General features: G+C 61.0%; 43 protein-coding genes and 1 tRNA gene (2 of these 44 only partly in view). 14 read left to right on the plus strand and 30 right to left on the minus strand.

Translation table 11 applies throughout. The features are described 5' to 3' along the window. Both HGP16_RS00830 and HGP16_RS00835 read left to right on the plus strand, forming a co-directional pair. Nucleotides 1-353, plus strand: the 3' portion of a protein-coding gene (locus tag HGP16_RS00830) for a sarcosine oxidase subunit alpha (protein WP_168838138.1). Its footprint begins 2,644 nt before the window's first position; 353 of the gene's 2,997 nt are visible here — the last part of the coding sequence; its start codon lies beyond the left edge, outside the window; it ends in the stop codon at nt 351-353. Further along, nucleotides 346-918 carry a sarcosine oxidase subunit gamma gene (locus HGP16_RS00835; protein WP_168838139.1) on the plus strand — a complete coding sequence of 191 codons (573 nt, stop codon included), beginning with the start codon at nt 346-348 and terminating at the stop codon, nt 916-918. Before HGP16_RS00830 ends, HGP16_RS00835 begins: the two co-directional genes overlap by 8 nt. Before the next feature lie 10 nt (nt 919-928). Here HGP16_RS00835 and HGP16_RS00840 read toward each other — a convergent pair whose 3' ends face one another. From HGP16_RS00840 to HGP16_RS00900, 13 genes are all read right to left on the minus strand, one after another. Then, nucleotides 929-1,417: a MaoC family dehydratase gene (locus HGP16_RS00840; RefSeq protein WP_168838140.1), complete on the minus strand. Its 489-nt coding sequence runs from the start codon at nt 1,415-1,417 to the stop codon at nt 929-931. A gap of 67 nt (nt 1,418-1,484) precedes the next feature. Continuing rightward, entirely contained in the window at nt 1,485-3,455 is a 1,971-nt protein-coding gene (glgX, locus tag HGP16_RS00845; RefSeq protein WP_168838141.1) for a glycogen debranching protein GlgX, read from the minus strand. A 212-nt stretch (nt 3,456-3,667) separates the two neighbouring features. Further along, nucleotides 3,668-5,296 (minus strand): alpha-D-glucose phosphate-specific phosphoglucomutase, encoded by a 1,629-nt coding sequence (locus tag HGP16_RS00850; RefSeq protein ID WP_168838142.1) that lies wholly within the window; start codon nt 5,294-5,296, stop codon nt 3,668-3,670. Between the two features lie 4 nt (nt 5,297-5,300). Further along, entirely contained in the window at nt 5,301-6,743 is a 1,443-nt protein-coding gene (gene glgA / locus HGP16_RS00855) for a glycogen synthase GlgA (protein WP_168838143.1), read from the minus strand. 3 nt (nt 6,744-6,746) lie between these two features. Further along, complete coding sequence (glgC, locus tag HGP16_RS00860) at nt 6,747-8,009, minus strand: glucose-1-phosphate adenylyltransferase (RefSeq protein WP_168838144.1); 1,263 nt, start codon at nt 8,007-8,009, stop codon at nt 6,747-6,749. A gap of 26 nt (nt 8,010-8,035) precedes the next feature. After that, complete coding sequence (glgB, locus tag HGP16_RS00865; RefSeq protein WP_168838145.1) at nt 8,036-10,243, minus strand: 1,4-alpha-glucan branching protein GlgB; 2,208 nt, start codon at nt 10,241-10,243, stop codon at nt 8,036-8,038. Then, nucleotides 10,240-12,702 carry a glycogen/starch/alpha-glucan phosphorylase gene (locus tag HGP16_RS00870; protein WP_168838146.1) on the minus strand — a complete coding sequence of 821 codons (2,463 nt, stop codon included), beginning with the start codon at nt 12,700-12,702 and terminating at the stop codon, nt 10,240-10,242. Before HGP16_RS00870 ends, glgB begins: the two co-directional genes overlap by 4 nt. 297 nt (nt 12,703-12,999) lie before the next feature. After that, nucleotides 13,000-14,202, minus strand: coding sequence for a vWA domain-containing protein (locus HGP16_RS00875; RefSeq protein ID WP_246703257.1), 1,203 nt, complete (start codon nt 14,200-14,202; stop codon nt 13,000-13,002). 147 nt (nt 14,203-14,349) lie between these two features. Beyond that, complete coding sequence (locus HGP16_RS00880) at nt 14,350-15,228, minus strand: transglutaminase family protein (RefSeq protein WP_168838147.1); 879 nt, start codon at nt 15,226-15,228, stop codon at nt 14,350-14,352. A 4-nt stretch (nt 15,229-15,232) separates the two neighbouring features. Next, nucleotides 15,233-17,650, minus strand: a complete 2,418-nt coding sequence (locus tag HGP16_RS00885) for a circularly permuted type 2 ATP-grasp protein (RefSeq protein ID WP_168838148.1) — start codon at nt 17,648-17,650, stop codon at nt 15,233-15,235. Between the two features lie 13 nt (nt 17,651-17,663). After that, nucleotides 17,664-20,984: a DUF2126 domain-containing protein gene (locus HGP16_RS00890; protein ID WP_168838149.1), complete on the minus strand. Its 3,321-nt coding sequence runs from the start codon at nt 20,982-20,984 to the stop codon at nt 17,664-17,666. Between the two features lie 182 nt (nt 20,985-21,166). Further along, a complete protein-coding gene (locus tag HGP16_RS00895; RefSeq protein WP_168838150.1) occupies nt 21,167-22,594 on the minus strand; it encodes a mannose-1-phosphate guanylyltransferase/mannose-6-phosphate isomerase in 1,428 nt (475 codons plus the stop codon). A 292-nt stretch (nt 22,595-22,886) separates the two neighbouring features. Next, nucleotides 22,887-23,999 (minus strand): DUF475 domain-containing protein, encoded by a 1,113-nt coding sequence (locus tag HGP16_RS00900; protein WP_168838151.1) that lies wholly within the window; start codon nt 23,997-23,999, stop codon nt 22,887-22,889. A gap of 419 nt (nt 24,000-24,418) precedes the next feature. Between HGP16_RS00900 and HGP16_RS00905 the strand changes: the two genes are divergently transcribed. After that, nucleotides 24,419-24,670 carry a hypothetical protein gene (locus HGP16_RS00905; protein ID WP_168838152.1) on the plus strand — a complete coding sequence of 84 codons (252 nt, stop codon included), beginning with the start codon at nt 24,419-24,421 and terminating at the stop codon, nt 24,668-24,670. Nucleotides 24,671-24,717: 47 nt separating this feature from the next. On the opposite strand, the gene HGP16_RS00910 is transcribed toward HGP16_RS00905, so the two are convergent. Together HGP16_RS00910 and HGP16_RS00915 are read right to left on the minus strand one after the other, a co-directional pair. Further along, nucleotides 24,718-25,188 carry a hypothetical protein gene (locus tag HGP16_RS00910; RefSeq protein ID WP_168838153.1) on the minus strand — a complete coding sequence of 157 codons (471 nt, stop codon included), beginning with the start codon at nt 25,186-25,188 and terminating at the stop codon, nt 24,718-24,720. A gap of 172 nt (nt 25,189-25,360) precedes the next feature. Then, nucleotides 25,361-25,603, minus strand: coding sequence for a hypothetical protein (locus tag HGP16_RS00915; RefSeq protein ID WP_168838154.1), 243 nt, complete (start codon nt 25,601-25,603; stop codon nt 25,361-25,363). 212 nt (nt 25,604-25,815) lie between these two features. On the opposite strand from HGP16_RS00915, the gene HGP16_RS00920 reads away from it, so the two are divergent. After that, nucleotides 25,816-26,124, plus strand: a complete 309-nt coding sequence (locus HGP16_RS00920) for a hypothetical protein (protein WP_168838155.1) — start codon at nt 25,816-25,818, stop codon at nt 26,122-26,124. Between the two features lie 139 nt (nt 26,125-26,263). On the opposite strand, the gene HGP16_RS00925 is transcribed toward HGP16_RS00920, so the two are convergent. Both HGP16_RS00925 and cpdR1 read right to left on the minus strand, forming a co-directional pair. Beyond that, nucleotides 26,264-26,338, minus strand: a tRNA-Val gene (locus tag HGP16_RS00925). An 84-nt stretch (nt 26,339-26,422) separates the two neighbouring features. Next, nucleotides 26,423-26,785, minus strand: coding sequence for a response regulator CpdR1 (cpdR1, locus tag HGP16_RS00930; RefSeq protein WP_004117561.1), 363 nt, complete (start codon nt 26,783-26,785; stop codon nt 26,423-26,425). A 273-nt stretch (nt 26,786-27,058) separates the two neighbouring features. Between cpdR1 and HGP16_RS00935 the strand changes: the two genes are divergently transcribed. After that, nucleotides 27,059-27,958, plus strand: a complete 900-nt coding sequence (locus HGP16_RS00935; RefSeq protein ID WP_246703256.1) for an N-formylglutamate amidohydrolase — start codon at nt 27,059-27,061, stop codon at nt 27,956-27,958. 597 nt (nt 27,959-28,555) lie between these two features. Next, nucleotides 28,556-29,329, plus strand: a complete 774-nt coding sequence (gene hisN / locus HGP16_RS00940; protein ID WP_168838156.1) for a histidinol-phosphatase — start codon at nt 28,556-28,558, stop codon at nt 29,327-29,329. 196 nt (nt 29,330-29,525) lie between these two features. On the opposite strand, the gene HGP16_RS00945 is transcribed toward hisN, so the two are convergent. The 3 genes from HGP16_RS00945 to HGP16_RS00955 form a co-directional block, all read right to left on the minus strand. Beyond that, a complete protein-coding gene (locus HGP16_RS00945) occupies nt 29,526-30,500 on the minus strand; it encodes an alpha/beta fold hydrolase (RefSeq protein ID WP_168838157.1) in 975 nt (324 codons plus the stop codon). A gap of 201 nt (nt 30,501-30,701) precedes the next feature. After that, on the minus strand, nt 30,702-31,769 hold the full coding sequence (locus HGP16_RS00950; protein ID WP_168838158.1) for a cyclic nucleotide-gated ion channel: 1,068 nt from the start codon (nt 31,767-31,769) through the stop codon (nt 30,702-30,704). A gap of 114 nt (nt 31,770-31,883) precedes the next feature. After that, nucleotides 31,884-32,363, minus strand: a complete 480-nt coding sequence (locus HGP16_RS00955) for an Lrp/AsnC family transcriptional regulator (protein ID WP_168838159.1) — start codon at nt 32,361-32,363, stop codon at nt 31,884-31,886. Nucleotides 32,364-32,499: 136 nt separating this feature from the next. Between HGP16_RS00955 and HGP16_RS00960 the strand changes: the two genes are divergently transcribed. Then, nucleotides 32,500-32,916, plus strand: a complete 417-nt coding sequence (locus HGP16_RS00960; RefSeq protein ID WP_168838584.1) for a DUF2000 domain-containing protein — start codon at nt 32,500-32,502, stop codon at nt 32,914-32,916. A gap of 414 nt (nt 32,917-33,330) precedes the next feature. Beyond that, nucleotides 33,331-33,795 carry an Hsp20 family protein gene (locus HGP16_RS00965; protein WP_168838160.1) on the plus strand — a complete coding sequence of 155 codons (465 nt, stop codon included), beginning with the start codon at nt 33,331-33,333 and terminating at the stop codon, nt 33,793-33,795. Between the two features lie 116 nt (nt 33,796-33,911). Here the strand turns inward: HGP16_RS00965 and HGP16_RS00970 are convergent, their stop codons facing one another. Next, the gene (locus HGP16_RS00970; RefSeq protein ID WP_168838161.1) at nt 33,912-34,931 is read right to left on the minus strand and encodes a bile acid:sodium symporter family protein; all 1,020 of its coding nucleotides are present in this window, start codon (nt 34,929-34,931) and stop codon (nt 33,912-33,914) included. Nucleotides 34,932-35,041: 110 nt separating this feature from the next. On the opposite strand from HGP16_RS00970, the gene HGP16_RS00975 reads away from it, so the two are divergent. Next, nucleotides 35,042-35,899, plus strand: a complete 858-nt coding sequence (locus tag HGP16_RS00975; RefSeq protein ID WP_168838162.1) for a LysR substrate-binding domain-containing protein — start codon at nt 35,042-35,044, stop codon at nt 35,897-35,899. Nucleotides 35,900-36,302: 403 nt separating this feature from the next. Here HGP16_RS00975 and HGP16_RS00980 read toward each other — a convergent pair whose 3' ends face one another. Continuing rightward, a complete protein-coding gene (locus HGP16_RS00980; RefSeq protein WP_168838163.1) occupies nt 36,303-37,349 on the minus strand; it encodes a low specificity L-threonine aldolase in 1,047 nt (348 codons plus the stop codon). Between the two features lie 566 nt (nt 37,350-37,915). On the opposite strand from HGP16_RS00980, the gene gltB reads away from it, so the two are divergent. Then, entirely contained in the window at nt 37,916-42,655 is a 4,740-nt protein-coding gene (gene gltB, locus HGP16_RS00985) for a glutamate synthase large subunit (protein WP_168838164.1), read from the plus strand. A 176-nt stretch (nt 42,656-42,831) separates the two neighbouring features. Then, nucleotides 42,832-44,286: a glutamate synthase subunit beta gene (locus tag HGP16_RS00990; protein ID WP_168838165.1), complete on the plus strand. Its 1,455-nt coding sequence runs from the start codon at nt 42,832-42,834 to the stop codon at nt 44,284-44,286. Nucleotides 44,287-44,353: 67 nt separating this feature from the next. On the opposite strand, the gene HGP16_RS00995 is transcribed toward HGP16_RS00990, so the two are convergent. The 3 genes from HGP16_RS00995 to HGP16_RS01005 form a co-directional block, all read right to left on the minus strand. Beyond that, nucleotides 44,354-45,103, minus strand: coding sequence for an aminoacyl--tRNA ligase-related protein (locus HGP16_RS00995; RefSeq protein ID WP_168838166.1), 750 nt, complete (start codon nt 45,101-45,103; stop codon nt 44,354-44,356). 237 nt (nt 45,104-45,340) lie between these two features. Then, nucleotides 45,341-46,531, minus strand: coding sequence for a DUF459 domain-containing protein (locus HGP16_RS01000; RefSeq protein ID WP_168838167.1), 1,191 nt, complete (start codon nt 46,529-46,531; stop codon nt 45,341-45,343). 79 nt (nt 46,532-46,610) lie between these two features. After that, the gene (locus HGP16_RS01005; RefSeq protein ID WP_168838168.1) at nt 46,611-47,834 is read right to left on the minus strand and encodes a lytic murein transglycosylase; all 1,224 of its coding nucleotides are present in this window, start codon (nt 47,832-47,834) and stop codon (nt 46,611-46,613) included. 202 nt (nt 47,835-48,036) lie between these two features. Between HGP16_RS01005 and galU the strand changes: the two genes are divergently transcribed. Next, nucleotides 48,037-48,924 (plus strand): UTP--glucose-1-phosphate uridylyltransferase GalU, encoded by an 888-nt coding sequence (gene galU, locus HGP16_RS01010; protein WP_168838169.1) that lies wholly within the window; start codon nt 48,037-48,039, stop codon nt 48,922-48,924. A 202-nt stretch (nt 48,925-49,126) separates the two neighbouring features. Here galU and HGP16_RS01015 read toward each other — a convergent pair whose 3' ends face one another. Continuing rightward, nucleotides 49,127-50,653 carry an outer membrane beta-barrel protein gene (locus HGP16_RS01015; protein ID WP_168838170.1) on the minus strand — a complete coding sequence of 509 codons (1,527 nt, stop codon included), beginning with the start codon at nt 50,651-50,653 and terminating at the stop codon, nt 49,127-49,129. A gap of 197 nt (nt 50,654-50,850) precedes the next feature. On the opposite strand from HGP16_RS01015, the gene HGP16_RS01020 reads away from it, so the two are divergent. Further along, nucleotides 50,851-51,846 carry an SIS domain-containing protein gene (locus HGP16_RS01020; RefSeq protein WP_168838171.1) on the plus strand — a complete coding sequence of 332 codons (996 nt, stop codon included), beginning with the start codon at nt 50,851-50,853 and terminating at the stop codon, nt 51,844-51,846. On the opposite strand, the gene HGP16_RS01025 is transcribed toward HGP16_RS01020, so the two are convergent. Both HGP16_RS01025 and HGP16_RS01030 read right to left on the minus strand, forming a co-directional pair. Beyond that, nucleotides 51,847-52,305 (minus strand): NfeD family protein, encoded by a 459-nt coding sequence (locus HGP16_RS01025; protein WP_168838172.1) that lies wholly within the window; start codon nt 52,303-52,305, stop codon nt 51,847-51,849. Nucleotide 52,306: 1 nt separating this feature from the next. Beyond that, complete coding sequence (locus tag HGP16_RS01030) at nt 52,307-53,323, minus strand: SPFH domain-containing protein (RefSeq protein WP_168838173.1); 1,017 nt, start codon at nt 53,321-53,323, stop codon at nt 52,307-52,309. Nucleotides 53,324-53,625: 302 nt separating this feature from the next. Between HGP16_RS01030 and HGP16_RS01035 the strand changes: the two genes are divergently transcribed. Further along, nucleotides 53,626-54,534, plus strand: a complete 909-nt coding sequence (locus HGP16_RS01035; protein ID WP_168838174.1) for a S1C family serine protease — start codon at nt 53,626-53,628, stop codon at nt 54,532-54,534. Nucleotides 54,535-54,651: 117 nt separating this feature from the next. Here the strand turns inward: HGP16_RS01035 and hemH are convergent, their stop codons facing one another. Continuing rightward, entirely contained in the window at nt 54,652-55,686 is a 1,035-nt protein-coding gene (hemH, locus tag HGP16_RS01040; RefSeq protein WP_168838175.1) for a ferrochelatase, read from the minus strand. Nucleotides 55,687-55,783: 97 nt separating this feature from the next. Next, nucleotides 55,784-57,671, minus strand: the 3' portion of a protein-coding gene (locus HGP16_RS01045; RefSeq protein WP_168838176.1) for a 5'-nucleotidase C-terminal domain-containing protein. 227 nt of this gene lie beyond the right edge of the window; 1,888 of the gene's 2,115 nt are visible here — the last part of the coding sequence; the start codon falls outside the window, past its right edge; its stop codon occupies nt 55,784-55,786.

Genomic DNA, 57,671 nt, shown 5'->3' on the forward strand with positions numbered 1-57,671 from the left:
CCAAGAAGAAGACCGATTTCGTCGGTATTCGCGGCCTGAAGCGGCCGGATATCATGAAGGAAGGGCGCAAGCAGCTTGTCGGTCTTACCACCCGCGATCCGAAAGTGGTGCTGGAGGAAGGCGCGCAGATCGTCGCCGACCCCAACGAACAGAAGCCGATGACCATGCTCGGCCATGTCACCTCTTCCTACTGGTCCGAAAATCTCGGCCGCTCCATCGCCTTCGCGCTGGTTGCCGGCGGACGCGAACGCATGGGCAAGACGCTCTACGTGCCGATGCCGGACAAGACGATTGCCGTCGAGGTGGCGGATCTGGTGTTCTTTGACAAGGAAGGAGGCCGGATCAATGGTTGATCTCGCAACCCGTAAACTGCCGCTCGCCGGTCGCCATGGTGGCTCTTCTATCGTTCGACTGACGCCCGCCGCTCCCGCAAGCCGTATTTCGCTGCGCGCGCCGGCCGACTCGATCGGCGGTCTTTCGCAGGCGCTCGGCCTGCAGCTGCCGACCCGGCCGAAGACCTCGACCAGCGCCAATGGGCGTCATGCCCTGTGGCTTGGCCCGGACGAATGGCTCGTCATCGATGAGAACGGCGCAGAACTCGTCGGTCTGGCCGCATCGTCCGGAGCGTTGCATTCGGCGACCGATGTCTCGCATCGCAATACCGCTGTGATTGTGTCAGGTTCCGGGGCGGAAGCAACGCTTGCCGCCGGCTGCTCGCAGGACCTTTCGCTGAACGCATTCCCTGCCGGCGCCTGCTCGCGCACGCTTTATGGCAAGGCTGAGGTGGTGGTCTTGCGCCTCGATGAAGAGACATTCCGCGTTGAAGTCTGGCGCTCCTTCTCCGACTATGTCTTTGGTCTTTTGGCCGAGGGCGCGGAGGATGCGGAAAATACCTTCTCCCCGGCGGGAAGAAGGTAGAAAAGAGACTTTAACCCTCTTCCGGCCGATCCTTCGGATCGAACTGCGATATGGTCGTCCATGTCGCGGTGAGCGCCGGTTTGCGCTCATTTTCGATCTCGACCGTCACGTCATAAGTCAGCATCAGCATGCTGGCGCCGCGCAGGCGGGTTTCGGCGAGCACGAAACGGCCACGCACCCGCGCGCCGCACTTGACTGGTGACATAAAGCGGATCTTTTCGAAGCCGTAGTTGATGCCCATCGTCTGCTCGCGGATCTTTGGCAGACCGCTGTAGTTCATCGCCGAGAGCAGCGAGAGCGTCAGGAAGCCGTGGGCGATAGTGCCGCCATAGGGCGTTTCCGCCTTGGCGCGCTCTGAATCGACATGGATGAATTGGTGATCGAGCGTCGCATCGGCAAAGGTGTCGATCATCGTCTGCTCGACGATGATCCAGTCAGAAACGCCGATCTCCGTTCCCGCCAGTTTCATGATCTCGACAAGCGAAATTTCGCCGGGCATTCCATCCTCGTCAGTCTGTGTCGTCAGAATCCTTTCTGGCGAATCGAGACCGAAAGTGCAACCGCGATCATTTTTCGACAAGGAAGGCGACGGAACGGGCGGGAATAGTGAGCTGCTCACCGGCTGCCGTTTCGCCTGCCGTCGTCAGCAGCGACCAACCACCATTTTCCGAGGCAGGCAATGTGGCATGGAGCTCCTCGGTTGCGCGGTTGAACAACATGGCAAGCCGCGCCGACCGGCCGGTGGCGCGATCCTGCGTGCGGAGCGCCATGCCGAGCACGCTTGCGCTTGGCGCTTCCCAATCCGGCGCCGCCATCGGTGTTCCCGCGCCTGAGAACCAGAGCACGTCGCCATCGCCATGGAAGAAGTCCATATCGCCGAAGGCAGCGAAGCGGCGGCGTAGGCCGGCGAGCCATGCCGTATGGCCGATCAACTCCTCGTCCAGTGTCTTCCAGTCCATCCAGGTGATGGCATTATCCTGGCAATAGGCGTTGTTATTGCCCTGCTGGCTGCGTCCGGCTTCGTCGCCCGATGTCAGCATGATCGTGCCGCGCGTGGCAAAGAGCGTCGACAGCATGGCTTCGATATCGGCGCGGCGCTTGCGCTGGATCGATTGGTCGTCCGTCTTGCCTTCGATGCCATTGTTCCACGAGAAGTTCTCGTTGTGGCCGTCGCGATTGTTCTCGCCATTGGCCTCATTGTGCTTGTTCTCGTAGGAAACGAGATCCATCAGTGTGAAGCCGTCATGGGCGGCGAGGAAATTGACGCTGCGCGTCTGCGTGCGTCCGTCACGGCCGAAGATAGAGGAGGAGCCGGCAAGCACGGTCGCGAGATCGCCGATGCCCGCATCGCCTCGCCAGAAGCGGCGTAAATCATCGCGGGCGCGGTCGTTCCATTCAAGAAAAGGCGCGGGAAAATTCCCCAGCTGGTAGCCGCCGGCGCCGATGTCCCAGGGCTCGGCGATCATGATCCGATCCTGCAGCACCTCATCCGCCAGCATGGTGCGCAGCGTCATGCTGTCCGGATCGAAGCCCTTGCCGTTGCGGCCGAGCACGGTGGCGAGATCGAAACGGAAACCGTCGATGCCGGCATTCCGGACGAAATGGCGCAGGCTGTCGATGATGAGCCTGCGTGTTGCCGGCTGGTCGCAGGCAATGGTGTTGCCCGTGCCGGTATCGTTGACCAGCGTGCCGGGTTGGTCGGGCAGATGGCGGAAATAGCTTGAATTGTCGAGGCCTCGCAATGACAAGGTAGGTCCCTGTCGGTCGCTTTCGCCCGTATGGTTGAAGACGAGATCGAGGATGACGGCGATCCCTTCGGCGTGAAGGGTGGCGACCGTCTCGCGCAACTCCCTCATGCCGCCGGGCACGAGGCGCGGATCGAGCGCCATGAAGGCGACCGGGTTGTAGCCCCAACCATTGGTAAGGCCGAGCGGCGGCAGATGCCGTTCGTCGATCCATGCGGTGATCGGCATCAGCTCGACGGCGTCGATCTGCAGGCGCTTGAGATGCGCGATGACGGAGGGGTGGGCGAGGGCGCCAAGCGTGCCGCGTATCTCAGCCGGCACATCCGGATGCAACATCGTGAAGGGCTTTACGGCGATCTCGTAGATCAGGCCGCCGGGCTGAAACAAGGGCTTGGCCGGCTTGACGGCGACATCGCGCGAGACGATCGCCTTCGGCATGAGATCCTGCGTATCGGCACCGAAGACCCCGAGGCGCGGATCATAGCGAAACGGCCGGTCGATCTCCTTGGCGTAGGGATCGACCAAGAGCTTGGACGGGTCGAACCAGAGGCCGCGATCGGGATCATAGGAGCCATGGGCGCGCAGGCCGTAGCGCGCGCCTTCCCTTGCATCCTTGACGAAAAGACGATGTTCGTCGCCGTCGCGGGTGAGCGGCAGGCGCGCAATTTCCTTGTGGCCCTCGGCATCGAACAGGCAGAGCTCGATGCGCTCGGCATGTTTGGATGCGACGATAAATTCGCCGCCAGAATCGGTAAGGGTTGCTCCAAGGCAGCGGGTTGTCGGTTCTGACATGTCTTGCGGGCTTTCCGGATCGCTGGAGATTGTTCCCTCTCCCCGCTTGCGAGGAGCGGGTTAGGGTGAGGGGCGGAGCGTTCGGCAAATTGTGCAGTCGCGGCGAATTTTGAGAATGCCCCTCATCCGGCCAGTCGCCGCCCCACATTGTTGGGCGGCTCCTGGCCACCTTCTCCACGCATCCGCGGGGAGAAGGGGCTTAGGTCGTAAATTCAGGTAATGACGGTCGGCGCGTCACGGCCGGTGCGACCCTTGATATCGGCGATATCCTGGGCGGCGACGATGAGGTCGGCCAGCGCTTGCTGGGTTTCAATATTGTGGCGGGTCGGATCTGGCTCGTAGCGCTCGATGTAAACGCGCAGCGTCGCGCCCGTCGTGCCGGTGCCGGAGAGACGGAAGACCACGCGGGAGCCGCCTTCAAAGAGGATGCGGATGCCCTGATGCTGGCTGACCGACTTGTCGACCGGATCGTGATAGGCGAAGTCGTCGGCGGCGGAAACGGTGAGATCGCCGAACTTCGTGCCCGGCAGGGTCGGCAGCTCTTCGCGCAGCGCCGAGATCAGGCCATTGGCTGCATCGGTGTCGACGCCCTCATAATCGTGGCGGGAATAATAGTTGCGGCCATAGGTGGCCCAGTGCTGCGTCACGATATCGATGACGCTCTCGCCGCGAACGGCCAGAATGTTCAGCCAGAGCAGCACAGCCCAGAGGCCGTCCTTCTCGCGAACGTGGTTGGAGCCGGTGCCCGAGCTTTCTTCGCCGCAGATGGTCGCCATGCCGGCATCGAGCAGATTGCCGAAGAATTTCCAGCCGGTCGGCGTTTCGTAGATGCCGACGCCACGCTTTTCGGCAACGCGGTCGGCGGCGCCGCTTGTTGGCATGGAGCGGGCTATGCCGGCGATGCCGTGCGAATAGCCGGGAGCGAGATTGGCGTTGGCCGCCAGAATCGCCAGGCTGTCGGACGGGGTGACGTAGATGCCCTTGCCGATGATGAGATTGCGATCGCCGTCGCCATCCGATGCCGCGCCGAAATCGGGGGCATCGTCGCTCATCATGTCGTCGTAAAGCTCCTTGCAGTAGACAAGGTTCGGATCCGGATGATGACCGCCGAAATCCGGCAGAGGCAGGAAGTTGCGAACCGAACCGTCCGGCGCGCCGAGGCGGATCTCGAAGATTTCCTTGGCGTAGGGGCCGGTGACGGCGCTCATCGCGTCGAAGCTCAGGCGGAAGCCGAGGCTGATCAGATTGCGGATCGCGCCGAAATCGAACAGCTCCTCCATCAGGGTCGCATAGTCTTCGACGGGATCGATGACGGAAACGATCATGCCGCCCACATCTTCGCGGGCGATGCGATCGAGGTTGATGTCCGGGAAGTCTGATATCTTGTAGCTGTCGATGACCTTCGAGCGCTCATAGATCGCGTCGGTGATCTTCTCCGGCGCGGGGCCGCCATTGCTGATATTATACTTGATGCCGAAGTCTTCGGTTGGGCCGCCAGGATTGTGGCTCGCGGACAGGATGATGCCGCCGAAGGCCTTGTATTTGCGGATGATGTTGGAGGCGGCGGGCGTGGAGAGGATGCCGCCCTTGCCGACCATCACCTTGCCGAAGCCATTCGCGGCGGCCATCTTGATGGCCTTCTGGATGACTTCGCGATTGTAGTAGCGGCCGTCGCCGCCGATGACCAGGCACTTGCCCTGATAGCCTTCGAGCGAATCAAAAATCGACTGGATGAAGTTTTCCGCATAGTTCGGCTGCTGGAATACGGGAACCTTCTTTCGCAAGCCCGAGGTGCCGGGCTTCTGATCCGCGTAGGGGGTGGTGGGTACGGTTTTAATCATCGGGTTAAGCGCCTCTCGAGACTAGACTGGAGTAGAGAGCGGCGTAGCGTTCTGCGCTCCTGCCCCAGGATACGTCGGATTTCATGCCCTGCTTTTGCATCTGCGTCCAGACCTTTCGATCCTGGAAGAGATGCATGGCACGGCGTATGGCCTGCAGCAGCCCTTCGGGGGTGACGGGCGAAAATTGGATGCCGGTCGCGGCTTTTGCCTGCAGCGCGGCGTGGTTGGCGTCGATAATCGTGTCGTTGAGCCCCCCTGTCCGCGCAACGATCGGCAGGCAACCATAGCGTAAGCCATAAAGCTGCGTGAGGCCACAGGGTTCGAAGCGCGAGGGAATGATAATCGCGTCACACCCGGCCTGCATCAGATGCGACATGGGCTCGTTATAGCCCGCGGAAACGCCGACACGGCCGCGATGACGGCCGGCTGCGGCAAACAGCGCGCCCTCCAGCGCCGCATCGCCCGCGCCCAGAATGGCGAGCTTGCCGCCCATGTGGACAATCTCGCTGGCAACACTTGCCAGAAGATCCATGCCCTTCTGCCATGTGAGCCGGCTGACGACGCAGAAGATCGGACCATCATCGTCGTCGAGGCCGAAATGTTCGATGACCCGGTGGCGGTTGACGGCGCGATCCTTCAGCGTCGCCGCGCTATAGGTCTGTGCGATCATCGGATCGGTCGCCGGGTTCCAGATATCGTCGTCGATGCCGTTGACGATGCCGTAGAGGTTATAGGCCCTGCTGGCGATGACGCCTTCGAGACCCATGCCGAATTCCGGCGTCAGGATTTCTTCGGCATAGGAAGGGCTGACCGTGGTCAGTGCATGGGCGGTCTGCAGCCCGCCCTTGAGAAACCCGACATCGCCGTAATATTCCACGCCCTCCATCGAAAAGGCATGCGCCGGCAGGCGCAAGCCCGGGAAGATATCGGAGCCGAACTGGCCCTGGAAAGCGATGTTGTGGATGGTGAGGACACTCGGCAGCTCCGGCGTAGGATTGTAGCGCATGTAGACCGGCACCATGGCCGATTGCCAGTCATGCGCATGCACGAGATCCGGCCGCCAGCCCGGCAGGAGGCCTGCGGCAATTTCCGCGCCGGCCAGCGACAGCGCGGCGAAACGCCGCCAGTTATCGGGATAATCCTTGCCCGTCGCATCGACATAGGGGCCGCCGGTGCGGCTGTAATAGGCCGGCGCGTCGAGCACGAGGAAGGAAATGCCCGCATGCTCGACCTCGAGAACGGTGGCCGGCTCGCCGAGCAGATCGGGGAATTCGAGACGGACGACCGGATCGCGGACGGCCTTCATGACCGCCGGATAGCCCGGAATGAGTGTCTTGGTCTCGACGCCGTAGGGCTTCAGTGCGGAGGGCAGGGCGCCGGCCACATCGGCCAGGCCCCCTGTCTTGATCAAGGGGAAGACTTCGGACGAAACCGAGAGAACCTTCATAGGTTACAAATCCAGCTTGTCGATCATCGATTGCGTGATCAGGCAGATGCCGCTTTCCGTGCGGCGCCAGCGCTTGGCATCCAGTTCCGGATCCTCACCGACGATCAACCCTTCCGGAATGGTGACGCCATGGTCGATGACGACATTCTTGAGCTGTGCGCGGCGACCGACCTTGACGCTCGGCAACACGACGGCTCCCTCCAGCTTGGAATAGGAGTTGGCGCGCACGCCCGTGAACAGGAGGCTGTTGGAAAGACTTGCGCCTGAGATGATGCAATCGCCGGCAACCACGGAGGAGACGGCCGAGCCGCGGCGATCCTCGTCGTCATGGACGAACTTGGCGGGGGGGCTGATTTCCGCGTAGGTCCAGATCGGCCAGGATTTGTCGTAGATATCGAGTTCCGGCACGACGGCGGTCAGGTCGATATTGGCCTGCCAGTAGGCATCGATCGTGCCGACGTCGCGCCAGTATGCCTCGCGCTCGAAATCGGAGCGAACGCAGGATTGCGCGAAGCGGTGCGCGACGGCTTTGCCGTTCTTGACGATGTAGGGAATGATGTCCTTGCCGAAGTCGCGGCTGGAGTTCGGATCGGCTGCGTCGCGCCGCAGGCATTCGATCAGGAATTTCGTGTGGAACACGTAGATGCCCATCGAGGCGAGGGCGAAATCAGGATTGCCGGGAATGCCAGGCGGATCGGCCGGCTTCTCGACGAAATCGATGATCTGGTCCTTTTCATCGACATGCATGACGCCGAAGCCGACAGCCTCCATGCGCGGCACTTCGAGGCAGCCGATGGTGACTTCGGCGCCGGAATCGACGTGCTGCTGCAGCATCCATTCATAGTCCATCTTATAGATATGGTCGCCGGCGAGGATGACCATGTATTCCGGACCATAGGGCTCGATGATGTCGATGTTCTGGTAGACGGCGTCGGCTGTGCCTTCGTACCATTGCGTCTCCGAGACGCGCTGCGAGGCCGGCAGGATGTCGAAACTTTCGTTTCGCTCGGGCCGGAAGAAGTTCCAGCCGCGCTGCATGTGGCGGATCAGCGAGTGTGCCTTGTATTGCGTGGCGACGCCGATGCGGCGGATACCGGAATTGAGGGCATTGGACAGCGCGAAATCGATAATTCGCGTCTTGCCGCCGAAGTAGACGGCCGGCTTGGCACGGCGGTCGGTCAGCTCTTTCAGGCGGCTCCCGCGCCCGCCGGCAAGAACGTAGGCCATGGCATCGCGCGCCAGCGGCTGGAAACGTTTTTCTACCATTTTATTCCTCCCTGTCCGTAGTGATCTCAAAATTCCGGTTCGAGCATGATGGTCGCCAGCGGCGGCAGCGTTATGATCGCTTGTACGCCCCCTCCTGCGCTGACGGCCTGCACGCGCCCACCATTTCCCTTGCCGCTGCCGCCGTAGATGTCGGCATCGGTATTCAATATCTCGCGCCACCGCCCCTCAGCTGGCAAGCGCAAGGTGTAGTTCTCACGATAGACTGGCGTAAAATTGGTGATGACGGCAACCGGCTTTTCGCCCGGCGCCTTGCGGAGCCATGCGAAGACCGAGTTTTCGAAATCATCGACGACAAGCCATTCGAAGCCATCGCCCTCGCAGTCGCGGGCATGGAGTGCCGGCTTGCTGCGATAGGTGAAGTTGAGATCGCGCACGAGACGCCGCATGCCTTCGTGCATGCGGTATTGCAGCAGGTTCCAGTCGAGCGCGCGCTCTTCGCTCCACTCGCTCCATTGGGCGAATTCCTGACCCATGAACAGCAGCTTCTTGCCGGGATAGCCCCACATGAAGGCGTAATAGGCGCGCAGGTTGGCGAATTTCTGCCAGTCGTCACCCGCCATCTTGGCGATCAGCGATCCCTTTCCGTGAACGACCTCGTCATGCGAGAGCGGCAGGACGAAGTTTTCCGAGAAGGCGTAGATCAGCCCGAAGGTCAGTTCGTTGTGGTGATACCTGCGATGCACGGCCTCGCGGGAGAGATAGCTCAGCGTATCGTGCATGAAGCCCATGTTCCACTTGAAGCCGAAGCCGAGGCCGCCTTCGTGCACCGGCTGCGATACTTTCGGCCAGGATGTCGATTCCTCGGCGATCGTCATCACGCCGGGATGAGCCCCATAGATCCGCGTGTTCATCGACTGCAGGAAGCGGACCGCCTCGAGGTTCTCGTTGCCGCCATATTCGTTTGGAATCCATTCGCCATGCTTGCGGGAATAGTCGAGGTAAAGCATGGAGGCGACGGCGTCGACGCGCAAACCGTCCAGATGGAATTTTTCGGCCCAGTAGAGCGCATTGTTCAAAAGGTAGGCGAGCACCTCGGTACGGCCGAAATTGTAGATCGCTGTGTTCCAGTCAGGGTGAAAGCCCTTGCGCGGGTCTTCATGCTCATAGAGCGCCGTGCCGTCGAACCAGCGCAGGCCGTGTTCGTCGGTCGGGAAATGCGCAGGCACCCAATCCAGGATGACGCCGATGCCGACCTTGTGGCAGCCATTGACGAAGCGGGCAAAGCCTTCCGGCTCGCCGAAGCGGGCGGTCGGGGCATAGAGGCCCGTGGTCTGATAGCCCCAGGACGGGTCATAGGGATGCTCGGTGATCGGCAAGAATTCGATGTGGGTGAAGCCCATGTCGACGCAATAGGGGATGAGCCGCGAGGCAAGCTCGTCCCATGACAGCATCGAGCCATCGTCGCGGCGTTGCCAGGAGCCTGCATGCACCTCGTAGATGCTGATGGGCTGGCGGCGCTGGTCGACGCTTGCCCAATGCTCGCGGTGAGCCGAATCCTCCCAGACCTGGCTCAGCTCAATGGCCGTGATCGAGGCGGTCTTGGGGCGCAGTTCGCTGCGGCGGGCGAAGGGATCGGCCTTCAGCGGCAGCACCACGCCGTCATGGCCGCGGATCTCGAACTTGTAGGCAACGCCGGCCGGCACGTCCGGAGCAAAGATCTCCCAGATGCCTGAGTCGGAGCGAAAGCGCATGACATGGCGGCGGCCATCCCAATTGTTGAAATCGCCGACGACTGAAACGCGCTGCGCATTCGGCGCCCAGACGGCGAAATGGAAGCCTTGGACGCCTTCGTGCTTCATCGGGTGGGCACCCATCCTGTCGAACAGGCGCAGATGCGTGCCCTGACGGGCGAAATAGTCATCCATCGGCCCGAGGATCGGGCCGAAGCTATAGGGATCGGTCACTGCCCATTCCGCGTCGCCGCGCCTAGCGCGATAACGGACCGGCTGCTGCTTGCCGAGTTTCACATCACCCGAAAAGAAACCCGCCGGATCGAGGCAGTCCAATTCGCCGGCGACTGTGCCGTCCAGCGTCAAGGCGGTGACAGCTTCCGCGCCGGAGATGAAACAACGCGCCACATAGCCGTCATCCGTCTTGTGGACGCCGAGGACGGCAAACGGATCGGAATGGGTGCCTTTGAGAATTGCAGCGATCTCGTCGGCCGAAATATCCCTCGACCCGGTGCCATCACCGTTCTTTTTAGGCTTCTTCATCCGGCTCTCCAGATTTCCTTGGCGTATTGGCGGATCGTGCGGTCGGAAGAGAACCAGCCCATGCGAGCAGTGTTGTTGATCGTCTTGGCGTACCATTCCGACGGATTGGCCCAGAGAATATCGACTTCGCGCTGCGCCGAGGCATAGGCATCGAAATCGGCGGCGACCATGAACCAGTCGTGGCTGTAGATGCCTTCGATCAGGCTGGCATAGCGGTTGCGGTCATCGGGAGAGAAGACGCCGGAGGCGATGGCCGACAGCGCCTGCGCGAGCTCGCGTGAACGCTCGATAATGGCGCGGGGATCGTGACCGTCGCTGCGCAGGTTGGCGACCTCGTCGGCCCGCAGCCCGAAGATGACGATATTGTCCTCGCCGACATTGTCGCGCATTTCAACATTGGCGCCATCGAGCGTGCCGATGGTCAGCGCGCCGTTGAGACCGAATTTCATGTTGCCGGTGCCGGAGGCTTCCATGCCGGCGGTCGAGATCTGCTCGGAGAGGTCGGCTGCGGGAACCATGACTTCCGCGAGTGACACATTGTAGTTCGGCACGAAGACGATCTTCAGCAGGCCTCGCACCGACGGGTCATTGTTGACGACGCGGGCGACGTCGTTGATCAGCTTGATGATGAGCTTGGCGTTGTGATAGCTCGGCGCCGCCTTGCCGGCGAAGAGCTTGACGCGCGGCTGCCAGTCGAGCTCGGGATGCGAGCGGATCTGATCGTAAAGCGCCACGGCTTCGATGACATTGAGAAGCTGGCGCTTGTATTCGTGAATGCGTTTGATCTGGATGTCGAACATCGCAGCCGGATCGAGCTTGATGCCCATGCGGCTGGCGACGAGATTGGACAGCTGCACCTTGTTGGCACGCTTGACGGCGGCGAACTTCTCCTGGAAGGCGCTGTCGCGAGCGAATTGATCCAGCGGCTTCAGCTGCTCGGCATCGTCGAGGAAGGCGTCGCCGATGGCTTCGCGCACGAGGCCGGTAAGGCCCGGATTGCACTGCATCAGCCAGCGCCGCGGCGTAATGCCGTTCGTCTTATTGTTGATGCGGTCGGGATAAAGCTTGTGCAGGTCGGCAAAGACCGTGACCTTCATCAGGTCGGTGTGGAGCGCGGAAACGCCGTTGATCGAATGCGAGCCGACAAAGGCGAGGTTGCCCATGCGCACACGGCGATCGCCGTTCTCGTCGATGAGCGAGATCGAGCGAATTTCCGTATCGCTGAAGTTACGCAGCTTGCGCGCCTCGACAAGAATCTTGGCATTGATGGCGTAGATGATCTGCATATGGCGCGGCAAAAGCCGCTCAAACAGCGGAACCGGCCAGCTTTCCAACGCCTCCGGCAGCAGGGTATGGTTGGTATAGCCGAAGGTGTTTCTGGTGATATCCCAGGCCTTGTCGAATTCGAAGCCGTGGACATCGACGAGCAGGCGCATCATCTCCGTGACGGAAACGGCCGGATGCGTATCGTTCAGCTGGATCGCAACCTTGTCGGCGAGATTGGTCAGATCGTCATATTGCTGCAGATGGCGGCGCAGAATGTCCTGCAGCGATGCGGAGGAGAAGAAGAACTCCTGGCGCAGGCGCAGCTCCTGGCCGGCGGGCGTTGCATCGGCCGGATAGAGAACGCGCGTCAGGCTCTCGGCCTTGTTGCTCTCGCGCAGCGCGCCGATATGGTCGCCGGCGTTGAAGGCATCGAGCAGGATCGGATCGATCGGTTGCGCCGACCAGAGGCGCAGCGTGTTGACGCGCTTGCCGCGCCAGCCGACGACGGGCGTATCGAAAGCCGTGGCAATAACGCGCTCGGCCGGCTTCCAGACGTAGCGCGGCTGATCGTCATGGCCGTTGACGGTCTCGACGGCGCCGCCGAAGCCTATTTCATAGGAGCTTTCCTGACGTTCGAATTCCCAAGGGTTGCCGTGCGCCAGCCAGGTTTCGGGCAGTTCCACCTGCCAGCCATCAGCCATCTGCTGGCGGAACAGGCCGTGCACGTAGCGAATGCCATAGCCATAGGCCGGCACATCGACCGTCGCCATGGATTCCATGAAACAGGCGGCGAGACGGCCGAGGCCGCCATTGCCGAGAGCTGCGTCGGGCTCGATGCCGGCGATGACGCGGATGTCGACGCCGAGCGAGGAAAGCGCGTTGGTGATTTCTTCCATCAAGCCGAGGTTGGAGATGGCATCACGCATCAGGCGGCCGATCAGGAATTCGAGCGATAGATAATAGACGCGCTTGGCGCCCGTCTCGTAAACGTTGCGGGTCGATTCAATCCACTTGTCGATGACGCGGTCACGAATGACCAAGATCGTTGCCGTCAGCCAGTCATGCGGCTTGGCGACCTTGGCGTCCTTGCCGATGCGATAGGTCAGGCGCTCGATGATTTCTTCGGCAAGGATTTCGGGGCGGGAACTGCGTGGGGCGGGAACGGGGAGATCGGCCGTCGTCAAGTTATTCATATTATCAACTCTCGCCATTTGTGATTTATATTCAGGGTGTTACGCCTGTGTAAATCAAATTGCCTTTCCGTTTCACTATCAGTTTACGCACTGATGTAAAGCAGTTGCAACATGCGAGTTGGGCGGATGCCAAAATAGCCGCGAAAGATTTCACCTTTGCGGGAAAAGACTTGATTCCGATGATGTTTCGGGCTCTTATTCGCGCATCGATCAAACGAAAAGCCGCGCGATACTCGCATCGCGCGGCTTTTTCTTTGTCATCCATCTCCGGTTGCTCGGCGCGGAGGAGAGGCGCGATCACTTGGTCAGGAGCGTCATCTGCTTGGCTGCCTGGGCGCCGATGGTTTTGAAGGCGGCAACCAGATCGGACATTTGCTGCGCGTCGAAATAGTTGGATGGGCTCGAGGCACAGGCGGCGAGCAGGGTCTGTCCGCGTGTCGGAGCCATGAAGGCGACGGTGTAGATCTGCACGCCAGCGTCTTTTGCGGTTTTGCACGTATTCAGCGTTTTTTGATCGGAACTTGCGTCGTTGTTTTCGCCGTCTGTCATCAAAACGATATATTTCTGAAAAGTCTTATTGCCGTTGTTGCTTTGTGCAGTTGCCTCGGCAGTAGCGGTAACACTGTTATAGGCCTTTTTCATCGGGACGTTCGATTCGGTGCCCCCTTCGGCGTTCAGTCCGCTCACCACATTGGTACGGGTCGTTTTCGTTCCCCAATCGAGATTGCTGAAGCTGTCGACCTGGCTGCTCCAGGCAATGGCTGCTGTGCGAACATATTGTGACTGGGGATCGGCAGCGTCCAACTGATCGAGAAGATTGCCAACTGCTGTCTTTAGCGCATCTATTTTCTTGATGTAGCAAGGGCTTATCGGATTTGGATACTGATACAGACGGTTGCCGTTGGTATAATATTGCGTGCAGCTGGTTTTTGTCTTGTCGATGACATTCGTGTTCAGCAGCATCGATCCGGACTTATCGAGTGCAATTTCCATCGACAGGGCGGTTTTCTGAACGGCCGTTCCGCTCGTGCTTGAACTCGACGACGAAATTGTCATCGATGTCATGCCGAGCAGGCGGCTCATGCTGTTGACCGGCATGCCGTAGGAAGCGTCGACCGTAACAGTATAGCTCGTGCCGCCGGATGAATTGCTGCTCGATGTTACGGTGGTTAATGTTCCTGACTTCAACGCATTCGCCGTCGTGGCATCTCCCGGTAGGTAGTTCGACATCTGGCCGAGGACGAAATTGTTGGCGAGATCCTTGGCTGATGTCGTGGTCGCGCTGCCATCGGCAATCGCTGTCGCCGCCGCAAGCGCGGCGGAGTCCGTTGCTTCCTGAAGCTCGCTGTGTGACAGCGACATGTTGGTGATGTCTACCGCCATGCCACCCGCCGCTACCAGTACGGGTATCGAAATCGCCGTCAGGATGCCGAAATTTCCAGCTCTATCGCGTAGAAGTTGTTTTAATGCGCAAAGTAAATCAGAGCTGGCAACCATCATGTCCGCCTATCGAAAAAGTTGAGTCCTCAAGAACGGCGGAACTATCAAATACAGATATTAGTTGAACGTTTAAGCGGCAGGTTGATTTTTAACAAATTGCCTAATCTGGCGCGATTTGCTTCAGATTTTTACTACGTTAAGTATATTCTATTTTAGTGGAATGACATCTACTGCCTGAACGGCCTTCTGGCTGCCATAGCCTTTGAGCACCCCGATGACGGGTGCGACATCGGAATAATCGCGGCCATAAGCGACGACGATATGATCGGTGCCGGCGGGAATATTGTTGGTCGGATCAAGCTCGATCCAGCCTGCCGTCTCCCCGCACCAGACGCGCACCCAGGCGTGCATCGCATCGGCGCCCTCGAGCCGTTCCTTGCCGGGCGGCGGGATGGTGCGCAGAAAGCCGCTGACATAGCCGGCGGGGATGCCGAGGCTGCGAAGCGCAATGATCATCACATGCGAGAAATCCTGGCAGACGCCGCGCCGGAGACGGAAGGCCTCTTTCGGCGTGGTGTCGACCGTCGTCGCCTTCGCGTCGTAGGTGAAATCCTTGTGTATCTGGGCACAGACCGCATGAGCGATCTGCAGGGTCGTCAGATTGGTCGACCGCCACTGCCTGCTGTAATCGGTGATTTCACCCGTTTCCGGTAGACGCGGGCTGCTGCCGAGGAAATGGTGGGGCGAGGAAGGATCAACCGACCAGCAATCGTCGATTTCCTCGGGCAATTTGGCGAGCAGGGGCGAAAAATCCACGGCGACGGGCTGGCTTTCCACCTGCACACGCGCCTGCATGCGGATGTCGAGCCTTTCATGCGGATCGCGCACCAGGATCGAGGTTGCCGGATGCTGGAAGAAATCCGTGAAGTTCGATTGCTCGTCCGGGCCTGGAGTTATTTTCACCGAGCCGGCGATCAGCCGCTGCCGATGGGGCAGGGATAGCGGCATGACGCGCAATATGTGCCGGGCACCGCTTGCCGGCACGTCGTATATGTAGCCCATGTGAAGCGAGAGGTCGTAGAGCATCACGTCATCCGAGATAGGTGCGTGCCAGCAGGTCGGAAAGCCGTTCCAATTCGCGCGCTAGCTGCTGATAGACTTCGACGGTCATCGTTTCGGGCGTCATCACGGCGAGACCCGAATGCAGTCGCATGGCCTCCCGATAGAAGGGCGACATCTGGCCGTTGACGAAGGCATTCGGCAGCTGTTCCACTTCGCGATGGATCTCGTTCATCTGAAAGAGGATCGAGCGCGGATTGAGGGGGTCGAGCGCCAGGAGATCGGTCACCGTCAGGCGGGCGGTATTGACGTTGTAACGACGGCGGTGGGTCATGACGCTATCGCCGATTTCGAGCAGCATGTCGAGCGCTCCATCGGGCGCATCGGGGCCGGACAAATGGCCGAGCAGCCGTGTCATATGCAGGCCGCGCTCGATGTAGCGGCCGAGCGACAGAAAGCGCCAGCCGGTGAAGCGATACATGTTTTCGTGCACGAGGCCGGCGAAACCCGCAAGCTTGCGCAACAGGATCGTCATGGCATGGCTGGCGTCATCGCCATGCTTCACTCTTTCCTTGAAGCGGCGCGCGGTCTTGGCGAGGTCGTTCAGCGCGAGCCAGCCGTCCGGGGAAAACCGGTCGCGGATGTTGCTGGCTGAGTAGACGGCGCTGTCTATGTTCAGCAGCAGGCTTTCGGGCACCGCCTCCTCAGTGTCGATGTCGATGGCGGCGAGATAGGCGCTGACGTCGGCAAGCAGCGGCTGCTTCGGATCCGCCGCCTCGGCGAAACGGCCGTGCCAGGCGCGCAGGATGCGCAAGGCGCCTTCGGCGCGCTCGATATAGCGGCCAAGCCAGAAGAGATTGTCGGCGGCACGGCTCGGCAGGCTGCCCGGCATGTTGCGGGTAAAGGTTTCTTCGGCCGGCAGCAGCGTATGCGCTTCGACCGGCTTGTCGGAGACGATCCAGACATCGGCGGCCGAACCGCCCGCCTGCATGGCGATGGCCGCAACGTCATCGCCGCTGCCGATGCGGGCAAAGCCGCCGGGCATGATCTGCCAGCCGCTTTCCGTGCGGGCGGCGAAGACGCGCAGGCTCATCGGCCGCGGCGTCAGCCTGCCGTTGACCCAGGCCGGCGTGGTCGAAAGCGTGACGACCTCCTGGCCGACCAGCTTGTGACCTTCGGTCGCCAGCCAGTCCGCGATCGAATCGCGGGCGGTGCTGCGCAAAGTCGAGCCCAGCACGGACTGGCCGTTGTCATCGAAGAAGGGCATGCAGGAATAGGCCGGGCCTATGACCATCTTCTCGATATCGGCGGCGACATGCTCGCGCTCGGTCTTCTGGCCGCACCACCAGGTGGCGATCGACGGCAGCTTCAATTCCTCGCCGCGCAGATGCCGACAGATGGTCGGCATGAAGGCGAGCAGGGCGCGTGTTTCGAGGACGCCGGAGCCGAGCGCATTAACGATGGTCACCGTCTGCGCCCGCAAGGCTTCGATCATGCCCGGCGTGCCGATATGAGAGTGCTGGTTGAGCTCCAGGGGATCGGCATAGGCGGCATCGAGGCGGCGCCAGAGCACGCTGATCGGCCGCAGCCCCGCGACGGTGCGCACCATCAGCTGATCGTTGACGACGGTGATGTCCTCGCCCTCGAGCAGCATGAAGCCGAGATAGCGGGCGATGTAGGCGTGTTCGTAATAGGTCTCGTTGGCAGGTCCCGGCGTCAGGACGGCGACGCGACCCTCGGCGCGGCGCTTGCCGCCAAGCAGGGCATCCCGAAAAGCGCCGAAGAAGGAGGCGAGGCGGTGGACCTTGGTTTCCGCATAGATATCGGAGAAGGCACGGGTGGTTGCGACGCGGGTTTCCAACGCAAAGCCGGCACCTGACGGAGCCTGCGCGCGGTCGGCCAGCACCCACCAGTTACCATCAGGGCCGCGGCCGACCTCGAACGCCAGGAAATGCAGATAGTGACCGTTCGCCGGCTTGACGCCGACGAGCGGACGCAGGAATTCCGAATTGGCCGCGATCAAGGCCGGCGGCAGCAGGCCTTCGCTGACCAGCCGGCCGTCGCCATAGATGTCGGCTATGACCTCTTCGAGCAGATCGGCGCGCTGGCGCAGCCCTTCCGAAAGCACTTGCCACTCGCGCTCATCGATGAGCACGGGAATATGAGATATCGGCCAGCCGCGTTCGCTGACACCCGCCGCCCCGTAGGCGCGATAGAAAACGCCCGCATCGCGCAGATAGCGGTCGGCGCGGGCGAAGCGCTCCGTCAGCTCCTGTTCCGACATGCGCGACAGCGCCGACAGGAGGTTCTGCCAGACCGGGCGGACAGCGCCTTTGTTGTCGACCATTTCGTCGGCGACGCCGGGCAAGGGACGATAGGCAAAGGCCGGATCCTTGCCGGTTCCGGTCTTTACTTCGTCCCGCCGTTCCGTCGCCGGTTTTCTAGCCATGCACAGTTCCGTCTCAAATTCCTGCAGGCCGCCTGAGGTCGAGCGTCAGCGGGAATTCCACCGACGCAGTCTCCGGTCTCAAGGCGTAGCCACCCGCTGTATGCCCCCAAGGTTCGAAACGCGCAAGTCGTCGCGCCTCAGCCTCGTTGCCGTTGACGGGGAATGTGTCGTAGTTCCGGCCGCCCGGGTGAGCAACATGGTAGATGCAGCCGCCGATCGAACGCCCCGACCACGTGTCGTAGATATCGAAGGTCAGCGGCGTATCGATAGGCAGGACCGGATGCAGACCGGAGGCGGGATGCCATGCCTTATAGCGCACGCCGGCAACCGAAACGCCTGAAGTTCCCGTCGGCGTCAGCGGCACGGGACGGCCGTTGCAGGTCACGGTATAGCGCGATGGATTGGAGGTTTCGAACCGAAGCTGCAGGCGTTCGACCGACGAATCGACGTAACGCACGGTGCCGCCGACCGCACCCTCTTCGCCGAGCACATGCCATGGCTCCAGCGCCTGGCGCAGCTCCAGCTTGTTGCCTTCATATTCGACTTCCCCGCAGAAGGGGAACCGGAATTCAAGTTGTGCCTGGAACCATTCCGGCCGCAGGTCGAAACCGTTTTCGCGGAGATCGGCGAGAACGTCGAGGAAATCCTGCCAGACATAGTGCGGCAGCATGAAGCGATCATGCAGCATCGTGCCCCAGCGCACGAATCGGCCATCGATCGGGTTGCGCCAGAAGCGGGCGATCAGCGCGCGCACCAGCAATTGCTGGGCAAGGCTCATGCGGGCATTCGGCGGCATTTCGAAACCGCGGAATTCGACGAGGCCGAGGCGTCCCGTCGGGCCATCCGGCGAGAATAGCTTGTCGATGCAGATTTCCGAGCGGTGGGTGTTGCCGCTGGAATCGGTCAGAAGGTTGCGGAACAGGCGATCCACAAGCCAGGGCAGAGGCGGGTTGCCACGGCCGGGCGCGGGCACCTGGGCTATCGCGATTTCCAGCTCGTAAAGGCTGTCGTGGCGCGCCTCGTCGATGCGGGGTGCCTGGCTGGTAGGGCCGATGAACAGGCCGGAAAAGAGATAGGATAGGGAAGGGTGGCGCTGCCAGTGCAGCACCAGGCTCTTCAGCAGGTCGGGACGGCGCAGGAAGGGGCTGTCGTTCGGATTGGCCCCGCCGACGACGACATGGTTGCCGCCGCCGGTGCCGGTGTGACGGCCGTCGATCAGGAACTTGTCGGTGCCGAGACGCGTTTGCCGCGCCTCTTCGTAAACCGCCGTGGTAATGTCAACGCATTCCTGCCAGTTCGATGCGGGATGGACGTTGACCTCGATCACGCCGGGATCGGGTGCGACGCGGATGACGTTGATGCGCTCGTCCTGCGGCGGCGAATAGCCCTCGATATGCACCGGTAGTCCAAGCTCCGCCGCTGCATTTTCCGCTGCAGCCAAAAGTTCGAGATACTGCTCGATCCCTTCGGTCGGCGGCATGAAGACACAGAGCCGGCCATCGCGCGGCTCGACCGAGATGGCCGTGCGCACCACGCCACGGATATCGCCAAGCGTCTGTTCTACGCGTGATTGCGCGCCTTCATCGGCCTGGAACGAGGCTTCCGGCATGGCGCGGCCGGCGGGCACGATGACTTCAGGCAATGGCGTACGCGGAATGGAGGGATCGACGGTATGGATATAGGGATACCGCGACGGGGGTACATAGGGCAGGGTGCCGAGCGGCAGACGGTAGCCGATCGGCGAGTCTCCCGGCATCAGGTAAATCTTGCCGCGGCGCGTACTCCATTTTTCACTGACCCAGCGCGTGCCCGAGGCTCGTGCATTCCAGGCCTGCACGGGAAGGACATAGCCGGTCGCCGTTGTCAGGCCACGCTCGAAGACGCGGGCAATGCGGCTGCGTTCCTCCGGGTCCTTCAGCTTCGAATTGGACGGGTCGACATTTTCCGGCAGGCTGCCTTCCTTGATGATCCATTCGGCCGGGTCTTCGTAGGCCGGCAGCACCATGTCGGGCTCGATCGCCAGCTCCTTGGCAATTGCGCTCAGAAGCTTTCCGGCATCGTCCGCACTTGCGCCGGTCTTGACGGTCTCCTGCGCAATCAAGGCGGGGTTCTGCCAGACGGGCTTGCCGTCCTTGCGCCAGTAAAGCGAGAAGGTCCAGCGCGGCAGGCTTTCGCCCGGATACCATTTGCCCTGACCATAATGCAGGAAGCCGCCAGGCGCGAAGCGCTCGCGCAGGCGGCGGATCAGCTGATCGGCCATGTCGCGCTTGGTCGGGCCGACCGCGGCGGTGTTCCATTCTTCCGACTGAAAGTCGTCGATCGAGATGAAGGTCGGCTCCCCGCCCATGGTCAGGCGTACGTCGTTGGCTTGCAGGACACGATCGACCTCCTCGCCGAGCGCGTTCAGCGCATCCCAGCTTTCGTCGGAGAAGGGCTTGGTGATGCGCGGGTGTTCGGCGACACGGGCCACCTTCATATCGAAATCGAATTCGGTCCTCGCCTCACCGAAATAGCCGCCCGAGATCGGCGCGGCATTGCGGTAATGCGGCGTGGCCGCAAGCGGAATGTGGCTCTCGCCGGTCAGAAGTCCGGAGGTCGGATCGAGGCCGACCCAGCCGGCGCCGGGAAGGTAGACTTCGGCCCAGGCATGCAGATCGGTGAAATCGACCTCGGTGCCAGAGGGGCCGTCGAGCGCTTTCAGATCCGGCGTAAGCTGGATGAGATAGCCGGAGACGAAGCGGGCGGCGAGGCCAAGGTGACGCAGCACCTGTGCCAGCAGCCAGCTGGTGTCGCGGCAGGACCCCCTGGCTTTTTCCAGAGTCTCCTCAGGCGCCTGCACGCCGGCTTCCATGCGAATGACATAGCCGATCTCCCGCTGCAGCCGTGCATTGAGGCCGACGATCATGTCGACGGTCTTTTGTTCCGAGCGGTCGAGTGTGGCGAGGAAGGCTTTCAGCCGGGGACCAGGCTCCTCCGGCGTCATATAGATCGACAAATCCTCGCGGATGGTCTCGGGATAGTCGAAGGGCCATTTGGTCGCTTCCTCTTCGACGAAAAAGTCGAAGGGATTGTAGACCGTCATATCGGCGACGAGATCGACTTCGATCTTCAGCTCGGTCACCGGATCGGGAAAGACGAAGCGGGCGAGATAATTGCCGTAGGGATCCTGTTGCAGGTTCACGAAATGATTTGACGGCGTGACCTTCAGCGAGTGGCTCAGCACGCGCGTCTTGGAATGCGAGGCGGGTTTCAGACGGATGATCTGGGGGCCGAGGCGAACCGGATTGTCGTATTTATAATGGGTGAGATGATAGATGCTTGCCTTGATCGCCATATGTCTCTTCGCCTAGCCCGCATCGTTGTGCGGTGATTGCTGTTCCCACAGACAGTGTGTGCAATGCAGCGAAAGAAAGCAAGGCGTCTGTCGGCGCTTCGGAAACTCCTACCGTATAACGCCAAAACAAAAACGGCGGGTTTTCGCCCGCCGTTCTGAAATCCCTGTTTTGCTGCTTGCGATCAGCTTCGGCCGAACTCGTCGACGAGGCGGATGATGTCGTCCTCGCCGAGATAGGAGCCGGTCTGCACTTCGATGAGCTCCAGCAGGATCTTGCCCGGGTTCGACAGGCGATGCACTTCGCCGAGCGGGATATAGATCGACTCGTTTTCGCGCAGCATCTGCACATTTTCGCCGACGGTTACTTCGGCCGTGCCCTTGACGACGATCCAGTGCTCGGAGCGGTGGTGATGCTTCTGCAGCGACAGCTTCTTGCCGGGAAGGACGAAGATGCGCTTGACCTGGAAGCGCTCGCCGTTCAGCACCGACGTATAGCCGCCCCACGGGCGATAGGAGGTCGGATGCGTCTCGGTGAGCTTGGCCGTCTTCTTTTCGCTTGCGAGCAGCTTGACGAGCTTGCCGACTTCCTGGCTGTCCTTGAGATGGCCGACATAGACGGCGTCCTCGCTGGCGATGACGGCGACGTCTTCAAGACCCTGTACGGCCACATGAAGGCTGTGCGTCATCACGAGCGAATTCTTCGTGTTGACCAGTGTCGTGGCGCCGGCGGAGACGTTGCCGCTTTCATCGCGATTGCCGACTTTCCAGACGGCGTCCCAGCTGCCGAGGTCGGACCAGGTGAAGGGCGAGGGGACGACGGCGGCGTTTGCCGTCTTTTCCATCAGCGCGTAGTCGATGGAAATATTGGGGCTCTTGGAGAAGGCGTCGGCATCCAGACGGGTGAAATCGAGGTCGCGGGTCGCCTTGGAAACGGCCTTGCTGGCGGTCTTCTCGACGTCGGACGCATATTCCTTCATTTCGTCCAGAAGCTGAGCGGCCGAGAACATGAACATGCCGGAGTTCCAGTAGAAGCTGCCGCTTGCCACCATCTCCTCAGCCTTGTCCAGCGCTGGCTTTTCGACGAAGCGCTTGACGGCATGGGCGCCGGTCGAAAGCGCCTTGCCGCTTTCGATATAGCCATAGCCGGTGGCCGGTTCCGTCGGCTTGATGCCAAAGGTGACGAGCTTGCCCTGAAGGGCTGTGTCGCGCGCCTGGCGCACGCAATCATAATAGGTCGCGTTGGCGTCGATCTCATAGTCGGAGCCGAGGACGTGCATGATCGCGTCCTTGCCGAAAAGCTCGGTGACGAGCGCAGCGGCGGCCGCAACGGCGGCAGCGGTATTGCGGGCGACCGGCTCCAGCAGCACGGCGGCCAGTTTCAGGTCGAGCTCGCGGGCCTGTTCCGCAACGAGGAAGCGGAATTCCTCGTTGGTCAGGACAATCGGCGCTTCGTAGAGCTCGGCATCGGCAACGCGCTCCAGCGTGTTCTGAAACAGCGTCCTGTCGCCGATGAACTGGATAAATTGCTTCGGGGCGGATGCGCGCGATAGCGGCCATAGCCGCGTACCCTTGCCGCCTGCCATAATCACCGGAACGATCTTTGCTGCCATACTCTGCCTCTCCTAGACACTTCATTCGAGAGCCGGCCGTCAAGAAGCGCAACCGCTGCGCTTTCCGCCATGCTCCTTCGACAACGTCAATCGCCATTGCGATATTTTTCGGCAAAACGCTAGCGCTAATATGTCAGCAGCGTAAACATTCGGCGATCTCGGCTCGGAAACTCTACGGAAAATCCGTTCAAGGCGCTGTCCTGAGTGAAAAGGTGGAGGCCGTCGTGAAACGGTCTCCGCCATCGATGCATCACGACTCGCCCGCAGGCGGCGGCCTTCAGTGCGTTACTGTCTATGCTTCCGCCCTATCGTGCTGTTCTTCGTGCTGTTTGTCGGGCACTGGCACATGGTGAAGGCCGGTGCGCCTGTTGTAGCGGATGGACGACCAGAGCGAGATGCCGATCAGGGCCGCGCCGCCGAGGCCGGTGACGACTTCCGGAATGTGTATCAGCGTCTGCACATACATGATCACGGAGAGGATCAGGATGGCGTAGAAGGCGCCGTGCTCGAGGTAGCGGTAATGGGCGAGCGTGCCCTTTTCCACCAGCATGATCGTCATGGAGCGGACATACATGGCGCCGATGCCGAGGCCGATGGCGATGATGAACAGGTTCTGCGTCAAGGCGAATGCGCCGATGACGCCGTCGAAGGAGAAGCTGGCATCGAGGATTTCGAGATAGAGAAATGCGCCGAAACCGCCCCTTGCGGCAGCGCTCATCGTCTTTTGTGAAGCGTCCAGGAAACCGGCCAGGACTTCCACCAGGAGAAAGGTCAGGAGACCATAGATGGAGGCATGCAGGAAGGTCGTCGAATCGTCGCTGTCCAGCAAGGAACTGAAGATGAGGACGAGAATCAGCACGAAGGCGATTTCAACACCCTTGACAGTGGCGAAATGCGCCATGCGCTTCTCTATGAAGCCGATCCAGTGCACATCCTTTTCGTGATTGAAGAAATAGGTCAGGCCGACCATCATCAGGAATGTGCCGCCGAAGGCGGCGATCGGCAGATGCGCATTCTGCATGATCTGCGCATATTGCTCAGGCCTGGTGGCGGCGAGCTTTAGCGCCTCCCACGGATCGATCCATGCGGCGATCGCGACGATTGCCAGCGGAAAGACGATGCGCATGCCGAAGACGGCGATGATGATGCCCCATGTCAGGAAGCGATGCTGCCAGACCGGCGTCATCTCCTTCAGCTTGTTGGCATTGACGATGGCATTGTCGAAGGAGAGCGAAATTTCCAATACGGCGAGGACCGCGCAGATGAAGAAAGCCGTGGCGAGGCCGCCCATCGTGCCGGTGGTGTTCCAGCCCAGGAAGGCGCCGAGAGCAAGGCCGCCGACGGTGACGACGAAGGCCCAGCCGAAATAGCCGAGCACGGATTTGGAGGTGGCGGGCGGCGTCATGGGCGCACCTTGCCACAAATGGAGTGACGATTTCCGGATGGGGCGAGCAGCCGTATGCCGAAGACGGCATGCGGGCGAGGCATGGTCGAGCTGTTCATGAAAAGAAGTCCGCCGGCTCATCTGCAGGCGGTACCGACATCGCGAGAGCGCCGTGAAAACTCTCGCCAGAGGGGCCCGGCACCAAAGTTCAATCCGTCGCCGATGTCAGGAAGGCGCGGAGATAGTCAATATCTAGTGAAGTCGCGACACAGGTCAAGAGTTGAATTAGGACATGCCCACGTTGCTCCCAATAATTGCGAATTTGGGAACCAAACGGAAAAGGCTGCGTTTGGCCCTCAGGCATGTTTGCGCCGCCCGCCAAGCGGATCCCTCAGGCGGATCTGTTACCTTCAAAACAGCCATCGATAGGAGAAGCTCCCATGAGCCCCGATCCCATTCACCGCAACGGACAATCGCAGAAGCCTGAATTGACGGAGCGGCAGAAGAAGGCGCGGCCGAACGCGCTTCGCCAGGCCCAGGTCCTGCCGCCACATCAGGTAGACCTGACGCTGCATCCCGTGACCCATGAGGATGTGCACGTGCCCGCCCATGTCAACGGCGCGGACCTCTCGCGCGAAGCGCCGGCCGACGCCAACCATGGTCACAAACGGAAGAGCGGCCCGCAGCATTAGCCGGGCCGCGCCCGCTGCGGCAAAATGCTTATTTATTTGTGCCGGGTTTATTTGTGCTGGGGCGCCTTGCCGTCGGAGGTGAAGTTGCCGTTGAAGCTCATCTCCGTCGATTTTGCCGAGCATTGGATGGCAACCGGCTTGCCCGCATAAGGATTGGCAAAGGTGCAGGTGCCCTTTGCTTCGACCTGGCCGGATATTTTGCTGCCGGCCCCCGTCGAGATGACATCGATCGGCAGCTGCGCGGTTCCCTTCTCGTTGCCGGGCTTGATGCTCTTGCCGTTGCCCTGGAAGCCCAGCATCTTGCCGCCTGACGTGAAGATGAAGGTCACCGAGCCGTCGGGACCCGTCACGCTGGCGACCTCAGCCTTGCACCCCTTGGAGGCATCGAGCTTGCCGACCATGAGTTTGGAACATTTTCCACTGACGACGGTGACGCCTTGCGACGGAAAATTTTCCACGGCGCCGGCCGACGTGGCGGCCAAGACGGTCAATCCAAAAGCAATGCCTGCGAATCGCATAAGAAGGGCTCCTTTCAAGCCCACGCAGGTTCGCCGATCAAAATGTGGCAGTCAACCCAAGGCGCGGCGCAAGCCCCAGGCGACCGGCGTCGATCCCATTGCTCATCGCGCTTTAGGCTGGTGAGCAGAGCACCTCGCTATCGCAAAACGACCGCTTAGGGTTGTGAGGATCTCAGTGTGGGGCTGCTTCCTGAACGAGCGAGCCGATCAGCTGCAGCAAGGCATTCTGGCGGTTGCCGCCGCCAGCCAGGAATTCGTAGAGGGTCATGGTTTTCTCGCTGCCGCCGTCGACGACGTAATCCGCCTGGCGAATGACGTAGACCTCGCCGCTGTCGGTGTCGCGGGCGAGATGGAACATGTATTCGTCGCCATTGGCCTTGTGGTTCTTGTAGAACTGCCGCTTCATCACCGTCATCTCATCCTCCCGTATGATCGATGCGCTGATATGACAGTAGGATGACGGCGCGGCCGGAAGTCAAGCGGCTTCTCGCGGGAACTTGTGTCGCAGGCTGGGTGCAATTCGCAATCGTCACGAACATCAGCATGTGATTGGCTATCTTCCAAAAGACTACTATTCTCGACCTGCGCTCGAATTTTCGAGACGTAGCAAGTTGGAGATCGAAGCACATGAGAATGATGTTAGCGCTGGGAGCGATTTTGAGCCTGGCATGCGTCTCCGCAGGTGAGGCGCCTTCAAACTATCAGACCTATCACGGCATTCGCGCCGACAGCGATCCGGTGGTGCTGGCAAAATACGACAGGGCTCTCAATCGCTGCGAACCCGAGGCCTATTCGTGGTACCGCGGCTCGCCGGATCCGAACAGCACGCTTTATTGGCTGGCACTGAGAGCCTGCCTCTACCGTCAGGGCTTTATCGATCGCGGCGCCTACGCATACCCGACGACGGCGGTCTTCCGGCATTTTCTGGATCGCTGACCGTCCTCCGTTCGCCTTGGCTCCCGGCGAACTCTTTGGCCGATCCGCTCCAAGGCAAACTTGAAATTCAGCAGATCGTCGCAAAACTAAAAAGGCCTTTCGATTTCTCGAAAGGCCTTTGCTTTTCAGCGAATTAGGATGGTGGGCGTGACAGGGATTGAACCTGTGACCCCTACGATGTCAACGTAGTGCTCTCCCGCTGAGCTACACGCCCATCCGATGGCGGCGCATAGATCACAAAACCTCAGTGGCCGTCAATAGGCTTTTTTTCGGTTTTGTGACGTAGCCGCCGAAAGCCTTACGCGGCAAGGAGTTTGTTGACTTCGTCGACGAGTTCGCGGAGGTGGAAAGGCTTGGAAAGGACCTTGGCATCCTTCGGCGCCTTCGAATCGGGGTTCAGCGCGACGGCGGCAAAGCCGGTGATGAACATCACTTTCAGGTCCGGATCGAGTTCGGTGGCGCGGCGCGCCAGCTCGATGCCGTCCATCTCGGGCATGACGATGTCAGTCAAAAGCAGCGAGAACGGCTCTTCGCGCAGCCGATCGTAAGCACTGGCTCCATTGTCAAAGGACAAGACCTTGTAGCCGGCTTTTTCGAGTGCCTTCACGAGAAAGCGACGCATGTCGTTGTCGTCTTCGGCAAGAAGTATCTTCTGGGTCATCATCTCTATCGCTAATCAACTTTGTCTTGTTGGACTTGTCCAGCTTTTAGGTTAGCGCCACGCCGTAAACAAGCCGTGAATAGTCGGCCAAAACGCGCCAATCCTGCTTTTGTTCAAAGCATAGCTTCGTTCTGCGAAAACGTCTCGCGTTTCCGCTGGCCGAGCATCCGGAAATTTCGAATACGGCACTTTGGATTAAGGCCATTTCGCTCAAGTTACTATGGACTTGCAGTCATGCAACTGGCAACATGACTACCGCGACAAGTTGTTGACATGGTAAAGACGTTGATGTCCGCGGAAATGCGTAGTTTCGAGATTTTCGAGGTATTGGAGCCCGCCTCCCAGACGATACCGTTTGTCTACAGCTCGCCTCATAGCGGTCGCATCTATCCCCCCGATTTCATCGCCCAGTCCCGCCTGCAGGGCATCGCCATCCGCCGCTCGGAAGATCATTACGTCGACGAGCTTTTTTCGGCGGCGAGCTCCCTCGGCGCGCCGCTGCTGCTTGCCAATTTTCCGCGCGCCTATATCGATGTCAATCGCGAGCCCTATGAGCTCGATCCGCGCATGTTCGATGGCGCCTTGCCGCCTTACGCGAACATCAATTCCCTGCGGGTTGCCGGCGGGCTCGGTACGATCCCCCGGATCGTCGCCGAAAACATGGAAATCTATGCGCGGCGCGTGCCGGTCGAGGATGCGCTGAAGCGCATCGACACGATCTATAAGCCCTATCATGCGACGCTTCGGCGGCTGATTGCGCGCACCCATGTCAAATTCGGCTTCGGCGTGCTGGTCGATTGCCATTCCATGCCGGGCAATATCCGGATCGCCGGCAGCAACATGCGCCCGGATTTCATCCTCGGCGACCGTTACGGCACGAGTGCTTCGGCGGAGCTTTCGCGCGCCGCCATGCAGATCCTCGAGGAGCTCGGCTTCAACGCCGTGCGCAACAAGCCCTATGCCGGCGGCTTCATCACCGAACATTACGGCCGTCCCTCGCGCGGGCTGCATGCCCTGCAGATCGAAGTCAATCGTTCGCTCTATGTCGACGAGACGACACTGGAAAAGCGCGCGGATTTCAACGAGGTTGCCACCGCCATTACGCTTTTCATGAAGCGCATGGCCGAGCATGTGGAATCCTACACGGGCGATCCGGCGCTGGCAGCGGAATAAAGCAAAGCCCCTTCGCCCCGCAAAGGCGGGGAGAAGGTGGGGCGGAGACATTGAGCAGGGCGAAATGTCGACGCCTCGGATGAGGGGCTGTCTCGGAAACTTTCAGAGCGAACAGAATCTGTCCAAGCGTTTGGCTATGGTGATGGTCAGGCGTGTTTGTTGTTGCCGCGCACTTGCGCCTAGCCCCTCACCCTAGAGCGGTTCAGCTTTTCACGGAATCGCAGGACCGCTCTAGCTCTTTGTTTTCTCGCAATTCCGGACAGAAAACCGCTGCGCACTTTTCCTGGAATTGCTCTAGCCCTCTCGCCGCAAGCGGGGCGAGGGGGATCACTCCACCAAAAAAGAACCGCGCTCGTGGCGCGGCTAAGTCTAGGGAGGAAACACCCAAGGAGGGTATTTACAGTCAGAAGACTGTAGCTGGATATTGATATCGCACTGCACAAATGTCAAGCACTTTATTGCGCTGCAAAATATTTAGGCAGATTCGAAAATCCTGCCTGATCGGCAGGCATCCTGCGCGCCGCGTCATCATGCGGTTTGCTTCAGGGCCTATATGGGATATGACATCGCCCATCCTGTCACTTACGCGGATTGACCATGCTTCCCGATCGCTCGTTTTTCTATCGTCTGGCCGAGGCGGCCAAGGCTGAAACTCTGCCGCGCTTCCGCGCCGGCGTCGATGTGGTCAACAAGGAAGCCAGCGGCTTCGATCCGGTGACGGAAGGAGACCGCGCCGCCGAAGAGGCGATTCGCGCCTTGATCGAGGCCGAGTTTCCCGATCACGGCATTCTGGGCGAGGAGCACGGCAGCGTCGGGCTCGACCGTGAGCATGTCTGGGTGATCGATCCGATCGACGGCACGCGCGCCTTCATCTCGGGTGTTCCGGTCTGGGGAACGCTGATCGGCCTGCAGAAGAACGGCCGCGCCATCATGGGCATGATCGACCAGCCCTTTACGGGCGAGCGCTATTTTGCCGACGGCAACGGTTCCACCTATTCGGGGCCGGATGGTGAAAAGCGGCTGCGGGTCCGCGATTGCGGCGCTCTTTCGAATGCAATCCTCTTCACCACGTCGCCGCATCTCTTTGCCGGCGAGGAACTTGCAAGATATCGCGAGATCGAAAGCCAGGTCCGGCTCTTCCGTTATGGCACGGATTGCTATGCCTATGCGCTGCTGGCCGCAGGCCATATCGATCTCGTCATCGAGAATTCGCTGAAACCCTATGATGTCGGTGGCATCATTCCCGTCGTCGAGCAGGCCGGCGGCATCATGACGACTTGGGATGGCGGCCGGCCGGAGATGGGCGGAACGATCATCGCCGCAGGCAGCCGCGCCGTTTATGAACAGGCTTTGGCTGTCCTGTCGCGCTAGCGCATGATGCCGAAAAGTGTGATCGGTTTTCGGACGACATCATGCTCTACTTCTTTGATCCTAGAGCGGATTCAGATTTTAGGTCGAACAGACCTTAAATCATCCGGCTCTAGCGCATGTCGCGCAAAAGTGTGCAGTGGTTTTGCGATAACGACATGCGCAAATTCAAGGATCTAAAACGCCAAATCACTTGGCGTCAGGCTTCCGCTTCTATCTCGTAGGCGTTGGTTTCGGCATCGCTGCCGGGAATGAAGGCATGGATCGCGGCGAGAGCCTGATTTCGGTAGATATCGCGCTCTTGCAGGATCTCATGCTTGGCGCCGTGAATGGGCACGAGCTGGGCGGCGCGGAAATAGCGCGACAGCCGCTCCTGATCGGCATAGGGCACCACGCCGTCCCGCGTCGGCGCGAGCAGGACAGTGGGGATGGGAATTGAAAACAGGTGTTCAGGCCTGTTGACCCGTTCGATTGCCCGCAAGGCTTGCGACAGCCAGCGCGCCGTCGGTGGCCCCAGGCAAACCTGCGGATAAGTGGTGCCAATGCCGATGTTGCGCCGGTAGCGCTGTTCGTCCGTGGTCAATGGGTTTTCGGCGAAAGGTCTTTCCTTGAATTTCTTGCTGAATTGCATTCGGCTAAGGCCGATGCCGCTGAGGGTGCCGGAAAGAAAGCGGATGAAGGCCGGCGATACGCCGTGACCGGTCAGACCGATGAAGGGGGCGGACAGCACCATGCGGTCGATGCGCGTTGCTAGCCCCGGTGCTGCCGAGAGCGCGATCAGCGCGCCCGTCGAATGGGCGAGAAGGAAGAAGGGCAGGCGCGTATCCGGCAGGACGATCTTGTCGAGGAAGGCCGTGAGATCGCGTTCATAGTCGGAAAAGTGTCGGATATGGCCGCGCAGGGGATCCTTCAGCAGCCGTTCCGATCCGCCCTGGCCGCGAAGATCGAAGGTCGCAACCCAGAGGCCCTTGGCCGTGAGATCGCGGATCGTCTCGAAATATTTCTCGATGAATTCGTTGCGGCCCTGCAGCAGAACCACGGTCCCTTTGGCGACCGGCTGCTCGCAGCGGAACACGGCATAGCGCAGCTTGCGCCCGTCAAAGCTCTCGAAAAAACCCTCGGTGCGGTTCTCGGGCACCGGATTGTCTGCTGTGGAATAGAGGATCGAATCCATGGCGATGTCGCGCCTCGCTGACAAATGGCTCATCTCAAGGGGATAGCGCAGCTTGGGGGAATTGCAACAGGTTTGTGGCTTTTCTCCGAATGACGCGCGCGGGGTGACGCGAAAGCCGCGTTTCGCCTGCCGAGTGCTATTCGACCTCGAGGGTGAGGCCCTTGAAAGGCTTGATCTCCTTCAACACGAAGATCGTGCGCATCAGGTCTTCGGAGTTGCACCACGCCGTTCGAGCGCGGTCTTGCGGATGATATCGGCGATCTCCGGGCTGCTGCTCGACAGCATCTGAAAATCCGACGAATAGAGCGACAGCAGCGAGACTTCCGTTGTTGCGCTGACGGTCGCCGAGCGGGGTTCGCCGCTGATCAGCGCCATCTCGCCGAAGAAGCTGCCGGAGCCGAGCTCCACAGGGTTCGGCGTGGCGACGCTGACGCGGCCCTCGACGATGAAGTACATCTGGTCACCGGCCTCGCCCTTGCGGCAGATGATGCCGCCGGCCGGCACGACACGCGGTCTCAGCGCTCTAACGATCTCGATGAGCGCGGCCGAACCAAGCTTCTGGAACAGCGGCACCGCGGCAACCAGCTGCCAATTGCGCACAAAATCCTGGCGACGAACTTCTTCGTAGAAGCCGGTGGCGAGGATGCCGGCCCAGAGCGCAAAGATGCCGATTCCGCTCATCATGACTAGCCCGGCAAGGACGCGGCCGGCGAAACTTTGCGGAATCTCGTCGCCGTAGCCCGTGGTCGACAGCGTCACGACCGCCCACCACATCGCTAGCGGAATGCTGCCGAACTTGTCAGGCTGGACGTCGCGCTCGATGATATAGGCTACGAGCGCCGCGCCGAACAGGACGATGCCGAAGATCGAGGTGACGCCGATCAGGTTGCGCGCTTCCTTGGTGAGGACCCTGCCCAGCAGCCGGAAGAAGGTCGAGCCGCGCAGCGGCTTTAAGAGCCATATAGCACAATAGAGGCTTTGGTCGCGGCCGCTAACGAGAAAGAAGGCGGCCAGAGGGACTAAAACAGCCAGTACGTCGACGGCGATTTCCGGTGCGCTGCCGCGAACGTCTTTCGTCCGCTGCGCCCTCAGTGTCTCGATCAGTTGTAGACCGTAGGCAGCCCAGATGCCGGCGAGCAGAACGTGCAGGATGAGCCTGGTCTGTCCAGTTATATCAGGCGTCGTGAGCGCCGCCACGGTCAACAGACCGATTGCAGCGAGCACCGCGTTCAGCGATGCGGAAATCTTCGAAAAAGGAAGCGCCGACATTCAATACCCCGGGGTGGGCTGCCACTTACCTAGAATAGTATCGCCTAGAATAGGATGGCTTCGATCCAAACGTAAAGGGCTCGCAGGGTATGCCCAGCAGCCAAGCGCTATGTGTTATCGCTGCCCGACCTCAAGCGGAAGGCCCTTGAAAGGTTTGATTTCCTTGAGCACGAAGGTCGTCTGCATTTCCTTGATGCGCGGCAACCGGCGAACCACCGCCATGGCGAAATCCGCATAGCTGTCGAGATCGGTCGCGACTACTTGCAACAGGAAATCCGCGTCGCCGGCGATGCTGTAACAGGCCACGACTTCGCTCAGCTTCAGGACATCGCGCGAGAATTCCTCGGCCTCCGCCTCGCTGTGGCTGTCGATCTTCACCCTGATGAAGGCGAGAACGCCGAGGCCGATCCGGCGTCTGTCCAGGGTTGCCGCATAACCCTGGATCACGCCTGTTTCCTCCAGCTGGCGCACGCGCCGCCAGCATGGCGACGTCGAGAGCCCGACTTCGGAGGAAAGCGCTTGATTCGTCAGGCGCCCATCCCTCTGGAGCGCTCCGAGGATCCGCAGATCGATGGGTTCGAGGGGTTCCGGCATACTTGACCTCGGTGCTGCATAATTTAGGTAAGGTCTACCATAATTGCCGTGCAGCCGACAATGATAGGCAAGATTATCCACCATATCGGAGATATCCTGCAAGGAAATGTCATCATCAACAGCACACCAGGTCTTCATGCTTCCCGATATTCGTCTTGCCATCGTCGTCAATCCGAACCTGCCGCTCGGGCTGATCGCCAACACCGCCGGCGCCATCTCGATCGGGTTGGGCGCAAAGTTTCCCGCGCTCGCGGCCAGGCAATTGACCGACAGGGAGGCGCGTACCATCGACATCAGCTCGAACATGCCCGTTCCGATACTGCAGGCGGATGCGGAAACCATACGATCTCTGTTGTTGAAGACCTTGCCGGTGGAAAACGACCGCGCGATCGTTCCGTTTCCTGCCTTTGCCCGCTCGCTGCACGATTACAGGGAATATGAGGCGACGTTTCCCGATCGCGACCTCGCCGGCGAGACGATCGACGGCCTAGGGCTGGCGGGGCCTTCGAAATGGGTGAAGTCGCTGACCGGCTCGCTGAAATTGCTGCGGTAGCTGTGTGCTTTGACGCAATTCCGGACGGAAATCAGCCTCACACTTTTTCTGGAATTGCTTGGGTGCCTGAAAGAAAAAAGGCCGGCTTGCGGAGATAGAGAGATCCGCTTCGCCGGCCGAGCAAGGACTGAAGAAGAAGGGACGATACACTTCAGTCATCGGACGATGGTCTTCCGATAATTTGAAGATAGGTCCGCCTGCCTGAATGGGTTCCGAACCATGCGTTCATCTGCGGTTCACGCAGGGTTTTCCTAGGAATTTCCCGAACCGCGCAGGGGTCTTGAACTCCGCAAAAGCGATCCCCATCTCTTTTCTGCGGGTGCCAAACGGGCTCGCAGAACCGTCCCGAGGCCGCCCTGAGTGGGGCCGTGGGGCAAAACTTGAAATCGCAATTGTCGCTCACAGGAGGACTCCATGCGTCACGTAGACTTCTCTCCCCTTTATCGTTCCACCGTCGGTTTCGACCGTCTGTTCACCATGCTCGACAGCCTTGCCCAGCCGGATCAGGCACAGACCTATCCGCCCTACAACATCGAGCGCACCGGTGAAAACACCTATCGCATCACCATGGCCGTTGCCGGTTTCGATGAAAAGGAACTGAGCATCGAGGCTCACGCCCACGTCCTTCAGGTTAAGGGCGAGAAGAGCGAAGAGCCGGCTGAAGCCAGCGAATATCTCTATCGGGGTATCGCCAAGCGTGCCTTCGAGCGCCGTTTCCAGCTTGCCGATCATGTCGAGGTTCAAGCTGCTTCCCTGAAGAATGGTTTGCTGCACATCGATCTGCTGCGCAACATTCCGGAAGCCATGAAGCCCCGCCGTATCTCCATCGCGGCCGAGACGGTGGACACCGCCAAGGCCATCGAGGCACATGTAAACTAAGAAAATAGCGATCGATGGCGGCTCCTGATCGCCATTGATCCTGATCCTCCCAAGATCAAAACAAGAGCGGCGTCCGGATGGGCGCCGCGTTTGTTTTGGCGGATCGGCCGGATCTCTCAGGCGGCGTTGGTTGCTTCGCCCGGCGGCTTTGCCGCCGCTTTTGCCGCTTCACGGCGTTTGGCCGCATCGGCATATTTCTGGGCAAGCACGGCGCAAGTCATCAGCTGAATCTGATGGAACAGCATGAGGGGCAGCACGATGGCGCCGATGCCCTGGCCGGCGAAAATGACGTTGGCCATCGGCACGCCGCTTGCCAGCGACTTCTTCGAGCCGCAGAAGGTAATGGTGATCTCGTCAGCCTTTTCAAAACCGAGGGCGCGGCTGCCGAACATGGTGATGCAGATTACCATCGCCAGCAGCACCATATTGGCGACGATCACGGTCGCGATATCGATCACCGAGAAGGTGTGCCAGAGACCCTCGACCACGGCCTCGCTGAAGGCCGAGTAGACGACCATCAGGATCGAGCCGCGATCGACCGGCATCAGGATCTTCTTCTTCGAGCGGATCCAGTCGCCGATCCATGGCTGCAGCACCTGGCCGGCGATGAAGGGGGCGAGCAGCTGCAGCATGATCTGCCACAGGACATCCCAGGAAAAACCACCCTGGCCGCCGACCGAAAACAGGATGCCGACGAGCAGCGGCGTCAGGAACATGCCGAAGATGTTCGAGGCCGAAGCGGCGCAGATCGCCGCCGGCACGTTGCCGCCGGCGATCGACGTGAAGGCGATGGAGGATTGCACCGTCGAGGGCAGCACGCTCAGGAACAGCATGCCGGTATAGAGCGATACGGGCAGGATGCTGTTCGGGACGATGTGACCCATGGCAAGCACCAGCAGCGGGAAGATGCCGAAGGTCGTCAACAGGATCACGAGATGCAGCCGCCAGTGCAGCAGGCCGGCAATGACGACATCGCGCGACAAGCGCGCGCCGTGCAGGAAAAACAGCAGGCCGATGGCGAAGTTGGTGGCGATGCCGAAATAGTGAGCGCTTGCGCCCTGCACCGGAAAGAAAGATGCCGTCAGAACGGTGAGCACCAACAGCATGGTGAAGGTGTCTGGAAGAAAGCGGCGCATCTGCCTACCCCAAAATCGCAGTTACAAGTCTTAATGATAACCCTTGCAGATAGACCTATCCTGATCCACGATGCAAGGAATAACAGTTATCGTGACATAGGATAAGCGCGATGCTAGATCTCACCCAGTTGCGCAGTTTCGTGGCTGTCGAGCAGATGGGCAGCTTCACGCTGGCGGCGGAGCGGCTCGGTCTCGGGCAATCGACGGTCAGCCAGCATATACAGCGGCTGGAAACGGAGATCGGACGCAAATTGCTGGCGCGGGACACCCATCGCGTCGTTTTGACCGATGACGGTGAGGCGTTGCTCGGACATGCACGTCAGATGCTGTCGATTGAAGGAGAGGTGCGGCAGCTTTTTGCCGGCAACAGCCTGCGCGGCAATCTACGGCTTGGCGTTTCCGAGGATTTCGTCACCAGCCAGCTCCCGGACGTGCTGGAGGAGTTCGTGCGTTCGCATCCGTCCGTCGATCTCGAACTGACGGTCGCACTCAGCGGCACGCTCTATGAAATGCAGGACAATGGCGATCTCGATCTGGTGCTTGCCAAGCGCCGGCTCGGCGATGCGAGGGGCAAGCTCGTCTATCGCGAACCGCTGGTCTGGCTGGCGCGCGATCCCGAGCGCATTCGCAGGCTTGCGGCACCCTTGCCATTGATTGCCTTTCCCGCGCCCAGCGTCACCCGCGCGGTGGCGCTGGAGGCACTACGCCGGCAGCAGGTGCCATGGCGAATCGTCTGTACCTGCGGCAGCCTCAGCGGGCTGACGGCTGCTGCCCGGGCGGGCATGGGCGTTCTCGTCCAGCCGCAGAGCATGGCACCCGCCGGCCTGAGCGAAATTGCGCCGGGCTGGCTGCCGGCGCTGGAGGATGTCGAATTCGTGCTGGTGCCACGCAAGGGCGCCAATCAACTCCTCATCAACGCGTTGTCTGAAGACATACTGACAAAGGTCCGAGGCCCGAGATCGAACTGAGAACGATACCGCCCGCGGCCTCGCGATAAAAGCAATGCGGATCATGCTGATAGCGCGGGGAGTTTTCCGGGATTTCCTTTGCCGGCTGCCGTTTTTCTTTCATGCGCCGCGCCTTGCGACGCCCAAGATTCAGCTCAAAGTCAGCTTCCGCTGCTATCTTAGGTGGCGATGGGTGAACTAGGGGAGGATATCCGTCTCGTTGATATATGGTGCCATCTTCATTTCCGGACTTGTAGCCTGCGTCGTGGCAATGACGATGATCGTTCATCATAAGCCCGCGTCCGATCGCGATGATTTATCGAACTTTGCAATGTTCGCCCATCGGAATCAAAACTAACCCTCGTTGTCGCCATTTTGAGCGCCGTCCGGCTCTAACCCGGCTCCGGCGCTCTTTTTATGTGGGTCAGGCCAGGCAGGCGAGGAAGTTCCCAACATCGGCCTCGGTCGTGGCGAAGCTCGTCACGAGGCGGATCAGGGTTTCATCATTGTTGACGAGATCCGGCTGCGATTCCGGGATCGGCCATTCGTAGAACTTCGCCCCCTTGTCCTCGGCTGCCCTGGCGGAGGATTTCGGTATGACCGCGAAAACCTCGTTCGAAACGGTCGGCCAGGCGAGGCGGGCGCCCCGTGCCCTTTCGATGCCGGCGCGCAGACGATCGGCCATGCCGTTGGAATGGCGGGCCAGATCGAGCCAGAGACCATCCTGGAAATAACCGTCGAACTGGGCGGCGATGAAACGCGACTTGGAGAACAGCTGGGCGGCGCGCTTGCGGATGAAGTGCATCTCCTTTGCCTTCTCGGGATCGAAGACGACGATCGCCTCGGCGCACCAGCAGCCATTCTTGGTGCCGCCGAAGGAGAGGATGTCGACGCCGCGCTTCCAGGTCATCTCAGCCGGGCTGGCGCCGAGCGCGACCAGGGCATTGGCAAAACGCGCGCCATCCATGTGCAGCGGCAAGCGGTCCGCCTTGGCGACGGCGGCGATGGCATCGATCTCGTCGAGCGAATAGACCGTGCCGATCTCCGTTGCCTGAGTGATCGTCACGGCGGCGGCGCGGCCATGATGGACGGCATCCTGCGGGAAGCGGGCAATTTTCGCGGCAAGGGCCTTTGGGTCGATCTTGCCGACATTACCCTTGACTGTTGCCAGGCGCGCGCTGCTGAAAAAGTCCGGCGAACCGCATTCGTCCTCGGCAACATGCGCCTCGCTGTGGCAGAAGGTGATGCCACCGGGCTTCTGGACGCTGGCAAGCGACAATGAATTGGCGGCGGAGCCGGTCGCGACGAAGAAGACGGCGACTTCGCGCTCGAAGATTTCGGCGAACCTGGCCTCGACGTGCTGATCCAGGTCGCTCAGGCCGTATGCGGTCGCAAAGCCTCCCGACTCGGCGAGCAGGCGTTGCGCGATCTTGGAATGGGCGCCGGCCCAGTTATCGGAAGCAAAGAACATGGAAATGCACCAGTTGAAGGATTGAATTGCGGGAAGGTTAAATAGGCTCGGCGGGACCTTACGCCAATGCAAAAACCTATCAAGAGTATGAATTTGAAGAATGCATCACAGAAATTGATCTACGCAATCAACAAATAAAATGATGCGCTGCAGCGAAACTTTATTGCTTGATTTATGCGGCATTGGCAATCTTCCGTCTTTCATTGAGGAAATTTTGCCATTTTGCTCTTGCGAAGGCGTTCGCTTTCTGGCATAGAGCTGATGAATTAGGACAGGGTTGCTGTCCTATTTTGGCCGCCGAGGCCGAAGATGCGCTAGAGGGTCCTGACGATGTCGGGATTTCGAGCTATAGTTATCCGGAGCATGCCCTTTCAAGCCTTTCAGGCGGCGGGCAATGCGGCGGTGGAATAGCAAGGCGCGGAACGCTGACGACGGGCTCCACTCGCGGGGTCACGGGTCGCGGCCGGATCTTCATAATGCAACAGCGCTGTCGCGCGTCGGCCCCGGAAACGGACCGCGCGGGACGAAGGAGCGCCCGCGACGCGGGCCTTACCGGAGGGAAGACGATGACGAACAGGACGACGTCCACGAGTTTTGACCAGACCGCTGCAGTGAACGCTGCCGCTACGGCCAAAACGTCGAAACGCGCCGATCGTTTGCCGTCGGTCGGCATCCCGCCGAAGCAGGGCCTCTATGATCCGCGCAACGAGCATGACGCCTGTGGCGTCGGCTTCGTCGCGCACATGAAGGGCCAGAAGTCGCACCAGATCGTGCGCGACGGCTTGTTCATTCTGGAAAATCTGACGCATCGCGGTGCCGTCGGCGCCGATCCGCTGATGGGTGACGGCGCGGGCATTCTCGTGCAGATTCCCGACCGCTTCTTCCGCGAGGAGATGGCCAAGCAGGGCGTCGTCCTGCCGAAGGCGGGCGAATATGGCGTCGGTCATTTCTTCCTGCCACGCGAAGAGGCGCTGATCGAGCACTTCAAGACCGCCATCACGCAGGTCGTTGCCGAAGAAGGCCAGGTGCTGCTCGGCTTCCGCGACGTGCCGGTCGATAATTCCTCGCTGTCGAAGGCGCCTGACATTGCCGCCACGGAGCCGCATCACGTGCAGGTCTTCATCGGCGCCGGCCGCGATGCCGGCACGAACGAGGAGTTCGAGCGCCGCCTCTTTACCCTGCGCAAGGTGATCTCCAACCGCATCTATGCGGAATATGAGGGCGAGGAGAGCAGCTTCTACCCCGTATCGCTGTCGAGCTCGACCATCGTCTACAAGGGCATGTTCCTGGCCTATCAGGTCGGCGCCTATTACAAGGACCTGTCCGACCCGCGTTTCGAGACGGCTGTCGCTCTGGTGCACCAGCGTTTCTCGACCAATACCTTCCCGTCGTGGAAGCTCGCGCATCCCTACCGTATGGTCGCGCACAACGGCGAAATCAACACCCTGCGCGGCAACGTCAACTGGATGGCTGCCCGCCAGGCATCGGTCTCTTCGCCGCTGTTCGGCGACGATATCTCCAAGCTCTGGCCGATTTCCTATGAGGGACAGTCGGACACGGCATGTTTCGACAACGCGCTCGAATTCCTCGTGCGCGGCGGCTATTCCATGGCGCATGCCATGATGATGCTCATCCCCGAGGCATGGGCCGGCAACCAGCTGATGGCTGCCGAACGCAAGGCATTCTACGAATATCACGCCGCCCTGATGGAGCCGTGGGATGGCCCGGCCGCCGTCGCCTTCACCGATGGCAAGCAGATCGGCGCGACGCTCGACCGTAACGGCCTGCGTCCGGCCCGCTACCTCGTCACCAACGACGACCGCATCATCATGGCCTCCGAGGCGGGTGTTCTGCCGGTCGAAGAAGAGAAGATCATCCAGAAGTGGCGCCTGCAGCCGGGCAAGATGCTGCTGATCGACATGGAGAAGGGCTGCATCGTCTCCGACGACGAGGTGAAGTCCGAACTCGCGACCAAGCATCCCTATCGCAGCTGGCTGAGCCGTACGCAGCTGATCCTCGAAGACCTGAAGCCGGTGGAGCCGCGGGCGCTGCGTCGCGACGTGTCGCTGCTCGACCGCCAGCAGGCCTTCGGCTACACGACGGAGGACACCAAGCTGCTGATGTCGCCGATGGCGACGACGGGGCAGGAGGCCGTCGGCTCCATGGGTACGGATACGCCGATCTCGGCCATGTCCGACAAGCCGAAGCTGCTTTACACCTATTTCAAGCAGAACTTCGCGCAGGTGACGAACCCGCCGATCGACCCGATCCGCGAGGAGCTTGTCATGAGCCTCGTCTCCTTCATCGGCCCGCGCCCGAACCTGCTCGATCATACCGGCATGGCCAACGCCAAGCGCCTGGAAGTCCGCCAGCCGATCCTGACCAACGGCGATCTCGAAAAGATCCGCTCGATCGGTCACACCGAGGATCGCTTCGACACCAAGACGCTCGACTTCACCTATGATGTCGAACGTGGCGCCGAAGGCATGCCCGAGATGCTCGATCGTCTCTGCGAGCGGGCGGAAGCGGCCGTTCGCGGCGGCTACAACATCATCGTGCTTTCCGACCGCCAGATCGGCCCGGACCGTATCGCGATCCCGGCGCTGCTGGCGACCGCGGCCGTCCACCATCACCTGATCCGCAAGGGTCTGCGCACCTCCGTCGGCATCGTCGTCGAGACCGGCGAGCCGCGCGAAGTGCATCATTTCTGCCTGCTGGCCGGCTATGGTGCGGAAGCGATCAACCCCTACCTCGCCTTCGACACGCTGCTCGACATGCATCAGCGCGGCGAATTCCCGAAGGAAGTGGACGCGACCGAGGTCGTTTACCGCTACATCAAGGCTGTCGGCAAAGGCATCCTCAAGGTCATGTCGAAGATGGGCATCTCGACCTATCAGTCCTATTGCGGCGCGCAGATCTTCGATGCGATCGGCCTGCAGCAGGAGCTGGTCGACCAGTACTTCTTCGGCACGGCGACCATGATCGAGGGCATCGGCCTCGAAACGATCGCCGAGGAAACCGTCTCCCGCCATAAGGCTGCTTTCGGGCGCGATCCGCTGCTGGCAAGCACGCTCGACATCGGCGGCGAATATGCCTACCGCATGCGCGGCGAAAGCCACGCCTGGACGCCGGATGCCGTGGCTGCCCTGCAGCATGCTGTGCGCGGCAATGCCGAGGACCGCTACCGCGAATTCTCCGAAATGGTCAATGAGTCGACGCTCCGGATGAACACCATCCGCGGCCTCTTCAAGATCAAGGGCGCGGAAGCGCTCGGCCGCAAGCCGATCTCGATCGACGAGGTCGAACCGGCCGCCGATATCGTCAAGCGCTTCTCGACGGGCGCCATGTCCTTCGGCTCCATCAGCCGCGAGGCGCATACGACGCTGGCCATCGCCATGAACCGCATCGGCGGCAAGTCGAACACCGGTGAAGGCGGCGAAGAGTCCGACCGCTACATGCCGCTCTTCGACGGCTCGCCGAACCCGGAACGTTCCGCCATCAAGCAGATCGCCTCCGGCCGCTTCGGCGTGACGACCGAATATCTGGTCAATGCCGATGTGCTGCAGATCAAGGTGGCACAGGGTGCCAAGCCCGGCGAGGGCGGCCAGCTGCCCGGCCACAAGGTCGATGCCACGGTTGCCAAGACCCGGCATTCGACGCCGGGCGTCGGCCTGATCTCGCCGCCGCCGCACCATGACATCTACTCCATCGAAGATCTGGCGCAGCTCATCTTCGACCTGAAGAACGTCAACCCGACCTCGGATGTGTCGGTCAAGCTCGTCTCGGAAGTCGGCGTTGGCACGGTTGCCGCCGGCGTCGCCAAGGCGCGCGCCGATCACATCACCGTCTCGGGCTATGATGGCGGCACCGGCGCTTCGCCGCTGACCTCGCTGAAGCATGCGGGCTCGCCTTGGGAAATCGGCCTTGCCGAGACCCAGCAGACGCTTGTCCTGAACGGGCTGCGTTCGCGTATTGCCCTGCAGGTGGATGGCGGTCTGAAGACCGGCCGCGACGTCATCGTCGGCGCGCTGCTTGGCGCCGACGAATTTGGCTTCGCCACCGCGCCGCTGATCGCGGCTGGCTGCATCATGATGCGCAAGTGCCACCTCAACACCTGTCCGGTTGGCGTCGCCACCCAGGATCCGGTCCTGCGCAAGCGCTTCAAGGGCGCGCCGGAGCATGTCATCAACTACTTCTTCTTCGTCGCCGAGGAAGTGCGCGAGATCCTCGCCTCGCTCGGCGTTGCCAAGCTGGACGACATCATCGGCGCTTCCGAGCTTCTGGAAAAAGACGATATGCTCGCTCACTGGAAAGCCAGGGGCCTCGACTTCAGCCGCATCTTCCACAAGGTCGATGCTCCGAAGGAGGAGACCTATTGGACGACGGTGCAGAAGCATCCGATCGACGATATTCTCGACCGCAAGATGATCGAAAAGGCCGAGCCGGCGCTCGCCTCCAAGACGCCGGTTGCCTTCGAGGTCGACATCAGGAACGTCGACCGATCCGCCGGTGCCATGCTGTCGGGCGCGGTCGCCAAGCGCTACGGCCATCGCGGCCTGAAGGACGACACGATCAACGTCACGCTTAGAGGCACCGCCGGTCAGTCCTTCGGCGCGTTTCTGGCGCGCGGCGTGACCTTCAACCTCATCGGCGATGGCAACGACTATGTCGGCAAGAGCCTTTCGGGGGGCCGCATCATCATCCGTCCGCCGGAGAATTCGAAGATCGTTGCCGAGAACTCGATCATTGTCGGCAACACCGTGCTCTATGGCGCAACCGAGGGCGAGTGCTACTTCCGCGGTGTCGCGGGTGAGCGGTTCGCGGTCAGAAACTCCGGCGCGATCACCGTCGTCGAAGGCGTCGGCGACCATGGCTGCGAATACATGACCGGCGGCGTCGTCGTCGTGCTCGGCGAAACCGGGCGCAACTTCGCGGCCGGCATGTCGGGCGGCGTAGCCTATGTGCTCGACGAGAAGGGCGATTTCGCCCGCCGCTGCAACATGGCCATGGTCGAACTGGAACCGGTTCCCGAAGAGGACGAGCTCCTGGAGAAGCTGCATCATCACGGCGGCGACATCATGCACAAGGGACGCGTCGACGTCTCCGATGACATGACGCGGCATGACGAAGAGCGTCTCTTCCAGCTGATTTCGAACCACGTCCACTATACGGGCTCGACGCGGGGCAAGAATATCCTCGATCACTGGGCCGACTACCGCCCGAAATTCCGCAAGGTCATGCCGGTCGAATACCGTCGCGCCCTTGAGGAAATGGAGCGCAGCCGGATGAGCGTGGCGGCGGAGTAATCCGCCCCGGCTCAAAGCCAGTCGAGGGTTTCGCCTCGCATTGCTGTCGCCGCCATGGCGATCGCGACTGTCGAACGGCGGAATCGGATTTGAATTAAAGTGCCGGACAGGGAAACTTGGATGACCCTCGGGCACGGGAGCCATGAGCTCCTCTTTTAGAGTGAGGAAACGAAAGCATGGGCAAGGTAACAGGCTTCTTGGAAATCGACCGGCAGGTGGCGAAGTATCAGCCGGCGTCGGATCGCATCCGGCATTTCCGTGAATTCACGATCCCCATGTCGGACCAGGAAGTGCAGAAACAGGCAGCGCGCTGCATGGATTGTGGCATTCCCTATTGCCACGGCCCGACCGGCTGCCCGGTGCACAACCAGATCCCCGATTGGAACGACCTCGTTTACAACAACAATTGGGAACAGGCGATCCACAACCTGCATTCGACCAACAACTTCCCGGAATTCACCGGCCGCGTCTGCCCCGCACCCTGCGAGGAGGCCTGCACGCTGAACCTGGAAGACGCGCCCGTCGCCATCAAGACCGTCGAGCAGGCGATTGCCGACAAGGCCTATGAGCTCGGCTTCATCCGCCCGCAGCCGGCAACAGTCCATACGGGCAAGAAGGTCGCCGTCATCGGTTCCGGCCCCGCCGGCATGGCGGCCGCCCAGCAGCTCGGCCGCGCCGGGCACGAGGTTCATCTCTATGAGCGCGAAAGCAAGCCGGGCGGCCTGCTGCGCTACGGCATCCCGGATTTCAAGATGGAGAAGAACTTCATCGACCGCCGCGTCGAGCAGATGAAGGGCGAGGGCGTCACCTTCCATTGCAGCGTCAATGTCGGCGTCGACATCAAAGTCGAGCAGCTTCTGGCAGACTATGATGCCGTGCTCTATTGCGGTGGCTCGGAAACCCCGCGCGAAGCCGGCATCCCCGGCGTCGAGCTGGCCGGCGTCCATGATGCCATGCCCTATCTCGTGCAGCAGAACCGCCGCGTCGGCCGCGAAAACATCGACAGCGCCGGCTGGCCCGCCGATCCGATCCTGGCCGGTGGCAAGCATATCGTCGTCGTCGGCGGTGGCGATACGGCGTCGGACTGCGTCGGCACGGCATTCCGCCAGGGCGCCGTGAAGGTGACGCAGCTCGACATTCGTCCGCAGCCGCCGGAGAAGGAAGACAAGCTCGCCGTATGGCCGTTCTGGGCGACGAAGATGCGCACCTCTTCCTCCCAGGCCGAAGGTGCGGTTCGTGAATTTCAGGTCGCGACGCTGGAGTTCATCGGCGAAGACGGCGTGCTGACGGGCGTGAAATGCTGCGAAGTCGATGAGCGCCGCAAGCCGATCGCCGGCACGGAATTCGTCATCCGCGCCGATCTCGCCTTCATCGCCATCGGTTTCCGCGGCCCGTTCACCGACAGCGTGCTCAAGGAACTCGACGGCAAGCTGACGCTCAACACCGACAGGCGCGGCTCGACCAATGTCGTGGCCGACGACAAGAACTACAAGACCTCGGTCGACAAGCTCTGGACCGCCGGCGACGTTCGCCGTGGCCAGTCGCTGGTGGTCTGGGCCATCCGCGAGGGCCGCCAGGCCGCCCGCGCCATCGACGAGGCCTTGATGGGCTCGACGGTTCTGCCGAACTAAGTTTCGCTGCCATCTTGGTGCAAACTATCCGAGGCCGGGTTCGCGATGAACCCGGCCTCCTTTGTTTTCATCGGTTTGCGGCGATATTCCAGTTGTAGACGCAGCGGTCGAGACCGATGGCGATTTCCAGCACTGCGACGTCGTGGTCTGCAGCCGGTCCCTTCTTCGGCTGACTGCGGTAGCGCTGTGGAAAGTCCGTGCGTCTCGAAATCGAGCAGACCTCCATCCATTTGTCGCCGTTGTCGACCTCGATATCCATGGTGATCTCCGAATAGGCCGGGAGGCGATCGGACGGCACGATCCGCGTCGGCAGATGGATCACGGAAGCGATCATCCGGCGGACCGGTTCCAGCGAGGCGCTGTGATAATCATTGCCGCTGTCGGCGGCAAACGCGCATTGGAATTCAAGCTGCCAGAATTCCTTGAGGCGCACATGCTTGCTCGGCTGGTCCTGTTCGCGGCGATAGGATTTTCCGGCCTGCCAGACGCATAGGGGCAACCGCGTTCTCGAATGATTTCTGAGAAGGTGCTGCATATAGACATAGGTCGACGGTGTCGTTTCGGGCCGAAGCACAAGTTCGGCCTCGGTCTTCGATACCAGCTCCTGCACCCATATGTCTGAGTTGGAATAGGCATCCGAGACGAGGCTTCGAGGCATGAGGGTCGGCGCCTCGACCCTGCGGATATCCCAGGCTTGGTTTTCGGATCGCAGAAATCGTGCGACCTCATCGGAAAAGAACCGGATGAAGTCGTCGCGCAACTTGATGTCCCGCTCTTCCCAATGAACGAGCGAATTGACGTTATAGATATTGAGCACGTGCCATTCTCCATGGGCAACGTTGATGTTTTGAGGCGAGGGCTTTACGTCCAGCAGCCGCCGGACATGCTGATCGCTCCGGCCGTCACGACTGGACGCCGAGACCTCGGCCGGAGAAAGCGCGCAAAACCACAGCCTGCGGGCAGGTGCGGTTACGATCGATATGATCTGCGCTGTTCGTGCTCATGCGGTTCTTCTATTGGCGGCCTGCGAGCTTGTCAAACCGCTCCCGCGCATCTATCGCGCCACCGATCCAGGCAACCGGTAGTCGTCCACGCGGCCGGCCGGCGCCGGATCCATTCGGCCCTTGTCGACAAGCAGATCGCGTGGCGAGGGCGTCGTCACGGCGGGAGCGGGTGCGCCGCCTAGAAGCTGCGAGCCGCCGTCGAGATCGGGATCGGAAAGGCTTATCGGCTGCGTCCGGGTTATTTTTTCCATCTCCGTTGCGGGCAGGTTCGCTTGCTGTGCCGGCAGCGGATTGCCCGTGTCGAGGCGGGTGATGTCTGGGCTCGCCTGATCTCCCAATATCCGGCGCGCCGGCTTCTCGACATAGAAGGCGACCTTGCGCTTGCCGGCCACCGTCAGGTTGACGCCATCTGCCGTTCTCAATCGAACCTGCTGGCCGTTCATGTCGGAGCCGGTGACGATGAACTCGCCGTTCTGGTCGGTAAATCCGTCCCATATGTCGATGAACTCGCCGCCGACGCTGGTCATCTGGCTCTGGTAGATCTGATTGAGTTTGACCGCACCGGCGCTCAACTGGTCCGATCCGAAAGAGGGCAGCCCTACCCAGAGCAGCGGGATATGCCGGCTCGTCACCAGCTTGGCGAATTGCTGCACGCGCTCTTCGTAGGCGAGGAACCACGGATCGGTGCCATATTTTTCGTTGAGCCCGTCGCCGATCATTTGCTGGCGGTCGTTGGCGCCGATCATGACGACGACCATGGCAGGCTTCAACTGATCGATCATCCCGGGCAGTTGCTGCGGCCAGTTGTAATAATCCTGCCGGACGAGGCCGGAAGCGACGTTGCCGCGCGCCTGGATGAGGACGCCGGGGGAGGTGGAGAAAGCATCCTCCAGTCCGGCCGCCAAGCCACTTGCCAGGAAGTCTCCGACAACGAGGATGGTTTTGGCATCGGTAAGTTTTTCCGCCGGGGCCGGCGTTTCCGGCTGCACGACCGCCTGGCGGGGTGGCGGGGTCGGCCGCTTGCGCGGCTGGACCTTTCGCCGTGGAGGCGGCTGCTCGGCGGACTGATCGGGATAGTCGGGCTCGCGGGTGCCGAACAGCATATCGAGCAGGTTTCTGCGCGGTCGCTCCTGCGCTTCGGCTGCGCTCGACAGGCAGCCAAACATGATGACGGCCGCAAGAAATGCCGTAAGGACAACCCTTATTGTTGCCATGGTCGCGCGGGCAGGTCGTTTTATCATAGCTTCTTTTCCGCTCACGCCCCGCTGTCGCATGAGGACAATTTTCTCGTCCGGCGATCGCGGATTCGTTCTATGCGGCCTACTTGCGCAATGCCTTCAGCAGGCCCATCGAGGGCTCGCCATCCGCATCCATGCCCATGCGTTCCTGAACGGCGGATATCGCAGCCTTGGAGCCCGATCCGAAATTGCCGTCGACGACGCCGTCATAATAGCCGAGCTCCTTCAGGCGCGTCTGCAGCTCGAATTTCTGCTTGACGTCGAGCGTACCGCTCGGGCGCGGCCAGGATTGCTGCATGCCGCCAAAGCCGGCGATCTGATCCGCAAGCAAGCCGACGGCCAGTGCATAGCTGTCGGAGGCGTTGTAGCGCTTGACGGTGAAGAAGTTGCCGGTCATCAGGAAACCGGGGCCATCCGGGCCGCCCGGCATCTTCAGCTGGGCGCGGTCGGAGGTCTGGCGGAAACCCTTGCCATTGGGACGGACGAAGCCGAGGGCGGCCCATTGCGCAATCGTATGGGTCTTGCCGGCCTGTGAGTTGCCGCCTGGCGGTACGACAACTTCATAGCCCCATGTGCGCCCGGTATCCCAGCCGTTTTTGGCAAGCAGATTGGCCGTGGTCGCCAAGGCATCCGGAATGGAGTTCCAGATGTCTGGATGGCCGCTGCCGTCGGCGTCCACGGCATAGAGCAGGTAGCTGCTCGGGATGAATTGCGTGTGGCCCATGGCGCCGGCCCAGGAGCCGTTCAGCTCCTTGCGCGAGATATCGCCCTTCTGCAGGATTTTCAGCGCGGCGACGAGCTGCTTCTTGGCATAATTGGCCCGCTTGGGATCGGCATAGGCGAGCGTCGCCAGCGCGCGGGGTACATAATGCAGCCGGTCGTTCTTGGCCAGCACGGCGCCATAGTTCGATTCCATCGACCAGATCGCCAGCATGATGTTTCTGTCGACGCCGAAGCGCTGCTCGAGCGCGCGCAGCGTGGATGCGTATTTGACCGCCATCTTCCGGCCAATATCCACGGTATAGGGATTGACACGGGAGTCGAGGTAGTCCCAGATTTGGGACTTGAATTCCGGTTGGTACTGCGCTTTTTCGAGGACCGTGGGGTCTGGGTCCGTCACGCCGGCAAATGCATCGCGATAGGTCGATTGTGTAATGCCGCTCTTTGCAGCGGTAGCGTAGAAGCCCGCGATCCATTTCTGGAACCCAGGGTCGGCATTGGCGTTAACGGGGAAGAATCCCGCAAAGGCGCCGAGCGCGAGCGCCAAAGCGAGACCACGAAGGGAGTGTTTGCGGTTTGCGGTCATCTACAGCCTGGTCCATCAAGCGTTGGATTTCGGTGCGGCGAAGCAAATAGCGTTCGCCCAAGCGTGACACTAAAGGAACGAAGTCAACAAATTCTTTACCATGGAAGTGAGGGCCAGTCATTATTTGCAAAACAGTAGCAAATTTAATCTACTGACGTTTCGAATGGCTTGGCGCCAGCATTTTAATGCCCAGGAGGTATGAGTGGGACAGCATAAGAAGGTGCGTAAGGCGGTATTTCCGGTTGCCGGATTAGGGACGCGGTTCTTGCCGGCGACCAAGGCGGTGCCGAAGGAAATGCTGACTGTCGTGGACAAGCCTGTGATCCAATACGTCGTCGACGAGGCGATGGAAGCGGGCATCGAGCATTTCGTGTTCGTGACGGGGCGCAGCAAGCACGTCATCGAAGATTATTTCGATATCCAGTTCGAGCTCGAGCATACGCTGCGCCAGCGCAACAAGAATGCCGAACTGTCGCTGCTGAACGGCCTGCTGCCGAAGGCAGGCACGGCGAGCTTCACGCGTCAGCAGGAGCCGCTCGGCCTTGGTCACGCCGTCTGGTGCGCCCGCGAGATCGTCGGCGACGAACCCTTCGCGCTGCTATTGCCCGACATGGTCATGCGCGGCGAAAAGGGCTGCATGAAGGGCATGATCGAGCTTTACGAGCATAGCGGCGGCAACGTCATCGCCGTCGAGGAATGCGCGCCGGATCAGACCCATAAATACGGTATCGTCGGTGTCGGCGAGACGATCGGCAACGGCTTCCGCATCACCGAGATGGTCGAAAAGCCGGCCAAGGGAACGGCTCCGTCCAACTTCTTCATCAACGGCCGCTATATCCTGCAGCCGGAGATTTTCCGTATCCTTGAAAGCCAGGAGCGCGGCGCCGGCAACGAGATCCAGCTGACCGACGGCATGCTGAAGCTCGCGCAGACGCAGGATTTCGCCGGCTATCACTTTGAGGGCCAGACCTTCGACTGCGGCGCAAAGGATGGCTTCATCCTCGCCAACGTCGCCTTCTCGCTGGCGCGCGCGGATATCCGCCCGACCATAGAAAATGAGCTGAAGGCGCTGGTCGAAGCCCTGAAATAGGCGCTTGCGATCTTCGCAGGCAAAGCATCGAGGCCCGGTCTTCCGGGCCTCATTTCGTTTGCGCTGACAAAACTTCACGGTCCGGAATGGAGCTTTGGAGCATTTCCAGGAAAAGTGCGCAGCGGTTTTCCGTCCGGAATGCGTTCGGAAATAAGAAGATGGAGCGTTTTTGCGATTCGAAGAAAAGCGGAAATGCTCTGGGTCAGCGCTTTACCGTCAGGCCGACACCGGCCTGGAGTTGGTGGGTGCTGTCGCCAACATCTCTTGTGGTCAGTTGATAGCCGATATTGCTGGTCAGATCGAGGTAGCGGTTGATCCCCCAGGTTAGGCCGAAAGCCGTGCCGTATTCGGTTTCGTCGGAGGCGTTGCCGTTGGAAGGATAGTTGCGCCAGATCGTTCCGCTCGTCACCTTGGCGGTCAAGTCGTCGCGCAGCTGACGGCTTACGGTGCTCGTGAGCTGGTAGGCGGTATAGCCACTGAGGCCGGCCGTGGTGGAGGGCTGGACCGTGGTCGAAAGGCCGATGCTGATATCCGTACCGCGCTGCGGCGACCAGGCGAGATTGCCGTCGATCGTCGGCGAGTCCACGGACGCCAGGCGCGAATCGTCGAATTGGGTGTGCTGATAGCCGAAGCCGAGTTCGCCCTTGAACTTTTCGCCGAGGTCGAATTCGACGCCACCCTTGCCGCCATAGCTCTGGTTCGAGCGGGCATAGCCGTTGCTGTCGCGGGTCTGGTCGTAGACAGCTCGGCCGAGATCGACTTCCACGAAGGGAATGATGGCGGGCGAGAGCTCGTAGCCGATACGCCCGCGCCAGGTGCCGGCCGTCTGGTCGCGGTCGCTGAGCGTGACCTTGGTTCCGTCGGAAAGTACGGCATCGGAATAGACCGTGCGCGTCAGTGCCAGTGCCGTCGTGCCGCGCAGCAGGCCGAAGTCGCGTTCCAGCGAAAGTCCTGTTGTAAACTGGTTGACGGCCGATTGCTTCGAGGCGCCGGCGATCGCGTTCGGGTCGCTCGTGTCCTCGCGGTAGAACTGATAGCCGGCGGTGATATGCGCGGTGGTATCGGCGGGGAGATCGAGCCGCAGGTCGGCGTTCAGGTTGATGGTCGGCTTTTCTTCACTCGTGCCGCTGAGATTCTTTTGCCAGACGCCCTCGCCGGTAACGGTCAGGGCATGACGGTCCCAATCCGAGGTCACGGTGCTGCGCAGATCCGTCTGCAGGAAAGTGCGGTTGTTCTCAGTGGAGCCGGTGCGATCCCGCTCGACATTGATCGACTGATTGACGGAAGGGCGCAGGGTGAAGGTGCCGAGCGGTATGCCCTGGACATCGGCGCGATCCGGATACTGACGTGCCTTCAATCCGTCGACGGTTGGTTCCGCCAGGTTGACGCGGCGCAGGTCGTTATCGAGCGTGGAGCCCGTGGTGATGGGATCGACGCCGTCAAGGCGGAGGCGCATGTTCGGCGGTGCGTCGCTATTCGACGTGCCGGCGGACGCCGGGTTCGTCGGTTGGACCGCTTGCGCACCGCCTGTGGAGGTGGTCGTCGGATCAGTCGGGGATGCCAATGTCGATGCAGGCAGGGTATCGTCGAGGTTCTGGCCGGGCGAGAGCGATTGCGCGTAGACCGACATCGGCGCGGCGAATGCGATACCCCAGCCGAGCACGGCGGAGGTCGCCCGTGCCGTCAGCCGGAGGGCATCATGACCCGCCTTATCCTTGCCGATGTTCATTTTATTTATGTCTGACCCTGCTGGAAATGTCTTAAAATTCTTACCCAAGTGTAAAGCCGCGTGGTTAACGCTTGGTTGCCAAAGGGCCGCGCGCGGATGCGGATCGGCAATATTATCGATATGGCATGGCGGCCGGCGCCATGGCCATAAGTCGATCTTCTGTGGACAGATTTGGAGAAAAGCGTTAGGCCTCCCTCATGAATAAGAGAGCTGTAAGACTCATCGAGAACGGCGCGATCGAATCCGCCATACGAACGATCGAGACCGAGAGGCGGGGCATGGAGGCGCTAGAACGCGCGCTGACCAATGGCCTGGCCGAGCCCTTCAGCCGCGCGGTGGAGATCATCGGCGATATCACCGGCCGTGTCGTCATCACCGGCGTCGGCAAGAGCGGCCATATCGGCAACAAGCTCGCCGCCAGCCTGGCCTCCACCGGAACCCCGGCTTTCTTCGTGCATCCGGTCGAGGCCAATCACGGCGATCTCGGCATGATCACGCAGGATGATGTCATCATCGCGATCTCCTGGGGTGGCGAAAGCGCGGAGTTGCGCGGCATCATCAGCTATTCCCGCCGCTTCTCGATCCCGATGATCGCCATTACATCAGGCGAGACCTCCACCCTTGCACGCGAGTCGGACGTGGTCCTCCTGCTGCCGAAGGAGCAGGAAGCCTGCCCGCATGGGCTGGCGCCGACGACATCGACGCTGCTGCAGCTCGCTATCGGCGATGCGTTGACCGTGGCGCTGCTGGAAGCGAGGGGCTTCACAGCCGAGGATTTCCGCACCTTCCATCCGGGCGGCAAGCTGGGCGCGAGCCTGTCGCATGTCGCCGATATCATGCACAAGGGCGATCGTGTGCCCCTGGTCAAGCTCGGCACCGGCATGCCGGAAGCGGCGATGACCCTTTCGCGAATGCGCTTCGGCTGTGTCGGCGTGATCGATGACAACGGTTGCCTGTGCGGTATCGTCACCGACGGCGACATCGCCCGCAATCTCGGCACCAGCCTTGCCGAAATGCGCGTGGACGAGGTGATGACCCGCAATCCGAAGACCGTCAAAGAAACGACGCTGGCCACAAGCGCCATGGCCGTGCTCAATCGTCACAATATTTCGGCGCTCATCGTGATTGACGATACGCGCCACCCGGTCGGGATCGTGCATTTCCACGATCTACTGCGGATCGGTGTCGCCTGATCAGACGGGTTCGACCGTGAGGTCGCGGCCGTTGCTGGCGACGACCTTGACGCGGGTGCCGATAGGCAAGTCCGGCCCGCTGACCGTCCAATACGTATCGTTCAAGCGAATGCGTCCCCGGCCTTCGGTGATCGGCTGGTCGAGGGTTGCCGTGCGCCCAACCAGGCTGGCGCCGCGCTGGTTCAGGAACGGCTCGTCCGTAACCTGGTTGTTGTTGTAGAGATAGCGTCGCCCAATCAGGGTGACGATCACCGCCGTGGCCGCGAAGACGAGCCCCTGCACCTGCCAGGCCCAGAAGGCGCTATCCCAGAAGAGCAGGGACAAGGCGCCGACGATGATGCCCGCCAGGCCGACCCACACCAGGAAGAAACCCGGCAGGACCAGCTCGGCGGCGAGCAGCACCAATCCGAACAGCCACCAGCTCCAGGGGCCGAGTTCCACGACAAGATTGTCGAACATCTCAGCTCTCCCGAGGTGGCAGCGGATTGACGGAAGGCGTGGTGCGAACCGTGCCCGACCGCGGCCGGGAAGGTTGCGGAGCGCCATTGCCGTCGCCGTTGTCGCCGAAGACTTCGCGGGCGATGGCGCCGATGCCGCCGAGCGAACCGATGATGGAGCTGGCCTCCATCGGCATCAGGACGATCTTCGAATTGCCGGCGGAACCGATTGCGGTCAGGGCTTCGGTGTACTTCTGCGCGATGAAGTAATTGATCGCCTGCACATTGCCCTCGGCGATGGCCTCGGACACCACGCGGGTCGCTTTCGCTTCGGCCTCGGCGAGACGCTCGCGCGCCTCGGCATTGCGGAACGCCGCCTCGCGCTGGCCCTCCGCCTGCAGCACGGCTGCCTGCTTGGCGCCCTCGGCGCGCAGGATCTGCGCATTGCGAAGGCCCTCCGCCTCCAGGACCTGAGCGCGCTTTTCGCGCTCGGCCTTCATCTGCCGGCCCATGGCGTCCACGAGATCCTTCGGCGGCTGGATATCCTTGATTTCCACGCGCGTTACCTTGATGCCCCAAGGTTCTACGGCCTCGTCAACCACCCGCAGCAGCCGCTCGTTGATGGCATCGCGATTGGACAGAAGTTCGTCCAGATCCATCGAGCCCATGACCGAACGGATGTTGGTCTTCGTGAGATTGAGGATCGCGCTTTCGAGATTGGTGATCTGATAGGCGGCCTGCGCTGCGTTCAGAACCTGGAAGAAGGCCACCGCATCGGCGGAGATGCTGGCATTGTCCTTGGTGATGACCTCTTGCGTGGGCACGGCCAACACCTGCTCCATCACGTTCATCCGCATACCGATCGTTTCGATGAAGGGCACGATCAGATTGAGCCCCGGCTCCAGCGTGCGGATATAGCGGCCGAAACGCTGGACCGTGTACCGATAGCCCTGCGGCACAGTCTTGATCCCTGCGAACAGCACCAGGATGACCAGGACGATCAGGGCAATCACAACGATGCTGAAACCACCGACTACCATCAAATTCCTCCATGGGCGCGCCCGTCTGCAGCGGAACCGCGTCGCGTCAATCGCCGCCGTTCTGCCTCCAATAGCTCGGTCGAGCATACGAGGCGGCAGCTCAATCAGATGTGGTGGGTTAGCATGTTCTCGGCAAGTGAGGAATGGGCGTCGAAGGGGAAGGTTTTAGCGAGCCCCCATCAATCAATCGCGACCGGGTCTTGCTTCCGGCGGTTGATCTTCATACTTTATTGTAGAAATTTCTGGCTCCGCTGCTCCGCAGCCTTTCGAGCCAAGTCATCGCGCATCATCAGGGTGGAGCTATGAATATCGATAGGACCTTGCGGTCGGTCGTGGCCGTACACGCCTCAATTCCGGAAGATGCTTTCACAGCGGCAACACTTGGCACCCGCAGGGAAGGCAGCGGCGTGGTCATCCGGGGCAACGGGCTCGTCTTGACCATCGGCTATCTGATTACGGAAGCCGATAATGTCTGGCTGACGACCAATAGCGGCCGCGTCGTGCCTGGTCATGCCCTGGCTTACGATCAGGAAACCGGATTCGGTCTGGTGCAGGCGCTCGGCCCGCTCGACGTGCCCGCCCTGGAATTCGGCGACGCGGACAAGGCCGAGATCGGCGATGCGGTCGTCGTGGCTGACGGAATCGGCCAATTCGTCGAGGCGAAGATCGTCGCCAAGCAGGAGTTTGCCGGCTATTGGGAATATTTGGTCGATGAGGCGATCTTCGTTGCGCCGGCGCATCCCTCATGGGGTGGCGCAGCCCTTCTCAGCGAAGATGGCAAGCTTCTCGGTGTCGGCTCGCTGCATTTGCAGATGGCAACAGAGAACGGCGATAGCGCCGACATCAACATGATCGTGCCGATCAACCTGCTTTTGCCGATCCTGGAGGATCTCATCAAGCGCGGGCGGGTCAGCAAGCCGCCACGGCCCTGGCTCGGTGCCTTCTCGGCCGAAAGCAACGGCGAGGTCGTTGTCATGAGCGTCACCGAGGGCGGCCCGGCGGCCAAGGCGGGATTGCGCCGGGGCGACGTCATTTCGGAGATCCGCGACGGGGAAGTCGATGGGCTCGCCGATTTCTATCGCAAGATATGGGAGAGCGGGCCGGCCGGCGCCGAGATTCCCATGCGGGTGCTGCGCGATGGCCGCGAGGCCTGGCTGCGCATCAAGTCGGCCGATCGCAGCAGCTTCCTCAAGAAGCCACAGCTGCAATAGGCTTCGAGCGGTTCAGCTTTTCACGCAATTTCTGAACCGCTTTATCGCTTTGTTTTCTCGCAATTCCGGACGGGAAACCGCTCAGCACTTTTCCTGGAATTGCTCCCGGCGGCTCTCTTACACCCAGCCGAGCAGCTCACGCCGCACGACCTTTTCCAGCACTTTCATGCCGTCTTCGCTGTCGTTGAGACAGGGAATATGGGTGAATTTCTCGCCGCCATTGTGATGGAAGGATTCGGCCGCCTGCTCGGCGATTTCCTCCAGCGTCTCCAGGCAGTCGGAGACGAAACCCGGATTGAGAACGGCGATGCGCCTGGTGCCGCTTTTGGCAAGCTCTTCCACGGTCTTGTCGGTATAGGGCTGCAGCCACTCCTCCGGGCCGAAGCGTGACTGGAAGGTGACCATGAACTGATCTTCGGAAAGACCTAGCTTCTCGCGCAGCAGACGGCCGGTCTTCTGACAGAAACAGTAATAGGGATCACCCAGCTTGAAATAGGACATGGGAATGCCGTGGAAGGATGCGATAAGCTTTTCCGGCTGCCAATCCAGAGCCGACAGGTGCCGGGTCACGGAATTGGCGAGCGCCTCGATATATGTCTCGTCGTCGTGATATTGCGGGACGGTGCGCAGGGCCGGCTGCCAGCGCATCTTCACCAGTTTCTCGAAAGCCTTGTCGTTGACGGTGGCGGTCGTTGCCGCCGCATATTGCGGATAGAGAGGGAAGAGCACGATGCGGTCGCAGCCGCTGTCCTGCAACGCTTGAATGCGCTCACCGATCGATGGCGTACCGTAGCGCATCGCCCAGTCGACGATGACATCAGGCAGGTCCGCCAGCCGTGCCGCCATGAGGTCCGACTGGTTGCGGGTATAGGTGCGCAGGAAGCTCTCGTTCTTTTCCTTGTTCCAGATCGTCTCATAGGCCTTGCCGACCTTCTGCGGCCGGGTGTTGAGCACGATACCGAACAGGATCGGGTACCATTTCCAGCGCGACCACTCGATGACGCGGCGGTCGGTCAGGAATTCGCGCAGGTAGCGGCGCATGGAAGAGTAGTCGGTGCCGTCGGGCGTTCCGAGATTAACGAGCAGCACGCCGACCTTGCCGTATTTCACGCTGGGGTGACCGGGCGAAAGCGTGGTCAGGTCTGCTGTCATCGATTGAATCCCTCTCAAGAAACGAAGCCCTTCACATAGGAAAAAAAGCCGGCCCGCGGAAGTCCGGACCGGCTCTCTCATGCGAGACAAATCGTCCTTACTTGGACGGAATCCTCAACTTTTCGCCGACCGGGAGATGGTGCGGCTTGATATTGCGATTGGCGGCCAGAAGCTTGTGCCAGTGATTGGCATTGCCATAGTAGCTCTTGGCAATATCCCAGAGCGTATCGCCGGCGACGACGACATGCGTCGTCGGTGTCTTCGGCGGTTCACTGGCCGCAGTTGCCGGCGCGGGTGCCTCCTGAGCGGTTACCGCGGGAGCGCTCGCCGCGGGCGTCGAAGCCGCCGGAGTTTCGGCCGTGGGTGCCGCCGTGGCGGGCGTCGACGCTGCCGGATCCGACTTTGCCGGAGCGGATGGCATCGGCGTCGAATTTGCCGGCATCGTCGTATTGGGCACGGTGACGGTAGGAGCCGAAGAGGCAGACGGCGGCGTCGTGGAAGAGGCTGCGCCGCCATCGGTGGCCGGTGCCGGCTTTTGCTCGGGCGCGGCCTGCTGTGTCGCATCGGCGGGCTTTGCCGGCGCGGGCTGCGCCACCACGGCCGGAGTGCCGACCTGGCTTATGCGGCCGTCCGTATAGGGCTTGTAGGGATTGTGCGCGCCAAGATAGTCGGCAACCACCGATTCCAGATTGGGGCCGAAATCATAGGCATTCTTGCCGTCCTTGGCGAAAACAGCATAGCCGTCGCCGCCGGCGCGCATATAATTGTTGCTGACGACACCATAGGCTTTTTCGGGATCGATCGGCTTGAATTCCGTGCCCTCCTGCACGTCGACGGACAGCAGGCGGCTACCGGCCGGCTTCGACTTGTCGAAGCTGTATTTGAGGCCGGCAACCTGCGGAAACCGGCCGGCGCCGTCATCGATCTGGCTGAGGCCGTTTTCCAGCGCCGCCTTTACCTCCGCGCCGGTCAGCTGGAAGGTCGCGACCGTGTTCTGGAAGGGCAGCACGGTCAGGACGTCGCCCATGCTGACATCGCCGGCGCCGATGGAGGCACGCAGGCCGCCGCCGTTCTGGATGGCGATGGTAATGCCTTGCGTCCTGGTGCGGTCGAGCATTGCGTCGGCGACGAGATTGCCCATCGAGCATTCCTGAACGCGGCAGACTTCCCGCGCGCCTTCGATAGGCCCTTGCGAGCTGCCGATAATCTTCTTGCGCAGCTCCTCGATCGGCTTTGCCATCTCCTGCACGCGGGCGGCGATCGCCGGATCGGGCTTGATGGAGGCATCGAGCAGGATCGGGTCACCCTTGGCATCCTTAACGATGCCGTTGTCGTCGAAGGTGACGACGAGATCGCCGAGATACTTGCCATAGGAGGCGGCCTGTACCACAGGCACCTTGTAGCCCGCCGGATTGTCGACCATGGTCGGATAGGGGCCGGCCGCCTTCGGGTCGGTATTCGACAGGAGCGTATGCGAATGGCCGCCGACGACGACGCTGACGCCGGCGATCTTGGCGATCTTCTCGACATCGCGGGGATAGCCGACATGGGTGAGAGCGATGATCTTGTTGATGCCCTGAGACTTCAGCGCATCCACCTCGGCGCTGATGGCGGCGGCATCGTCGGTGATCTTCACATGCGGGCCGGGCGAGGCCAGTTCCGGCGTTTCGCTCGTCACGGCGCCGACGATGCCGATCTTCTGGCCGCCGACATCGAGCACGATGGATTTCTTGATGCGTTCGCCGAGCTTCGACTGGTCGGCGACGACCAGATTGGCGGTTACGACCGGGAACTGCGCCTTGTCGAGGAAGGCTGCAAGCGGGCCTTCGCCATCGTCGAACTCGTGATTGCCGACCGTCATGGCGTCGATCTTCATGTCGTTGAGGAATTCGACTTCGGCCGCACCCTTGTAAGTGGTGTAGAACAGCGAGCCCTGGAAATTGTCGCCGGCATCGAGAACAAGCACATTTTGACCGGCAAGTGCG

The sequence above is a fragment of the Rhizobium sp. P40RR-XXII genome, from assembly GCF_012641405.1.
Classification (GTDB): domain Bacteria; phylum Pseudomonadota; class Alphaproteobacteria; order Rhizobiales; family Rhizobiaceae; genus Rhizobium.

What these genes read in the sequence shown, in the direction of transcription:
- glgX (WP_168838141.1), bottom strand. Translation starts at nt 3,455, where the DNA reads ATGTCAGAACCGACAACCCGCTGCCTTGGAGCAACCCTTACCGATTCT.
- HGP16_RS00910 (WP_168838153.1), bottom strand. Translation starts at nt 25,188, where the DNA reads ATGCGATTCGCAGGCATTGCTTTTGGATTGACCGTCTTGGCCGCCACG.
- HGP16_RS00935 (WP_246703256.1), top strand. Translation starts at nt 27,059, where the DNA reads ATGGTAAAGACGTTGATGTCCGCGGAAATGCGTAGTTTCGAGATTTTC.
- hisN (WP_168838156.1), top strand. Translation starts at nt 28,556, where the DNA reads ATGCTTCCCGATCGCTCGTTTTTCTATCGTCTGGCCGAGGCGGCCAAG.
- HGP16_RS00840 (WP_168838140.1), bottom strand. Translation starts at nt 1,417, where the DNA reads ATGCCCGGCGAAATTTCGCTTGTCGAGATCATGAAACTGGCGGGAACG.
- HGP16_RS00955 (WP_168838159.1), bottom strand. Translation starts at nt 32,363, where the DNA reads ATGCCGGAACCCCTCGAACCCATCGATCTGCGGATCCTCGGAGCGCTC.
- HGP16_RS00970 (WP_168838161.1), bottom strand. Translation starts at nt 34,931, where the DNA reads ATGCGCCGCTTTCTTCCAGACACCTTCACCATGCTGTTGGTGCTCACC.
- glgB (WP_168838145.1), bottom strand. Translation starts at nt 10,243, where the DNA reads ATGAAGAAGCCTAAAAAGAACGGTGATGGCACCGGGTCGAGGGATATT.
- HGP16_RS00890 (WP_168838149.1), bottom strand. Translation starts at nt 20,984, where the DNA reads ATGGCGATCAAGGCAAGCATCTATCATCTCACCCATTATAAATACGAC.
- HGP16_RS00870 (WP_168838146.1), bottom strand. Translation starts at nt 12,702, where the DNA reads ATGAATAACTTGACGACGGCCGATCTCCCCGTTCCCGCCCCACGCAGT.
- HGP16_RS00900 (WP_168838151.1), bottom strand. Translation starts at nt 23,999, where the DNA reads ATGACGCCGCCCGCCACCTCCAAATCCGTGCTCGGCTATTTCGGCTGG.
- gltB (WP_168838164.1), top strand. Translation starts at nt 37,916, where the DNA reads ATGACGAACAGGACGACGTCCACGAGTTTTGACCAGACCGCTGCAGTG.
- hemH (WP_168838175.1), bottom strand. Translation starts at nt 55,686, where the DNA reads ATGACAGCAGACCTGACCACGCTTTCGCCCGGTCACCCCAGCGTGAAA.
- HGP16_RS01020 (WP_168838171.1), top strand. Translation starts at nt 50,851, where the DNA reads ATGAATAAGAGAGCTGTAAGACTCATCGAGAACGGCGCGATCGAATCC.
- HGP16_RS00850 (WP_168838142.1), bottom strand. Translation starts at nt 5,296, where the DNA reads ATGATTAAAACCGTACCCACCACCCCCTACGCGGATCAGAAGCCCGGC.
- HGP16_RS00950 (WP_168838158.1), bottom strand. Translation starts at nt 31,769, where the DNA reads ATGTCGGCGCTTCCTTTTTCGAAGATTTCCGCATCGCTGAACGCGGTG.
- HGP16_RS01030 (WP_168838173.1), bottom strand. Translation starts at nt 53,323, where the DNA reads ATGGTAGTCGGTGGTTTCAGCATCGTTGTGATTGCCCTGATCGTCCTG.
- HGP16_RS00915 (WP_168838154.1), bottom strand. Translation starts at nt 25,603, where the DNA reads ATGACGGTGATGAAGCGGCAGTTCTACAAGAACCACAAGGCCAATGGC.
- HGP16_RS00920 (WP_168838155.1), top strand. Translation starts at nt 25,816, where the DNA reads ATGAGAATGATGTTAGCGCTGGGAGCGATTTTGAGCCTGGCATGCGTC.
- glgC (WP_168838144.1), bottom strand. Translation starts at nt 8,009, where the DNA reads ATGGTAGAAAAACGTTTCCAGCCGCTGGCGCGCGATGCCATGGCCTAC.
- HGP16_RS00835 (WP_168838139.1), top strand. Translation starts at nt 346, where the DNA reads ATGGTTGATCTCGCAACCCGTAAACTGCCGCTCGCCGGTCGCCATGGT.
- HGP16_RS01035 (WP_168838174.1), top strand. Translation starts at nt 53,626, where the DNA reads ATGAATATCGATAGGACCTTGCGGTCGGTCGTGGCCGTACACGCCTCA.
- cpdR1 (WP_004117561.1), bottom strand. Translation starts at nt 26,785, where the DNA reads ATGACCCAGAAGATACTTCTTGCCGAAGACGACAACGACATGCGTCGC.
- HGP16_RS00895 (WP_168838150.1), bottom strand. Translation starts at nt 22,594, where the DNA reads ATGGCAGCAAAGATCGTTCCGGTGATTATGGCAGGCGGCAAGGGTACG.
- HGP16_RS01005 (WP_168838168.1), bottom strand. Translation starts at nt 47,834, where the DNA reads ATGACCGCAAACCGCAAACACTCCCTTCGTGGTCTCGCTTTGGCGCTC.
- HGP16_RS00960 (WP_168838584.1), top strand. Translation starts at nt 32,500, where the DNA reads ATGCTTCCCGATATTCGTCTTGCCATCGTCGTCAATCCGAACCTGCCG.
- HGP16_RS00975 (WP_168838162.1), top strand. Translation starts at nt 35,042, where the DNA reads ATGCTAGATCTCACCCAGTTGCGCAGTTTCGTGGCTGTCGAGCAGATG.
- HGP16_RS01025 (WP_168838172.1), bottom strand. Translation starts at nt 52,305, where the DNA reads ATGTTCGACAATCTTGTCGTGGAACTCGGCCCCTGGAGCTGGTGGCTG.
- glgA (WP_168838143.1), bottom strand. Translation starts at nt 6,743, where the DNA reads ATGAAGGTTCTCTCGGTTTCGTCCGAAGTCTTCCCCTTGATCAAGACA.
- HGP16_RS00990 (WP_168838165.1), top strand. Translation starts at nt 42,832, where the DNA reads ATGGGCAAGGTAACAGGCTTCTTGGAAATCGACCGGCAGGTGGCGAAG.
- HGP16_RS00945 (WP_168838157.1), bottom strand. Translation starts at nt 30,500, where the DNA reads ATGGATTCGATCCTCTATTCCACAGCAGACAATCCGGTGCCCGAGAAC.
- HGP16_RS00905 (WP_168838152.1), top strand. Translation starts at nt 24,419, where the DNA reads ATGAGCCCCGATCCCATTCACCGCAACGGACAATCGCAGAAGCCTGAA.
- HGP16_RS01000 (WP_168838167.1), bottom strand. Translation starts at nt 46,531, where the DNA reads ATGATAAAACGACCTGCCCGCGCGACCATGGCAACAATAAGGGTTGTC.
- HGP16_RS00880 (WP_168838147.1), bottom strand. Translation starts at nt 15,228, where the DNA reads ATGCTCTACGACCTCTCGCTTCACATGGGCTACATATACGACGTGCCG.
- HGP16_RS00875 (WP_246703257.1), bottom strand. Translation starts at nt 14,202, where the DNA reads ATGATGGTTGCCAGCTCTGATTTACTTTGCGCATTAAAACAACTTCTA.
- HGP16_RS00885 (WP_168838148.1), bottom strand. Translation starts at nt 17,650, where the DNA reads ATGGCTAGAAAACCGGCGACGGAACGGCGGGACGAAGTAAAGACCGGA.
- HGP16_RS00980 (WP_168838163.1), bottom strand. Translation starts at nt 37,349, where the DNA reads ATGTTCTTTGCTTCCGATAACTGGGCCGGCGCCCATTCCAAGATCGCG.
- HGP16_RS01015 (WP_168838170.1), bottom strand. Translation starts at nt 50,653, where the DNA reads ATGAACATCGGCAAGGATAAGGCGGGTCATGATGCCCTCCGGCTGACG.
- HGP16_RS00965 (WP_168838160.1), top strand. Translation starts at nt 33,331, where the DNA reads ATGCGTCACGTAGACTTCTCTCCCCTTTATCGTTCCACCGTCGGTTTC.